This is a genomic window from Arthrobacter cheniae (genome assembly GCF_003602275.1).
GTDB lineage: Bacteria > Actinomycetota > Actinomycetes > Actinomycetales > Micrococcaceae > Arthrobacter_D > Arthrobacter_D cheniae.
In genome coordinates this window covers 56,228-113,591 of the sequence record NZ_QZVT01000009.1, presented here as the reverse complement: position 1 = coordinate 113,591, position 57,364 = coordinate 56,228, and the positions used below count along the sequence as shown (strand labels likewise).

At 68.0% G+C, this 57,364-nt stretch carries 49 protein-coding genes and 1 tRNA gene (1 of these 50 only partly in view); 21 read left to right on the top strand and 29 right to left on the bottom strand.

All coding sequences use genetic code 11. From position 1 onward, the window contains the following. Nucleotides 1-29 precede the first annotated feature (29 nt). Nucleotides 30-3,611, top strand: coding sequence for a TM0106 family RecB-like putative nuclease (locus tag D6T63_RS15465; protein WP_120149954.1), 3,582 nt, complete (start codon nt 30-32; stop codon nt 3,609-3,611). Between the two features lie 93 nt (nt 3,612-3,704). Here D6T63_RS15465 and D6T63_RS15460 read toward each other — a convergent pair whose 3' ends face one another. Beyond that, nucleotides 3,705-3,908, bottom strand: a complete 204-nt coding sequence (locus tag D6T63_RS15460) for a cold-shock protein (RefSeq protein ID WP_026533290.1) — start codon at nt 3,906-3,908, stop codon at nt 3,705-3,707. Between the two features lie 220 nt (nt 3,909-4,128). Beyond that, on the bottom strand, nt 4,129-5,118 hold the full coding sequence (locus D6T63_RS15455; protein WP_120149953.1) for an LLM class flavin-dependent oxidoreductase: 990 nt from the start codon (nt 5,116-5,118) through the stop codon (nt 4,129-4,131). 159 nt (nt 5,119-5,277) lie between these two features. Between D6T63_RS15455 and D6T63_RS19305 the strand changes: the two genes are divergently transcribed. Then, nucleotides 5,278-5,439 (top strand): hypothetical protein, encoded by a 162-nt coding sequence (locus D6T63_RS19305; RefSeq protein ID WP_182977035.1) that lies wholly within the window; start codon nt 5,278-5,280, stop codon nt 5,437-5,439. Nucleotides 5,440-5,453: 14 nt separating this feature from the next. Here the strand turns inward: D6T63_RS19305 and D6T63_RS15450 are convergent, their stop codons facing one another. Then, entirely contained in the window at nt 5,454-6,005 is a 552-nt protein-coding gene (locus D6T63_RS15450; protein WP_120149952.1) for a helix-turn-helix domain-containing protein, read from the bottom strand. An 86-nt stretch (nt 6,006-6,091) separates the two neighbouring features. Between D6T63_RS15450 and D6T63_RS15445 the strand changes: the two genes are divergently transcribed. Further along, nucleotides 6,092-7,288: a benzoate/H(+) symporter BenE family transporter gene (locus D6T63_RS15445; protein ID WP_235830787.1), complete on the top strand. Its 1,197-nt coding sequence runs from the start codon at nt 6,092-6,094 to the stop codon at nt 7,286-7,288. Here D6T63_RS15445 and D6T63_RS15440 read toward each other — a convergent pair. Continuing rightward, a complete protein-coding gene (locus tag D6T63_RS15440) occupies nt 7,285-8,586 on the bottom strand; it encodes a cation:proton antiporter (protein WP_120149951.1) in 1,302 nt (433 codons plus the stop codon). The genes D6T63_RS15445 and D6T63_RS15440 overlap by 4 nt on opposite strands. Nucleotides 8,587-8,749: 163 nt before the next feature. Here D6T63_RS15440 and D6T63_RS15435 point away from each other — a divergent pair, with 163 nt between their 5' ends. Beyond that, complete coding sequence (locus D6T63_RS15435; protein ID WP_120149950.1) at nt 8,750-12,049, top strand: DEAD/DEAH box helicase; 3,300 nt, start codon at nt 8,750-8,752, stop codon at nt 12,047-12,049. Nucleotides 12,050-12,073: 24 nt separating this feature from the next. On the opposite strand, the gene D6T63_RS15430 is transcribed toward D6T63_RS15435, so the two are convergent. The 8 genes from D6T63_RS15430 to D6T63_RS15395 all read right to left on the bottom strand — a co-directional run bounded on the left by D6T63_RS15430 (nt 12,074) and on the right by D6T63_RS15395 (nt 21,345). Then, the gene (locus D6T63_RS15430; RefSeq protein ID WP_120149949.1) at nt 12,074-12,937 is read right to left on the bottom strand and encodes an alpha/beta fold hydrolase; all 864 of its coding nucleotides are present in this window, start codon (nt 12,935-12,937) and stop codon (nt 12,074-12,076) included. A gap of 42 nt (nt 12,938-12,979) precedes the next feature. Continuing rightward, nucleotides 12,980-14,545: an ABC transporter ATP-binding protein gene (locus D6T63_RS15425; RefSeq protein WP_120149948.1), complete on the bottom strand. Its 1,566-nt coding sequence runs from the start codon at nt 14,543-14,545 to the stop codon at nt 12,980-12,982. After that, the gene (locus D6T63_RS15420; protein WP_120149947.1) at nt 14,542-15,297 is read right to left on the bottom strand and encodes an energy-coupling factor transporter transmembrane component T; all 756 of its coding nucleotides are present in this window, start codon (nt 15,295-15,297) and stop codon (nt 14,542-14,544) included. The genes D6T63_RS15425 and D6T63_RS15420 overlap by 4 nt, the downstream gene beginning before the upstream one ends. A gap of 3 nt (nt 15,298-15,300) precedes the next feature. After that, entirely contained in the window at nt 15,301-16,146 is an 846-nt protein-coding gene (locus tag D6T63_RS15415) for an ECF transporter S component (RefSeq protein ID WP_120149946.1), read from the bottom strand. Between the two features lie 171 nt (nt 16,147-16,317). Beyond that, the gene (locus tag D6T63_RS15410; protein WP_120149945.1) at nt 16,318-17,352 is read right to left on the bottom strand and encodes a nucleoside hydrolase; all 1,035 of its coding nucleotides are present in this window, start codon (nt 17,350-17,352) and stop codon (nt 16,318-16,320) included. A 2-nt stretch (nt 17,353-17,354) separates the two neighbouring features. Next, nucleotides 17,355-18,020, bottom strand: a complete 666-nt coding sequence (locus D6T63_RS15405; RefSeq protein ID WP_120149944.1) for a GntR family transcriptional regulator — start codon at nt 18,018-18,020, stop codon at nt 17,355-17,357. Between the two features lie 100 nt (nt 18,021-18,120). Beyond that, nucleotides 18,121-20,961, bottom strand: coding sequence for an aconitate hydratase (acnA, locus tag D6T63_RS15400; protein WP_120149943.1), 2,841 nt, complete (start codon nt 20,959-20,961; stop codon nt 18,121-18,123). Nucleotides 20,962-21,081: 120 nt separating this feature from the next. Next, nucleotides 21,082-21,345: a YegP family protein gene (locus D6T63_RS15395; protein WP_182977034.1), complete on the bottom strand. Its 264-nt coding sequence runs from the start codon at nt 21,343-21,345 to the stop codon at nt 21,082-21,084. A 186-nt stretch (nt 21,346-21,531) separates the two neighbouring features. On the opposite strand from D6T63_RS15395, the gene D6T63_RS15390 reads away from it, so the two are divergent. Continuing rightward, the gene (locus D6T63_RS15390; RefSeq protein ID WP_120149941.1) at nt 21,532-22,014 is read left to right on the top strand and encodes a hypothetical protein; all 483 of its coding nucleotides are present in this window, start codon (nt 21,532-21,534) and stop codon (nt 22,012-22,014) included. An 8-nt stretch (nt 22,015-22,022) separates the two neighbouring features. Here the strand turns inward: D6T63_RS15390 and D6T63_RS15385 are convergent, their stop codons facing one another. Further along, nucleotides 22,023-22,844: an SDR family NAD(P)-dependent oxidoreductase gene (locus D6T63_RS15385; protein WP_120149940.1), complete on the bottom strand. Its 822-nt coding sequence runs from the start codon at nt 22,842-22,844 to the stop codon at nt 22,023-22,025. Between the two features lie 264 nt (nt 22,845-23,108). Between D6T63_RS15385 and fdhA the strand changes: the two genes are divergently transcribed. Then, nucleotides 23,109-24,326, top strand: a complete 1,218-nt coding sequence (gene fdhA / locus D6T63_RS15380; protein WP_120149939.1) for a formaldehyde dehydrogenase, glutathione-independent — start codon at nt 23,109-23,111, stop codon at nt 24,324-24,326. Nucleotides 24,327-24,719: 393 nt separating this feature from the next. Then, a complete protein-coding gene (locus D6T63_RS15375) occupies nt 24,720-25,418 on the top strand; it encodes a transglycosylase family protein (protein WP_120149976.1) in 699 nt (232 codons plus the stop codon). 112 nt (nt 25,419-25,530) lie between these two features. On the opposite strand, the gene D6T63_RS15370 is transcribed toward D6T63_RS15375, so the two are convergent. Both D6T63_RS15370 and D6T63_RS15365 read right to left on the bottom strand, forming a co-directional pair. Then, nucleotides 25,531-26,205, bottom strand: coding sequence for a hypothetical protein (locus D6T63_RS15370; protein ID WP_147394395.1), 675 nt, complete (start codon nt 26,203-26,205; stop codon nt 25,531-25,533). A gap of 141 nt (nt 26,206-26,346) precedes the next feature. Continuing rightward, the gene (locus D6T63_RS15365; RefSeq protein WP_120149937.1) at nt 26,347-27,246 is read right to left on the bottom strand and encodes an SDR family oxidoreductase; all 900 of its coding nucleotides are present in this window, start codon (nt 27,244-27,246) and stop codon (nt 26,347-26,349) included. Between the two features lie 50 nt (nt 27,247-27,296). On the opposite strand from D6T63_RS15365, the gene D6T63_RS15360 reads away from it, so the two are divergent. From D6T63_RS15360 to D6T63_RS15350, 3 genes are read left to right on the top strand one after another with little or no spacing between them, the layout of a single operon-like run. Next, the gene (locus D6T63_RS15360; RefSeq protein WP_268878029.1) at nt 27,297-28,592 is read left to right on the top strand and encodes a type III polyketide synthase; all 1,296 of its coding nucleotides are present in this window, start codon (nt 27,297-27,299) and stop codon (nt 28,590-28,592) included. Continuing rightward, entirely contained in the window at nt 28,589-29,320 is a 732-nt protein-coding gene (locus D6T63_RS15355; protein ID WP_120149935.1) for a class I SAM-dependent methyltransferase, read from the top strand. The genes D6T63_RS15360 and D6T63_RS15355 overlap by 4 nt, the downstream gene beginning before the upstream one ends. Beyond that, a complete protein-coding gene (locus D6T63_RS15350; RefSeq protein ID WP_120149934.1) occupies nt 29,313-30,449 on the top strand; it encodes an FAD-dependent oxidoreductase in 1,137 nt (378 codons plus the stop codon). The genes D6T63_RS15355 and D6T63_RS15350 overlap by 8 nt, the downstream gene beginning before the upstream one ends. A 104-nt stretch (nt 30,450-30,553) precedes the next feature. Here the strand turns inward: D6T63_RS15350 and D6T63_RS15345 are convergent, their stop codons facing one another. After that, a complete protein-coding gene (locus D6T63_RS15345) occupies nt 30,554-31,093 on the bottom strand; it encodes a hypothetical protein (RefSeq protein ID WP_120149933.1) in 540 nt (179 codons plus the stop codon). Between the two features lie 137 nt (nt 31,094-31,230). Here D6T63_RS15345 and D6T63_RS15340 point away from each other — a divergent pair, with 137 nt between their 5' ends. Then, the gene (locus D6T63_RS15340; protein ID WP_120149932.1) at nt 31,231-31,575 is read left to right on the top strand and encodes a DUF3140 domain-containing protein; all 345 of its coding nucleotides are present in this window, start codon (nt 31,231-31,233) and stop codon (nt 31,573-31,575) included. Nucleotides 31,576-31,640: 65 nt separating this feature from the next. Here the strand turns inward: D6T63_RS15340 and D6T63_RS15335 are convergent, their stop codons facing one another. The 3 genes from D6T63_RS15335 to speB form a co-directional block, all read right to left on the bottom strand. Beyond that, nucleotides 31,641-31,844: a hypervirulence associated TUDOR domain-containing protein gene (locus tag D6T63_RS15335; RefSeq protein ID WP_120149931.1), complete on the bottom strand. Its 204-nt coding sequence runs from the start codon at nt 31,842-31,844 to the stop codon at nt 31,641-31,643. Between the two features lie 63 nt (nt 31,845-31,907). Next, nucleotides 31,908-33,599, bottom strand: a complete 1,692-nt coding sequence (locus D6T63_RS15330) for a thiamine pyrophosphate-binding protein (RefSeq protein ID WP_120149930.1) — start codon at nt 33,597-33,599, stop codon at nt 31,908-31,910. Next, nucleotides 33,599-34,591 (bottom strand): agmatinase, encoded by a 993-nt coding sequence (gene speB, locus D6T63_RS15325; protein WP_120149929.1) that lies wholly within the window; start codon nt 34,589-34,591, stop codon nt 33,599-33,601. Before speB ends, D6T63_RS15330 begins: the two co-directional genes overlap by 1 nt. A gap of 328 nt (nt 34,592-34,919) precedes the next feature. Between speB and D6T63_RS15320 the strand changes: the two genes are divergently transcribed. Then, a complete protein-coding gene (locus tag D6T63_RS15320) occupies nt 34,920-36,728 on the top strand; it encodes an APC family permease (RefSeq protein WP_120149928.1) in 1,809 nt (602 codons plus the stop codon). Nucleotides 36,729-36,734: 6 nt separating this feature from the next. On the opposite strand, the gene D6T63_RS15315 is transcribed toward D6T63_RS15320, so the two are convergent. After that, a complete protein-coding gene (locus tag D6T63_RS15315; RefSeq protein WP_120149927.1) occupies nt 36,735-37,313 on the bottom strand; it encodes a helix-turn-helix domain-containing protein in 579 nt (192 codons plus the stop codon). Nucleotides 37,314-37,483: 170 nt separating this feature from the next. Here D6T63_RS15315 and D6T63_RS15310 point away from each other — a divergent pair, with 170 nt between their 5' ends. Further along, nucleotides 37,484-38,995 carry a sodium:solute symporter gene (locus tag D6T63_RS15310; RefSeq protein WP_120149926.1) on the top strand — a complete coding sequence of 504 codons (1,512 nt, stop codon included), beginning with the start codon at nt 37,484-37,486 and terminating at the stop codon, nt 38,993-38,995. Nucleotides 38,996-39,055: 60 nt separating this feature from the next. On the opposite strand, the gene D6T63_RS15305 is transcribed toward D6T63_RS15310, so the two are convergent. Together D6T63_RS15305 and D6T63_RS15300 are read right to left on the bottom strand one after the other, a co-directional pair. After that, nucleotides 39,056-40,390: an AI-2E family transporter gene (locus D6T63_RS15305; RefSeq protein WP_120149925.1), complete on the bottom strand. Its 1,335-nt coding sequence runs from the start codon at nt 40,388-40,390 to the stop codon at nt 39,056-39,058. After that, nucleotides 40,387-42,117 (bottom strand): long-chain-fatty-acid--CoA ligase, encoded by a 1,731-nt coding sequence (locus tag D6T63_RS15300; protein ID WP_120149924.1) that lies wholly within the window; start codon nt 42,115-42,117, stop codon nt 40,387-40,389. The genes D6T63_RS15305 and D6T63_RS15300 overlap by 4 nt, the downstream gene beginning before the upstream one ends. Nucleotides 42,118-42,426: 309 nt before the next feature. On the opposite strand from D6T63_RS15300, the gene D6T63_RS15295 reads away from it, so the two are divergent. Then, nucleotides 42,427-43,524, top strand: a complete 1,098-nt coding sequence (locus D6T63_RS15295; protein WP_235830786.1) for a VIT1/CCC1 transporter family protein — start codon at nt 42,427-42,429, stop codon at nt 43,522-43,524. Here the strand turns inward: D6T63_RS15295 and D6T63_RS15290 are convergent. The 5 genes from D6T63_RS15290 to pcrA form a co-directional block, all read right to left on the bottom strand. After that, nucleotides 43,521-43,991 carry an SRPBCC family protein gene (locus tag D6T63_RS15290; protein WP_120149922.1) on the bottom strand — a complete coding sequence of 157 codons (471 nt, stop codon included), beginning with the start codon at nt 43,989-43,991 and terminating at the stop codon, nt 43,521-43,523. The two genes, D6T63_RS15295 and D6T63_RS15290, sit on opposite strands and share 4 nt — an antisense overlap. 95 nt (nt 43,992-44,086) lie before the next feature. Next, complete coding sequence (locus D6T63_RS15285) at nt 44,087-45,142, bottom strand: zinc-dependent alcohol dehydrogenase family protein (RefSeq protein WP_120149921.1); 1,056 nt, start codon at nt 45,140-45,142, stop codon at nt 44,087-44,089. Between the two features lie 205 nt (nt 45,143-45,347). Continuing rightward, nucleotides 45,348-46,250, bottom strand: a complete 903-nt coding sequence (sucD, locus tag D6T63_RS15280; protein ID WP_120149920.1) for a succinate--CoA ligase subunit alpha — start codon at nt 46,248-46,250, stop codon at nt 45,348-45,350. A gap of 12 nt (nt 46,251-46,262) precedes the next feature. Next, complete coding sequence (gene sucC, locus D6T63_RS15275) at nt 46,263-47,429, bottom strand: ADP-forming succinate--CoA ligase subunit beta (RefSeq protein WP_120149919.1); 1,167 nt, start codon at nt 47,427-47,429, stop codon at nt 46,263-46,265. A 157-nt stretch (nt 47,430-47,586) separates the two neighbouring features. Further along, a complete protein-coding gene (pcrA, locus tag D6T63_RS15270) occupies nt 47,587-50,070 on the bottom strand; it encodes a DNA helicase PcrA (RefSeq protein WP_120149918.1) in 2,484 nt (827 codons plus the stop codon). A gap of 109 nt (nt 50,071-50,179) precedes the next feature. Here pcrA and D6T63_RS15265 point away from each other — a divergent pair, with 109 nt between their 5' ends. The 3 genes from D6T63_RS15265 to D6T63_RS15255 all read left to right on the top strand — a co-directional run bounded on the left by D6T63_RS15265 (nt 50,180) and on the right by D6T63_RS15255 (nt 51,457). Then, nucleotides 50,180-50,815, top strand: a complete 636-nt coding sequence (locus tag D6T63_RS15265; protein WP_120149917.1) for a hypothetical protein — start codon at nt 50,180-50,182, stop codon at nt 50,813-50,815. 36 nt (nt 50,816-50,851) lie between these two features. Further along, nucleotides 50,852-50,925, top strand: a tRNA-Arg gene (locus tag D6T63_RS15260). 124 nt (nt 50,926-51,049) lie between these two features. Then, complete coding sequence (locus tag D6T63_RS15255) at nt 51,050-51,457, top strand: NUDIX hydrolase (protein WP_120149916.1); 408 nt, start codon at nt 51,050-51,052, stop codon at nt 51,455-51,457. Here D6T63_RS15255 and D6T63_RS15250 read toward each other — a convergent pair. Further along, complete coding sequence (locus tag D6T63_RS15250; protein ID WP_120149915.1) at nt 51,454-53,361, bottom strand: ABC transporter ATP-binding protein; 1,908 nt, start codon at nt 53,359-53,361, stop codon at nt 51,454-51,456. The two genes, D6T63_RS15255 and D6T63_RS15250, sit on opposite strands and share 4 nt — an antisense overlap. Nucleotides 53,362-53,580: 219 nt before the next feature. Between D6T63_RS15250 and D6T63_RS15245 the strand changes: the two genes are divergently transcribed. From D6T63_RS15245 to D6T63_RS15235, 3 genes are all read left to right on the top strand, one after another. Continuing rightward, nucleotides 53,581-54,402 carry an amino acid ABC transporter substrate-binding protein gene (locus D6T63_RS15245; RefSeq protein ID WP_120149914.1) on the top strand — a complete coding sequence of 274 codons (822 nt, stop codon included), beginning with the start codon at nt 53,581-53,583 and terminating at the stop codon, nt 54,400-54,402. Between the two features lie 70 nt (nt 54,403-54,472). Further along, nucleotides 54,473-55,132 (top strand): amino acid ABC transporter permease, encoded by a 660-nt coding sequence (locus D6T63_RS15240; protein WP_120149913.1) that lies wholly within the window; start codon nt 54,473-54,475, stop codon nt 55,130-55,132. Then, a complete protein-coding gene (locus D6T63_RS15235; protein ID WP_120149912.1) occupies nt 55,119-55,910 on the top strand; it encodes an amino acid ABC transporter ATP-binding protein in 792 nt (263 codons plus the stop codon). Before D6T63_RS15240 ends, D6T63_RS15235 begins: the two co-directional genes overlap by 14 nt. Nucleotides 55,911-55,929: 19 nt before the next feature. On the opposite strand, the gene fdhD is transcribed toward D6T63_RS15235, so the two are convergent. Next, a complete protein-coding gene (gene fdhD / locus D6T63_RS15230) occupies nt 55,930-56,757 on the bottom strand; it encodes a formate dehydrogenase accessory sulfurtransferase FdhD (RefSeq protein WP_120149911.1) in 828 nt (275 codons plus the stop codon). Nucleotides 56,758-56,845: 88 nt separating this feature from the next. Between fdhD and D6T63_RS15225 the strand changes: the two genes are divergently transcribed. Then, nucleotides 56,846-57,364 carry the beginning of an FdhF/YdeP family oxidoreductase gene (locus D6T63_RS15225; RefSeq protein WP_120149910.1) on the top strand. 1,806 nt of this gene lie beyond the right edge of the window, so 519 of the gene's 2,325 nt are visible here — the first part of the coding sequence; the start codon lies at nt 56,846-56,848; its stop codon lies beyond the right edge, outside the window.

The window sequence follows — 57,364 nt, the reverse complement described above, 5'->3', positions numbered from 1 at the left end:
GGTTCCTCCCGACGAAAGGCTGTCAACCCATGTTCCTGCTCGACTACACCGGCAGCCCCGCAGCCCGCCCGGACCTGGTGTTCTCCGCGACGGACCTCGTCACCGCGTCGGAGTGCGGCTACCGGCTGCTCCGCGTCCTCGACGAAAAGCTGGGGCGGGCACCCCGTGCCTCCTTCGCCGCGGACGAGATGCTGCAGCGGGCCGCCCACCTCGGCGACGTGCACGAGCACAGGGTGCTGAACGAACTGATCGCCCAGCACGGCCTGTGGTCGCCCGACAACGCAACGGGCGTGTACGACGTCGAACCCGCGGCGTCCATGGAACGCACCACCCTGGAGGCCAAGCACGAGGAGTCCGTCCGCGCGCTGCGCTCCGGGGCGTCGGTGGTGTTCCAGGCGGCCTTCTTCGACGGCAGGTTCCACGGCCGCTCCGACTTCCTCGTCCGGCAGGAGGACGGCGCCTATGCCGTATGGGATACCAAGCTCGCGCGTCACGCGAAGGTGGGCGCCCTGCTGCAGCTCGCGGCCTACGGCGATCAGTTGCAGGCAGCAGGAATCCCGGCATCGCCCGAGGTGACCCTCGTGCTCGGGGACCGCACGAGGAGCACGCACAGCCTCACGGACCTCCTCCCGGTGTTCCGGGAGCGCCGCACGCGTTTTCTCGACCTCGTGGACGACCACCGGAACCAGCCCGACCCGGTGGTATGGGGAGATCCTGCTGTTCCCGCCTGCGGGCGGTGCGACTACTGTGCCGAGCGGGTCGAGGCCACCCGGGACCTCCTGCTCGTCGCATCGATGACGGGGAATCGCAGGGCGAGGCTCCACGGCGAGGGCATCACGACGATCGATCAGCTCGCCGCGATGCCGCGGCGGCCCGAGGATACGACCCTCACCCGGCTGCAGGACCAGGCGCGCCTGCAGGTCGGCCTCGGCGAGGTCGACGGCGGGGTGACCTACGAGGACGCCGAGGGCACGGAGCACACGCTGTCCTACCGGGTGCTCCCGCAGAACACCCTGTCCCCCCTGCCCGCACCGAGTCCCGGTGACATCTTCTTCGACTTCGAGGGTGACCCGCTCTGGCAGGATCCGGTCGACGGGAGCTGGGGCCTCGAGTACCTGTTCGGCGTGGTCGAGGAACCCGTCGGTGACTCAGGCGCTTCCGGTGAACCGCACTTCCGTCCATTCTGGGCCCACAGCAGGGCTGAGGAACGCACGGCGTTCATCCGCTTCCTCGACTATGTGGCGGATCGACGGAGGCACTACCCCGACCTGCACATCTACCACTACGCGGCATACGAGAAGACCGCACTGCGGCGCCTGTCCCTCGTGCACGTCATCGGCGAGGACGCCGTGGACACGCTGCTGCGCGACGGCGTGCTCGTCGACCTGTATGACACCGTGCGGCACAGTCTGCGTATCTCGGAGCGCTCCTACAGCCTCAAGAAACTCGAACCCCTGTACATGGGAAGCACTCTCCGCACGGGCGATGTCACGGACGCCGGCGCCTCGGTGGTCGCATATGCCGCCTACTGCGAGGCGCGCGACGACGGCGACGACGGCGCTGCCGCGGAGATCCTCGCCGGTATCAGCGACTACAACCGGTACGACTGCCTCTCCACCCTCAGGTTGCGGGACTGGCTGCTCGCCCTGGGATCCCGGCCGTCCGCCTCCCCCTCATCCGTGGTGCTGCATTCCGGCACCGGCAGCACGCACGTCGGTGAGGCGGCTCCCGTCGAGCTGCCCGCCGAGGAGGCACGCCTCCAGGCATACCTCGCCGACCTGCCACCGGATGTCGCCGCCCAGCCCGACCAGCGGGCCATCGCCCTCGTCGCCGCCGCCGTCGGCTATCACCGGCGTGAGCGGAAGCAGTTCTGGTGGTCGCACTTCGACCGGCTGGCGGCACCCGCCTCCGAGTGGGAGCAGTCCCGTGACGTCATGGCCTTCCGATCGGTCGAGGTGCTCCTGGACTGGTCGAAGCCGAACCCGCGGTCGAACCCGGTGCGGACCCTGGAGGTCACAGCCCGGCTGGAGGCCGGTGCCGACTTCCGGGACGGCGGCTCCCATGTCGCCATCTACGACGCCCCCGTTCCCGATGGCGCCGACACCACGGACAGCGGCGGCACGGGACGCGGCGGCTGGTTTGGGGTGGAACTGACCGAACTGTCCGAGGACGGGAACGGCCTCACCACAGCCGTCATCAGGGAGAAGCTGCGGCGCGGGGCGGAGGAACGCCCCGCGTTGCCGGTGGCCCTCGCCCCCGACCAACCCATCATGACGACGTCGCTCCAGGCCTCGCTCATCGAGCTCGCCGGCCAGGTGGGGCGCGTGCTGCCCGAGGTCCCCGCGGGCCCGGCGCTGGACCTCCTGCGGCGCACACCCCCTCGCCTGGACGACGGCGGCTCCCTGCCCCCGGTGACCGCGGGCGGCGAAGGGTACGCCGAGGCCATCACTGCAGCCCTGCACCGGCTGGCGAACTCCTACCTGGCGGTACAGGGACCACCGGGCACCGGCAAGACGCACGTCGGTGCGGAGGTGATCGCACGGCTGGTGGATCACGGCTGGAAGGTGGGCGTCGTCGCGCAGTCGCACGCGGTCGTCGACAATCTGCTGTGCCGCGCCATGGAAGCCGGTGTGCCCGACTCCCTCGTAGCGAAGAAACCGAGGGACGGGGAGCAGAACCTACCGTGGACGCAGCGGTTGGACACCGATGTCGCGCGCCTCGTGGACGCACAGGGCGGCTGCCTCATCGGCGGCACGGCCTGGACGATGACCGGCAGGAATGTGCCCGCAGGGTCGCTCGACCTGCTGGTCATCGACGAGGCAGGACAGTTCTCGCTGGCTAACACCATGGCGGTCGCACGTGCCGCCCGGAGGCTCCTCCTCCTCGGTGACCCGCAGCAGCTGCCGCAGGTCAGTCAGGGCACGCATCCCGAACCGGTGGACGAGTCGGCGCTGGGCTGGCTCTCCGCCGGTCATGCGACGCTGCCTCCCGAGTTCGGCTACTTCATCGCGGACACGTGGCGCATGCACCCTGAGCTGTGCGGCGCGGTATCGGCCTTCGCCTATGACGGACGCCTGACCACCGCTCCCGCTGCGAGGGCGAGGCGGTTCGACGGCGCAGATCCCGGTATCGAGTGCGTTCTGGTCGACCACGTGGACAACGCGACCTCATCCCGCCAGGAAGCGGTGGAGGTCGTCGAGCAGGTGGAGCGGCACCTCGGGCTCCCCTGGACAGAGGAGAGTGGAGCGGAGGAACGTCCGCTCCACCAGTCCGACATCCTCGTGGTGGCGGCCTACAACGCCCAGGTGCAGCTCGTTCGGAAGGAGCTGGCCGCAGCCGGTTACGGACAGGTCCGGGTGGGGACGGTGGACAGGTTCCAGGGCCAGCAGGCCGTGGTGGTGATCGTCAGCATGGCGGCATCCTCGGCGGCGGAAGCACCGAGGGGGATCGGGTTCCTGCTGAACCGGAACCGCATCAACGTGGCCGTCTCGCGCGGCCAGTGGCGCGCCGTCATCATCCGCTCGCCACGGCTCACGCACCACATGCCGTCGACGCCGTCGGCGCTCGAGGAGCTCGGCGCGTTCATCGGTCTCTGCGGAACCAGGGCCTGAGGACACCCGGGGACACCGCGCCTTAACGACGAAGCAGGCCGGACCGAAGTCCGACCTGCCTCACTCGAAAAGATCTAGCGGAGAATCCGAGCCTTAGAGGGGCTGGATGTTCGACGCCTGAGGACCCTTGGGGCCCTGCTCGGTGTCGAAGCTGACCTTCTGGTTCTCATCAAGCGAGCGGTAGCCGCTTGCGTTGATGGCGGAGAAGTGTGCGAACACGTCTGCGCTTCCGTCGTCGGGAGCAATGAATCCAAAGCCCTTTTCAGCGTTGAACCACTTCACGGTACCTGTTGCCATTTTTGTTTATCCTTCTGAAATTCAGACGCGCTCCGACTTTCGGAACGCCCCAGTCGCGGCGTGCTTTCCGCTTTTTCAGAGACGCGGTCTGTCCCGCGAGGGCTAAACCGCGCGAAATACAAATGCGCAACACTACAACTGGGTCCTACTTAACCAAACGTTGGTGGGTAATGGCAAGCAGGAGACGAAAGTTCCTTGTTTTCGTAACTTTCGGGTAGCCCTAGACAGCGACCGGATGCATGGCTCCGGCCAGCAGTTCGAAGGAGCGGAGCCAGGTTTCCGTGGTGCCGGCCTGGGTCGCGACGATGAGTTCGTCAGCCTCGACCTGCGCTGCGAATCGCTCGAGGTAGTCCCTGACGACATCGGGCGTGCCGACCGCACTGAAGCGTGCCATCTCGCTCATCTGCTGGCCCCCCGGCGAGGCGAGGATGGCCTCGGATTCCTCCCGACTGAAGGTCTGCCCGCGGCCGAGCAGCAGTGTGACGCGGCGCAGCATGGCCTCGTGGAACTCGTGGTGGGCATCGCTCGCACTGTCGGCGGCGATGACGTTCAGGCCGGCGATGAAGTGCGGCTTGTCCGCCTGGGCCGATGGCTGGAACTCCCGGCGGTAGATGCCGGCGGCCTCCTGCAGTGCCTGGGGTGCGAAGTGGGACGCGAATGCGAAAGGAAGACCCAGGGCGGCGGCGAGCCGTGCACCGAAGAGCGAGGACCCGAGGATGTACAGGGGGACGTTTGTGCCACGGCCGGGGGTGGCCTGCACGCCGGGTACGCGCGTCTCACCCGTCAGGTATCCCTGGAGTTCGAGGACGTCCTGCGGGAAACTGTCGGCCGCCATGGGATCACGGCGAAGCGCACGGGCGGTGTTCTGGTCGCTGCCGGGTGCACGTCCGAGGCCGAGGTCGATGCGGCCCGGGTGCAGGCTCTCCAGTGTGCCGAACTGCTCGGCGATCGTCAGAGGCGAGTGGTTGGGCAGCATGACGCCGCCGGAACCGAGACGGATCCTCGAGGTGTGGGCGGCGATGTGCGCGATGAGCACGCTTGTCGCGGAGGACGCGATGCTGCCCATGTTGTGGTGCTCGACATACCAGATGCGGCGGTAGCCCCAGGTCTCCGCGTGCTGCGCGAGCACTACGCTCGAAGCGAAGGTCTCCGCGGGCGTGGACCCTTCGGCGACCTGTGCGAGATCCAGGATGGACAGGGGAACGGTCATGGGAGGTGCCTCTCGATTCTTGCTGTTGGCGGCGGTTCGAACCGCGGACCTGTGGAGGGAACGGTTGCCTGGGCGCATCTATTTCCGTCCGCACGTCGAAACATGGCCTCCGTGGCGCATCCCACACCGACGCGCGGAGCGCTCTGACAGACTTGTTGCATGCCGAACAGCGATCTGCCCCCGACCGAAGCCGCCCTTCGCGAGCGCCAGGATCTCCTCGTCCGCGAGCTCGCCGTCGAGAACAACTCCGCCCGCCTGCAGTCGCTGAGTGACGAGCTCGAGGCCATCCAACGGCTCCTCGAGCAGGCGCGCAACTCCTGACACGCTCGACCTGATCAGGCGACGTTCTCCGGCGTCTCGATGACGAGGACGCCCTCGGCACCGTCCGGTGACGAGTAGCTGTGCGTGGTGTCTCCGCTCCACGAATGCGATGCGCCGGCGGCCAGCAGCTGTTCCGACCCCTGCTCCCCCACCCGTGCACTCCCCCGCACCACGCGGAGGTGCTCGGTCGTCCCGGGCCTGTGTGGCGGCGACACCCGTGTCCCTCCGGCTGCGACGGTGAGCCAGAAGACCTCGGTGGTGCCGCCGTCGTCATGCGTCCGCACCGACAGCAGCCGGGCGTCGACGACGCCGTCGGAGACACTGCGCCCCACCTCATCCCCCACGAGCCCCGTGAGCGGCACCCCCAACGGTCCCGCGAGCGCGTAGAGCGTCCCGAGGGTGGGGTTCCGCGTCCCGGCCTCGAGTTCCGAGAGCGTACCTTTCCCGATCCCCGCCTCGGTGGCGAGAGAGCTCAGCGACAAGCGCTTCTCGTGGCGCAGGGAGGTGATACGCCGGGCGACCGCGTTCCTCAGCGACACATTCCGGTCAGGGTTGTCCTCGGGCATGCCGGCATCCTACGCTTACCGTTCCATATACAGAACACTCCGACCGACCGGGCGGGCGCAGCAGCGCTGCAGGACAGGAGACCGCGGTGCACACCCCGACCGTCCGGCCCGGCGTGAACGAGCCCGTGCTCGCGGGTATCGTCACCGCCCTCGTCGGGTTCACGTCCTCGTTCGCCGTCGTCCTGGCGGGGCTTCGCGCAACCGGAGCGACGCCGGAGCAGGCGGCGTCGGGGCTGCTGGCACTGACCGCCGTGATCGGGCTCGGCATCGTCCTGCTCGCACTCCGGTACCGCATCCCCGTCACCCTGTCCTGGTCCACGCCAGGTGCCGCGCTGCTCGCCGGAGCGGCCATACCGGCAGGCGGCTGGCCCGCCGCGGTGGGAGCATTCATGGTGACGGGCGTCCTGATCGCCCTCACCGGCGCCATCCCGTGGCTCGGCAGGCTCGTGGCACGGATCCCGCAGCATCTCGCGCAGGCGATGCTGGCAGGGGTCCTGCTGCCGCTCTGCCTCGCACCGTTCCAGTCGATCGGCACCATCCCGCTGCTGGTGCTGCCGGTCATCCTCGTATGGCTCGTGTCCTCGGCGATCGCGCCGAAGTGGGCTGTACCGCTCGCACTCGTCGCGGCCCTCGTGGTGATCGGCCTGCAGCTCACCCTCGACGGGACAGTGATCGAGGCATCGTCCCTGGCGCCGTCCCTCGCTCTCACCCTCCCGGTGCTCGATCCCGCCGCCGTCATCGGCATCGCCCTGCCGCTGTACGTCGTGACGATGGCCTCCCAGAACCTGCCCGGCGTGGCCGTCCTCTCATCCTTCGGCTATCGGGCACCGTGGCGGTCGGCCCTGGCCGTGACCGGGGTCGGCACCGCCGCTGTCGCTCCCTTCGGCGGCCACGCCGTCAATCTCGCAGCCCTGTCCGCGGCACTGTCCGCCGGTGAGGGCGCCGGCGCGGACCGGGACCGCCGGTGGATTGCCGCCCTCACCGCGGGCATCACCTACCTGGTGCTCGCGGGGGTGTCGGGGGCGCTCGTCGTCGTCGTGGGCGCCGCCCCGGCCGGCCTCGTGGAAGCGGTGGCCGGCCTCGCCCTGATCGGCACCATGGCGACGGCGGTGACCTCTTCGTTCAGCGAGGCGACGGGCCGGATGAGCGGAGCCGTGACGTTCCTCCTCGCAGCGTCGGGACTGTCAGTCCTCGGCATCGGAGGGGCGTTCTGGGCGTTGGTCGGCGGGCTCGTGGTCCGGGCAGCCCTGGAACGGGATGCCCTCCCCGCCCGCAAGCGCTAGACGGGCGTGTTCGGGGCCTGCGCCTCGTCGCCCTGCTCGCGCGCCTTGCGCTGCCGGGCGCGGTCGAGCGCGTTGATGACCGGAGCTGCCGTGATGCCGTGGATGACGATCGACAGGACGATGACGAGGCCTCCGATACGCCACAGAGCCGATTCGTCCGCCGCGAACTCGCCCTTGGACAGCGCGTAGCTGAGGTAGTAGATGGAACCGATGCCGCGGACGCCGAAGAACGCCAGCACGCCCCGCTCCCATGGCCCGGTCTTCCCTCGGGCGAGGCTGACCCAGGCGGTGAGCGGCCGGACCAGGAGGATGAACGCGACGGCGACCACCACTTCCAGCGGACGCAGTCCCTCGAGCAGGCCGCGTGCAACGGCGCCGCCCAGCAGGACGAGCACGACGACGGTCAGGAGTCGCTCGAGCTGCTCGATATAGCTGTGCAGCACGCCGTGATATCCATGGGTCTGCTCTCCGGTACGGATGGTGACCGCGCAGACGAAGACCGCGATGAAGCCGTATCCCTCGATCGCCTCGGTGACCCCGTAGGTCAGGAACGTGGCCGCGAGCGCCACGAATCCCTCCGAGTAATTGGCGAGGCGCACGCTCTTGATCGGTGAGCTGAAGAAGATGCGGGCCAGCAGCTTGCCCATGCCGAATCCGACAGCGCAGCCGATGATCATGCGCCAGAGCACGTCGAGCAGGATCCACTCGGGGAACCAGGCGGAGGGGGACATCCCGACCGTGCTGATGAGGATGGCCAGATAGACGAACGGGAAGGCCAGCCCGTCGTTGAGCCCCGCCTCCGACGTGAGCCCGAAGCGCACCTCGTCCTCGGCCTCGAGGTCCTCCTCGGACTCCGACGGCTCGCCCACCTGTACCTCGGAGGCCAGCACGGGATCGGTCGGCGCGAGGGACGCGGCAATCAGGAGTGCGGACGCGAGCCCGAGTCCGAGCATCCACATCCCCATGAGCATCACCGCGAGGATGCACAGCGGCATCGCGATTCCGAGGAGGCGCCAGGTGGTCGACCACCGGCGCCGGCCCACCTTCCGGTCGAGGGCGAGGCCGGCGCCCATCAGGGAGATGATGACGCACACCTCGCTGAGGTGGATGGTGACGTCGCTGTAGGCGACGGGGTCCGGGTCGGGCAGGTCCTTGGCGAAACTGAAGACCAGGATGCCGGCGGCGAGGAACACCATGGGCATGGAGACCGGGGCGCGCATCAGCAGCCGGGGCAGCAGCGCGGCGGCGAACACGGCAAGGCCTGCCGCCGCATAGATGATGCTTGCTGCCTCGAACACGTGCGCCTTCTTTCGCTCCACCACTCGCTGATGATCAGTCCCCTTGCTAACAGTAGGGCAGGGACCGGACGGGCATCGCCGGTCGGCGATGGGCTGACAGCCGATAGCGAAAGTGCATCGACGCTGGCCGCTGAGCGTCACCACACCGTGAGAGCATGGAATTATGCCCATTTCCAGCCACCCCATGGTCGATGTCACAGACATCATCCGAATCGTGGGAGGTGCTGCGTTCCAGCGTGGGCAGACCTACGCGAAGGACGGCGCCGTCAGCTCCCTCGCCTGGGACTCCGACTCGAAGCTCCTGACCGGCAAGGTCCGCGGCAGCGCACCGAACGACTATCGGACCAAACTCCGTCTCGGCGTGAAGGGCGACGGCCGCTTCCGCCCTCTCGAAAATTTCTGCAGCTGCCCCGTGGGCGCGGACTGCAAGCATGTTGCCGCCACCGCGCTGCAGAGCAACACGGAGAACCTCCTCGCGCAGCACGAACGTGACCTCGGAGCACGCTCGGCTCCCCGCCCGTCGGCCCCGGAAGGCTGGCAGGCGTCCCTCACGGACCTCCTCGAGGCCGACGACGAGCCCTCCACGGGGAGCGCCGCCCCCCTGACACCTCTCGGCCTGCAGTTCGAACTACGAACCCCGGAGGTGGCGGTGCAGCGGTGGGGATCTGCCGCGGAACGCCAGGGGCAGCGCACCCTCAACACGCGCCTCGGTGTCCGGCCGGTCAGCCAGAACGGCAAGGGCAAGTGGATCAAGAACAACCTGTCTTGGGGCAGCATCAGCTACCAGACGTACGGGTTGAAGCTCGACGCCGACCAGCACCGCTGGTTCTCACAGTTCCCCGCCCTGCACCGGGGCACGGGAGTGAACTACTTCGGAAACAACGACTCCTGGCTGTACCTCGACGACTTCAGCAACCCTTTGCTCTGGCAACTGCTGGACGAGGCGCAACGCCTGGGCATCGCCTTCGTGGGCTCGAAGAAGTCCGTCACCATCGAGCTGGCCACCCGCGCCACGCTCAAGCTGGACGCCACCCGGACGGAGGAGGGCTCCCTCCAGCTCTGGCCTGCGCTCGACGTCGACGGCCGGCGGCATCCGTCGGACACCGCCCACGTCATCAGCACCCACGGCGTCTATACGGTTGCCGCGGATGACACCATCACGCTCGCGCCGACGTCGCGTAAGTTGACGCCGAAGGACATCGAGCTCCTGCAGCGCGGCCGGCCCGTCCTCGTGCCCGAGGAGGAGACCTCCCTGTTCCTGCAGGAGTACTACCCGAAGCTGCGGCAGTCCATCCAGGTGGACAGCAGCGACGGCAGCGTGGAGCTACCCGAGATCGAGCCGCCCGTGCTCGTGCTGACAACCGCGTACGGCGCGGACGGCTCTGTGTCCCTCGAGTGGAATTTCGACTACCCGCTCGGCGACACCGTACAGCGCCGCCCCTTCCGCAGGGGTGGCCCCGGCAGCGAGGACGGCTACCGCGACGCGGACGCCGAGGATGCAATCGCCTCCGCAGCGCGCCACGTGCTCGGCCCGTTCGCGCTCAAGACCCTGAAGCTCGAGGACATGCAGGCGGTCGAGTTCGCGGAGGACGTGCTGCCTCGGCTCCTGGAGCTCGACGGCGTGCGGATCGACGTGGTCGGCGAGAAGCCCGATTACCGTGAATTGACGGAGACGCCCACGCTGCGCATCAGCACCGTGGAGACGGACAACCGCGACTGGTTCGACCTCGGTGTCATGGTCACCGTGAGCGGTCGCAGCATCCCCTTCGACTCGATCTTCCGCGCCCTCGCGCAGGGCCGGAAGAAGCTCAAACTCGTCGACAACACCTATCTCTCCCTCGAGCAGCCGGTCTTCGACCAGTTGCGGGACCTCATCGAGGAAGCGCGGGCCCTGAGCGAGTGGGACCCCGAATCCAGCCTCCAGATCAGCCGCTACCAGGCGGGGCTGTGGGCCGACTTCGAGGACCTCGCGGAGGAGACGGAGCAGGCACAGTCCTGGCGCGACGCCGTGAGCGGGCTGCTCGAACTCAAGGACGTCGCCCCCACCCCGCCACCCGCGGGGATCGTTGCGGAGATGCGGCCGTACCAGGCCGAGGGGTTCAGCTGGCTCGCGTTCCTGTGGCGGCACCAGCTCGGCGGCGTGCTGGCCGATGACATGGGACTCGGAAAGACACTGCAGGCTCTTGCCCTGATGGTGTACGCGAAGGAGAGCACCGGCCTGGCGTCCCCGTTCCTCGTCGTCGCCCCCACGTCCGTCGTGCCGAACTGGTCGAACGAGACCCACCGGTTCGCTCCGGGCCTCAAGGTCGTCTCCATCTCCGACACCCAGGGCGCCTCGGGCCTGTCGATCCTCGATCAGGTGGCCGACGCCGACGTCGTCATCACGTCCTACACCCTCTTCCGGCTCGACTTCCCGGCGTACCAGGCCCTCTCGTGGTCCGGCCTCGTCCTCGATGAGGCGCAGTTCGTCAAGAACCGTGCATCCAAGGTCCACCAGGCGGCCAAGGACTTCGACGCGCCGTTCAAGCTGGCGATCACCGGAACGCCGATGGAGAACAACCTGATGGAGCTGTGGTCGCTCTTCAACATCGTTGCGCCGGGCCTCTTCCCCTCGCCGAGGAAGTTCACGGAGGACTACCGGACGCCGATCGAGAAGATCGGCGACAACCGTCCGCTGGTACGCCTCCGCAAGCGCATCCGCCCACTCATGATGCGACGCACCAAGGAAGCTGTGGCCTCGGACCTCCCGCCGAAGCAGGAGCAAATCCTGGAGGTGGAGCTGCACCCCGAGCACCGTCATATCTACGAGACATACCTGCAGCGCGAGCGGCAGAAGCTCCTCGGGCTGATCGAGGACATGAACCGCAACCGGATGATCGTGTTCCGGTCGCTGACGCTGCTCCGCATGCTCAGCCTCGATGCGTCCCTGGTTGATCCGGAGCACAACGGCGTACCGTCCGCGAAGCTCGAGGTGCTGTTCGAGAACCTCGACGACATCATCGCCGAGGGCCACCGCGCCCTCGTCTTCAGCCAGTTCACGTCCTACCTCAAGAAGGCAGCCGAGCAGCTCGACGCGCGCGGCATCGAGTACGCCTACCTGGACGGCTCCACGCGCAGCCGCGGCGAGGTCATCGACTCCTTCAAGGACGGCAAGGCGCCCGTCTTCCTCATCAGCCTCAAGGCCGGCGGCTTCGGCCTCAACCTGACCGAAGCGGACTACTGCTTCCTGCTGGACCCCTGGTGGAACCCGGCGTCCGAGGCGCAGGCCGTGGACCGCACGCACCGCATCGGGCAGACGAAGAACGTCATGGTCTACCGCATGGTGTCCAAGGGCACCATCGAGGAGAAGGTCATGAAGCTCAAGGAGCAGAAGGCGAAGCTGTTCACCTCGGTCATGGACGACGACGCCGTCTTCAGTTCAGCCCTCACGGCGGAGGACATCCGGGGCCTTCTGGAGGCTTAGGGCACCGGTCAGCTGCCGGCCGGGCTAGGCGCCGTCGTCCTGGTTCCGCAGTGCAGGGTCGAGCAGTTCCGCGAAAGCGCGGGGCCGCGAGGCCACCCACCAGTGGCCGCCGGGGACACTCGTCACGGTCAGGTCCTCCACCCAGTCCTCCAGCCCGTCGACGAGGTGGGGCGAGAGGAAGGGATCCTTCAGCGGCACGATCACGTGGACGGGGATCGTGATGCGACGACGCCGCGGAGGCCCGGCCGCGGTGAACATGTTCGCGCGGTAGAGGGCCAGGCCGCGGATCGGATCCGATCCCACGTCGCGTCGAGCAGCAAACTCGTAGCGGCGCGTCATGATGGGCTTCCAGAAGATCTCGGGCAGCACGGGAAGCTGGAAGGCACCGACGTACCAGCTGCGCAGCACCTGCCCCACTCCCTGGGGCACCGATCCCGGCCTGGTGAAGCGGCTCCGCAGCCAGCGGGCGAAGTGACGGAGGTCCGGCCCCGAGATGCTGGTGTAATCGAGGATCAGTCCGTCGGCGCGCTCGTCCTGGATGACCGCCCAGCCCTGGATCGAGCCCCAGTCGTGGCCGACCAGGCGCACCCCGCCCGGAGCATCGATGGCCGCGAGGACGGCGAAGGCGTCGTCGACGAGTTCCACGAGGCTGAAACCGGCGCCGTCGAGGGTCCGTGACCTGCCCGCGTTGCGGGTGTCGAACGCGACGAGGTGGTGTGTCGCCGCGAGTTCCCGGAGGACCGGGTGGAACACCCTGTGGTCATCGGGGTAGCCGTGTAGGAGGACCATCGTCGGGGCGCCAGGGCTCGGGTCCAGCCCGTACTCGAAGACGGCGAGCTCAGCTCCGGCCGTGCGGATGGTCCGGTGTCTCTCCCGCAGAACGTCCATGCCGTCCACCCTAGGCGCTGGACCCGACGGACGGGCGCTCGATCACCGGCCGTGCGCAGGAGGCGCAGGGCGGATGCGGCCGCCCTCGAGCCAGATGGTCCTGTGCGCCACTGCCTCCGCGAAGGTCGCGTCGTGGGTGGCCATCACCACCGCACCACCGCCCCGTGCATGCAGGGCCAGCAGGGCGGCGAGTTTCGTCCGCGCGGGCTCGTCGAGGCCTGCGGTCGGTTCGTCGAGTGCCCAGACGGCCGGCCCCGTGGCGATGATGGACGCGAGCGCCACGAGCCGCCGCTGCACGAAGCCCAGCTCATACGGGTGGGCTTCTCCCGCCGGTCCGAGCCCCACGGTCTCCAGCGCGTCGGAGGCACGCCGGAGGGCTTCTACCCGGGGCCGTCCACCTGCCCTGGGGCCGTAGGACACCTCGCGGAGCACAGTCCGCTCGAACAACTGCTGGTCCGTGTCCTGGAACAGGTAGCCGACGGCGGTGGCGAGGGTGCCCGTCGGTTGGTTCAGGATCGGGACCCCGCCGACCACCACGGTTCCGCTGTCCGCCCTGTGCAGCCCGTTGAGGTGCTGAAGGAGCGTGGACTTGCCCGATCCGTTGGCGCCCCGCACGGCCAGGATCTCGCCCGCGCGGACGGACAGGCTGACGCCGCTCAGCCCCGGCGGGGCGGGCGCGTCCCCGGGAGCTCCCGCTGTCCGCCTGTCCTCGGGGTGGCGGAAACAGACGTCGGTCATCGCGATCCGTTCGGGACCCGGGGAAGGGAATCCTGTCGGCCCGGGAGGGGCACCGGAGTAGCCGGCGTCGTCGCCGGATCCGCCGAGCGCAGCGCCGGTACCGGGCATGGGCGGATCGCCGGCAACGCCGATGCCGTACCGCCGGAGTCCTGCACCGCGCGCCTCGACGAGGAGCCCGTCGAAGACCGGATGCCCGTCGTGGAGCGCGAGGACACGGGCCATGTCGGGGGCGCTCCGCGGAAGCATCGGTTCGCAAACCACGACCCCCGTCCCGCCCTCCCGCAGGGCATCGAGTGCCGCAGCCACATCCGCCGTCGCACCCTCATCGAGGCCCTGGAACGGCTCATCGAGAACGAGGATCCGGGGGCGCTGCACGACGGCCGCCGCGATGATCGTGCGCTGCAGCTGCCCTCCGGAAAGCCGACGCGGATCGCGGTCCAGCAGTGACGTCAACTTCAGGGCCGCTGCAACATCGTCGACGGCCGCACGCAGGCGCTCGGGTGCCATGCCCCGGTTGGACGGGCCGAAGGCGATCTCCTCGCCGACGGTCGCCGACATCATGGACAGCTGGGCCCACGCACCCTGCGCGACGAATGCCACGGCGGCGCTCCAGGCCGCGGGGTCGATGCGCGGATCGGTTGGCAGACCACGAAAGCGGACAGCCTGCCCGTCGAGTGTTATCGAGCCACGGAAGGTGGACCCGGCGTCGGCCCCGACCAACCCTGCGAGAAGCCGCGCCAGGGTCGTCTTGCCGGATCCCGAGGCCCCCGCGATGACGACGTACTCCCCCGGCTGCACCGCGAGCGAGACGCCCGTCAGGAGCGGGACACCGTCGTCGTACGCGAACGATTCGCTCTCCAGCCTGATCATGGAAGCACTCCGGCCCCGAGCCAGAGGACGGAGAAGGCCCCGACGGCGACGGCCATCCCGCGCCGCGCCCAGCGCTGACGTGGAGTGTCGGTATCGGGAAGGTAGCTCGTGCGGGGAACGGAGGATGAGAAGCCGCGGGCCTGGAGCATGTGGTTCCGCTCCGACGCGTCGACGAGGAGGCCGATGACCAGAGGCGTCGTGACGGTCAGGAGCGCACGGAAGCGCGAGATCGGTTCACGCCCGACGACGAGCCCGCGAGCCTGCTGGGCACGGGTGATCTGGCGCGCCCGCAACGCCACATGGGGGAGGATCCCGACGGCGGATCCCAGAATGAAGACGAGCTTCCTGTTCCATCGACGGTGGGTCATGGTGGCAAGGAGGTCGGGGATGTCGAGCGTCATGGCGACCGTCAGCAGCACGCCGGTGAACACGCCCATGCGCAGGCCCATGACCGCCGCGAAGGACAACCCCTCCTGCGTGACGCGGGCCACGCCGAAGTCCAGGAGGATCACGCGACCCTCGGGGTAGAAGAGCCCGTGGAGCAGGAGCGATGAGAGCAGCAGCGGCCCTGCTACCAGGAGGATCGCGAGGCTGATCTGCCGAATCCTGCCGGACAGGAGCACAGCGGGAAGCACGACGAGCACCAGGACGGCGAAGGAGAACTCCCACCGGTTGACGACGAGGACGAGCACCACGAGCAGAGCCGCGGCGAGCAGTTCGGTCAGGGGGTTGTAGATCCTGCGGCGCGGCATGGCTCAGGCGGCGGGGGTGCCGATTCCGGACGTCGGCTGCGGGGCGCGACGACCACTCCGGTTGCCGAGGACGCGGTAGGTCCGCGCGAAGGGGAACTGGCGTACGGCACGCTGGGGCAGCGCGTAGACGATCAGCGCCACGATGACGAAGACGACGATCTTGTCCAGTGAATCCGAGAGCAGTCCCTGCTTGGTGGCGGCGACCAGCAGCTTGTCCCCCATGGACCGGAAGACGGCGATGATGGCATTGGTGCCGAACGTCCCGGCCGCGCCGAACATGAAGACCGCCACCGGTGCCGCGACGAGTCCCCCGATCGCCCCGACCACCAGCCCGGCGACCGGTGCGAGGTACACGCGGCGGAACGCCCCGTGTTTCGCCGCGAGGCCGGCGAGCAGTCCGATCAGTGCGGCGCCGGCCGCGAAAGGCAGCGCGAACGGGTTGAAGAGCCCCCAGATCGCGTTGCTGAGCGCACCGGTGGCCGCGCCCGCTGCAGGGCCGGCGAGGACGGCGACGAGGACCGTGCCGATGGCGTCGAGGTAGATCTGCATTCCGAGTGATCCGGCGATCTGTCCGATGGCGATGTTAAGCGCGATGCCGAGCGGCATGACCACCAGGGAGCTGGTGGTCAGCATCGGCAGGATTCCGCCGACGAGCAGAGCTCCGCCGCCCAGGAAGCCGAAGAGCGAGACGAGCGACGCCGTGCTGCCGACCCCGCCTGCGATCTCGGTCGGCTGGACGGTCACGAGGAACAGGTACGTGGCGAGGATGAGTGCTCCGCCGAGGACGAGGAGCATGCGACGGGGGCGCTCGGAGCTGTGTCCGGGGGCAAGGGTCAGGGGTGAACTCACGATATTCCTTGGGCGCGACGGGAGAGGTGAACTGCACCTCATGTCACCTCGGCGCCGCCCGCGCAGCAGTGCGGGGCAGCTCCAGTGTACCGGGGTATCCCTCCGGTCGGGCTGACTGAGCCGGGTAGGACCGGTCACGTCCGGGCGTGCGCAGGGCGGACGAGCCCCGGCTCAGCCGTGTATCCTCGCGAGGTGCGAGAGCCGCCGGACCATCAGCTCGAAGACGGCGTTTGGCTCGTTGCCCGAGACGATCCGCGCGTTCGGCGCGCGCTTCCACATCCCGGCGAAGTCCGCGACGGTCTGCCCGACGGTCAGCGATGACTCCGTCTCGACGTCGACCGTGGCGAGGCGTTCCTCGAAGCCCGCCTCGCCTGTAGCCACCATCGCGGCGAACAGGTCGTGCAGGTGTGCGACGTACCCCTGGTCGTAGAGCCGGTGGAACTCCATGTAGAAGCGCAGTGCATCCGACAGGCAGGCGACGACGGCGTTGTCACTGCTGCTGCGCGCTCCTGCGGGTCCGTCCGGGTCGAGCAGCTCCCGCCCTGCTCCGGCTGCGCGCGCGACCGCGTCGACGTGCGCCGGCGTGCACTCGATCCGCTCCGTCGTCTCGAGCGCGCATACCACCGGCAGCTTCCCGTGCGGCAGGCCCTCGTACGCGGCGAAGACTTCCTTCGCGGCGTGTGGGTCGACGTGGATGTTCCACTCGGCGACGGGCGTCGTGTTGCCGGGGTAGTTGAAGGCGCCACCCATGATGACGAGGCCCTTCAGGAGCATGGGCAGATCAGGCTCCGCCCGGATGGCGAGGGCGAGGTTGGTGAGCGGCCCCGTCACCAGGCCGGTGACCTGACCCGGATGGCAGCGGACCGCTTCGAGCCAGACGTCGACGGCGTGCCGCCCGGAGATGTGCCCTCGGGGCGGCGGCAGGACGGCATAGCCGATGCCCTGGTCGCCGTGCGTCTCCTCCGTCGTGACGAGCGGGATCGTGAGGGGTACCTCGCTGCCGACGGCCACCTCGACGCCGGCGTGCCCGCACAGCTCGAGCAGCGCGAGGTTGTTGGTGGCCACCTGCCGGGCGCCCACGTTGCCCGCGGTGCAGGTGATGGCCTCGATGGAGACGCCCGGCGTCGCGAGCAGGTACAGAAGGGCGACGGCGTCGTCGATCCCCGTGTCGACATCGAGGAGGAGCCGCCGGCGGGAGTCGGCCACGGTCAGTCCGCCGCGGTGGTGCGGAGCAGCTGCAGGCGGAGGGTGCGCGCCGTCTCCATGTGGTTCCGGGCGATAGCCCTCGCATCATCGCTGCGCTGCTCGGTGATGGCGCTGATGAGGGCCTCGTGCTCGAGCAGCACTTCCTGCCACCGGTTCCCCACCGAAAGGGTGGAGCGGGGTGTGTGGATGAGGTGGGTCGAGAGCCGCTCCAGGAGATCCATGAGGATCGGATTACGCGCGGCGGCCCAGAGCGAGGTGTGGAACTCGAGGTTGTTGGTCACCTTCGTCGTGTCGTCGGGGTCGACGACGCCTCGATCGCGTTCCAGCAGGGCCTCGAGCCGCATGAGGTCCGCAGCCCCCCTGTTCAGGGCCGCCTGGCCGGCGGCTTCCTCCTCGAGCATGACGCGCAGGTCGTAGATCTGGATGACCTCCTGCGGGTCGATCTGCGGGACCTGCAGGCCACGCGCGGCCCGCTCGAGCAGCCGCTCATGCTGAAGCCTGCTGAGTGCTTCCCGAACAGGAGTCCGGGACACCCCGAAGCGCTCGGAGATGACAACTTCCCGCAGCGCCGTCCCCGGAGGGTGCAGGCCGGCGAGGATCTCGCTGCGCAGGACGCGGAAAATGGTGTCGCCGTCCACGCGCGCCGACACTTCGACGGACTCGGCCATGTCGCCCCCTCGGTTCGTCGTGGATCGGGTGACAGGGCGGTAGGCCCTGCGGACGGTCCGGGCCGGGAGCGGAAACCCCCGGCCCGGAACCTCGTGGACGCTAGCTGGCGAGCTGGCGCAGCACGTACTGCAGGATGCCGCCGTTGCGGTAGTAGTCCGCTTCACCCGGCGTATCGATGCGGAGCACCGCGTCGAATTCGATGGCGCTGCCACCGTCGGCCGGAGTCGCGGTGACCCTGACGGTGCGGGGCGTGCGTCCCTCGTTGAGCTCGGTCACGCCGCCGACGGCGAACGTCTCCGTGCCCGTGAGGCCGAGGCTCTCCGCGTTCTGCCCTTCGGGGTACTGGAGCGGCAGGACGCCCATGCCGATGAGGTTCGAGCGGTGGATGCGCTCGTAACTCTCGGCGATGACTGCCTTGACGCCCAGCAGTGCGGTGCCCTTGGCCGCCCAGTCACGCGACGATCCGGAGCCGTATTCCTTCCCGGCGAGGACCACCAGCGGGATACCCGCTTCGCGGTAGTTCTCCGCGGCGTCGTACACGGCTGCCTGCGGCGCATCCGCCTGGGAGAAGTCCCTCGTGAACCCGCCCTCGACGCCGTCGAGCAGCTGGTTCTTGATGCGGATGTTCGCGAACGTGCCGCGGATCATGACCTCGTGGTTTCCGCGGCGCGAGCCGTAGGAGTTGAAGTCCTTGCGCTGCACGCCCTTCTCGGTCAGGTAGCGGCCGGCAGGGGTGTCCGATTTGAAGGACCCGGCGGGCGAGATGTGGTCGGTGGTGACCGAGTCGCCGAGCTTCAGCAGGACGCGTGCACCGTCGATGTCCTCGACCGGGCTCGCCTCGCGCTGCATGCCGTCGAAATACGGTGGCTTCCGCACATACGTGGACTCGGGATCCCAGGCGAAGGTATCGCCGTCGGGCGTGGGCAGCGACTTCCAGCGGTCGTCGCCCTCGAAGATCGTCGCGTAGCTCGAGGTGAACATCTCGACGTCGATCGAGTCGTCGATGACCTTCTGGACCTCGACCGGGTTCGGCCAGATGTCCTTTAGGAAGACGTCGGTTCCCGACTCGTCCTGGCCGAGGGGCTCGTTGTCGAAGTCGAAGTCCATGGTGCCGGCCAGGGCGTAGGCGACCACCAGCGGCGGTGAGGCCAGGTAGTTCATCTTCACGTCCGGGTTGATACGGCCCTCGAAGTTCCGGTTGCCGGACAGGACGGCGGTGACCGCGAGGTCGTTGTCCTGGATGGCCTGCGAGATCTCGTCCTCGAGCGGGCCGGAGTTACCGATGCACGTAGCGCAGCCGTAGCCGACCGTGAAGAAGCCGAGCTTCTCCAGGTACGGGATCAGTCCGGACTTCTCGTAGTAGTCGGTGACGACCTTCGAGCCCGGGGCCACGGACGTCTTGACCCATGGCTTGGACACGAGGCCCTTCTCGACGGCGTTCCGGGCGAGCACGGCGGCGGCGAGCATGACCGACGGGTTGGAGGTGTTGGTGCACGAGGTGATCGACGCGATGCTCACGGCACCGTGATCGAGCTCGAACTCGCGTCCGTCCTTCATGGTGACGCTGACTTTCCTGGACGGGCGGGAACCACCGGCTCCGGCCCCGACGGTCTCACGGGGTTCGGAATTCTCGTCCGTGACCGAGGAAGTCGTGCCGGGGGTGAAGCTCGGGGAGTCCGAGGCCGGGAAGCTCTCCTGCGAGGACTCGTCGACGGTGCCGCCGGGCGCGAAGTGCAGCTCGGGATCGTTCGAGTAGTTGCGCAGGTCCTCGCGGAACTGGCTCTTCGACGCGGTGAGCTCCACGCGGTCCTGGGGGCGCTTCGGTCCGGCGATCGAGGGGACGACCGTGGAGAGGTCCAGTTCGAGGTACTCGGAGAAGCGGATCTCGCGGGACGGATCGTGCCAGAGTCCCTGCTCCTTGGCGTAGGCCTCGACGAGGGCGACATTCTCGGCGGGGCGGCCGGTGAGCCGCAGGTAGTCGAGCGTAACGTCGTCGATCGGGAACATCGCGGCGGTCGATCCGAACTCGGGGCTCATGTTGCCGATCGTGGCGCGGTTGGCGAGCGGCACGGAGGCGACGCCCTCCCCGTAGAACTCCACGAACTTGCCGACCACACCGTGCTTGCGCAGGATCTGCGTGATGGTGAGGACGACGTCCGTAGCGGTGGCGCCGGCAGGGATCTCACCGGTCAGCTTGAAGCCGACGACGCGCGGAATGAGCATGGAGACGGGCTGGCCGAGCATTGCTGCTTCAGCCTCGATGCCGCCGACGCCCCAGCCGAGCACGCCGAGGCCGTTGACCATCGTGGTGTGCGAGTCGGTGCCGACGCAGGTGTCGGGGTAGGCGCGGAGCACTCCGTCGACCTCGCGGGTCATGACGGTGCGGGCCAGGTACTCGAGGTTGACCTGGTGCACGATGCCCATGCCCGGCGGGACGACCTTGAAATCGTCGAACGCGGTCTGGCCCCAGCGGAGGAACTGGTAACGCTCGCCATTGCGCTGGTATTCGATCTCCATGTTGCGCTCGAGGGCGCCGGCATTACCGAAGGCGTCGATCTGCACGGAGTGGTCGATCACCATCTCTGCGGGCGCCAGCGGGTTGACGCGCTTGGGGTCGCCTCCGAGGTCGACGACGGCCTCACGCATCGTTGCGAGGTCGACGACGCAGGGGACGCCCGTGAAGTCCTGCATGATGACACGCGCAGGGGTGAACTGGATCTCGGTGCTCGGCTCCGCTGCTGCATCCCACTGCGCGAGGGCGCGTACGTGATCCGCGGTGATGTTCGCACCGTCTTCGGTGCGGAGCAGGTTCTCCAGCAGGACCTTGAGGCTGAACGGGAGGTTCTCGGCACCCTCGACCGCACCTAGCCTGAAAATTTCGTATTCAGCGCCGGCGACATCGAGTACGCCCTTCGCGCCGAATGAGTCCGCGGTCGACATGACGTTGGCTCCCTTCAGAGAGATTGTGGAATATCCCCAGTCTATTCCACGATCGGCGCCAGTGTATACAGTCGTACACCGAAGCCACGCACCTCCTTCCGCCGGTTCCCGGAACCACCCTCAGGCGTCGTGCCGCACCGCATCCTCACGGCCGGCGGGGGCCTGCAGGCCGAGAAATGGTTCGTCCTCCTCGGGCGATTCATCACGACTGTGATCCACCACGGGACCCGTTCCGGCGATCTCCCGGATGAGGTCGATCCCGGCGATCGCCTCTTCCTTCGACTCGTAGAAGGTCGAGACCGCGACCAGCGTTCCATCGGGAGCGGTCAGTTTCACGCGGAATCCATTGTCATGTGCATCCACCAGCTTGAAGTAACCTGCCAACGTCCTACCTCCTTGTAAGGGGCATTCCCACAACCCTGTGATCCCTTATCATAAGCATACTTACTTAACGCTCGGACCCCGTCGGTTCACCCGATCGGCCCTGCCTCGGACAGGAGCGACACACGGTGGCCCGGAAGCACCTCCGTTTCGACCATTCCCTGCCAGGCAGGAAGCAGAAGGAGCACGATGACCGAGTCAAGCAGCGCAGGACATCCCGACGGCGCCGCCCTTCCCACGGACCATCCCCTCGGCCCGGCCTCGCCCATTCCGCCACTCGAGAAGGAACAGGGGCGCGTCGGGCCCGCCGGTGGATCGGCCGAGGCGTCAGGGGCCGGCTCGGCCGGACAGTCCGCAGCGGTGAACAACACCGACGTCGGCGGACATGGCGCAGGCAGGGACGGCTCCGGTGACGCTCACGGGCAGGACCAGGACGGGCACGACGACGGCCGGCCGGAGACGGACCGGCGTGAGGAGATCCTCGACCCGGCTGCAGGGACGGCGGCTCATCATGCCCGGAGCATCCGGGATGAACAGGGCACCCACAGCGCCGGCACGGTGCCTCCGGCTTTCAACGGCGAAGGTTCCCCCGAGGACCCGGCGAACGACCGCCACCCCGAGGACGCTGCGTCCGAGCCGGACACCTGGGACAGCGGCGGCGCCGAGGGCTGACGCAACGGTCAGCGGCCCCGCTGAGCCAGCCGGGCCACCAGAGACGACGGCGCCACCCTCGCGAGAGCCGTGATGACCTTGTAGCGGACGCTCGGGATGCACACGGCCTTCCCTGCCGCGGTATCGTGGAGCGCTTCCCGGACCACGAGTCCGGCGTCGAGCCACAGGAAGCCTGGCACGCTCGTCTTGTCAGCTCCCATTCGCTGGTGGAACTCGGTGTGGACGAATCCGGGACACACTGCCGTCACCCGTACGCCTTCCCGCCCATAGGTGAGGTTCGCCCATCTGCTGAAGCTGATCATGGCGGCCTTCGCTGCACCATAGGTTCCCCGCGGAGTGAAGCCTGCGACGCTCGCCACCGTGATGATCGTGCCCGACCTTCGTGGGCGCATGGACTGCAGTGCGGCATGCGACAGGGCGAGCGGCACCTCGACGTGGATCCGGAGGTGCCGGAGCTCGTCGTCGAGCTCGTTGTCGGCGAATGGCCTGACCAGCCCGTAGCCGGCGTTGTTGACGAGTACGGTGACGGGCGCGGGCTCCCCCGCCGCCGCCGCCGACCCGTCAGTACCACCCGGCGCGTGCCGATCTTCGGGTCGATCGCCCGTGCGGAGGCGGGCGAGGACTCTCGCCAGCCCGTCGTCGTCCAGCAGGTCGGCCGAGATCGTCTCCACGCCGACCCGCCACCGCGCACGCAGCGCGCGCGCCGTCTCTTCGAGCGGTCCGGACGCTCGCGCCACCAGCACCAGGTCGCAGCCGCGGGCTGCGTACTGCCGTGCGAATTCCGCTCCGATGCCGGCCGTCGCGCCGGTGATGAGCACAGTCTCAGTCATGCCGTCACCTTGTCCCACTTCCACCCGCACGCACAAGGCGCGAGCGGGTGGGTGCCGGCGAGTGCGGCGCCCGCAGGCCTGGGAGACCCCTGTACGACGGCGCCGATAGGGCGCTCCACAGTCCGCGGACGATGCAACGTCGATGCGACCCCCTGCGGTGTAGGTTCGGCGCTACCGGCGACCGGCTGTGATCTGCGGCGCACGCCGGTTCCCGCGCCCGGGCGTACCGGACGTGCTGAACACACCAGGGAAGAAGGACGTTCCATGAGCGGTAACAAAGCTGTTGCGTACAAGGGACCGGGGAAGGTCGAGGTCATCGACACCGACTACCCCACATTCGAACTGAAGGACGGACCCGGCGTCAATCCGGCGAACATCGGCCGGAAACTGAGTCACGGCGTCATCCTCAAGACCGTCACCACCAACATCTGCGGGTCGGACCAGCACATGGTACGCGGCCGCACCACGGCGCCGGCCGACCTGGTGCTTGGACATGAGATCACCGGCGAGGTCGTGGAGGTGGGTTCCGACGTCGAGTTCATCAAGGTGGGCGACATCTGTTCGGTCCCCTTCAACATCGCGTGTGGACGGTGCCGCAACTGCAAGGAACGCAAGACCGGCATCTGCCTCAACGTGAACCCTGCGCGTCCCGGAGCCGCCTACGGCTACGTGGACATGGGCGGCTGGGTAGGAGGCCAGGCGGAGTACGTCCTGGTGCCCTACGCGGACTGGAACCTGCTGAAATTCCCGGACCGGGACCAGGCTCTGGAGAAGATCCTCGATCTGACGATGCTCTCGGACATCTTCCCCACCGGGTTCCACGGTGCCGTGACGGCGGGGGTGGGTGTCGGCTCCACGGTGTACATCGCAGGCGCCGGGCCGGTGGGCCTGGCAGCGGCCGTGTCGGCGCAGCTCCTGGGCGCCGCCGTCGTGATCGTGGGCGACCTGAACGAGGGCCGGCTGACTCAGGCCCGGAGCTTCGGCTGCGAGACCGTCGACGTGTCCAAGGGCGATCCCCGTGACCAGATCGAGCAGCTCCTGGGCGTACCGGAGGTGGACTGCGGCGTCGACGCCGTCGGCTTCGAGGCACGCGGCCACGGCTCCGGCTCGTCGACCGAGGCACCCGCGACGGTCCTCAACTCGCTCATGGATGTCACGGCGGCCGGCGGCGCACTGGGCATTCCAGGCCTGTACGTCACCGGCGATCCGGGCGGAATCGACGAGGCAGCGAAGGTCGGTTCGCTGTCGATCAGCCTCGGTACCGGGTGGGCGAAGTCACTGTCCTTCACCACCGGCCAATGTCCGGTCATGAGGTACAACCGGGGTCTCATGATGGCCATCCTGCATGACAAGGTGTCCATCGCGAAGGCCGTCAACGCGAAGGCGATCGGCCTCGAGGACGCGCCCCGCGGCTACGAGGAGTTCGACGCCGGAGCGGCTACGAAGTACGTTCTCGACCCGCACGGGTACGTAGCAGCCTGACAGCACGCGCCGCTTCCCCTGGCGGAAGGTCGAAGGGCCCGGATCACCATGATCCGGGCCCTTCGTCGCGCTCTGTCGTCGGAGCGACAGTGTGCCACAGGAAGCCTGATTGGGCCAGCTTCCACTCCGTCTTTTGAATCAATGTCAAGCGCCGCGCCGTACCGGTTTGGCAACGAATCGAAAATACCCTACGGTAGAGGCAGTTCCCCGTCCGGGGAAGCGAACAGACTGCCGAAAATCGAGCAGTCATTTATGCCCGGCACCGCCCTCCACCGCTCGTTGCTCAACCGGCGGCTGCCGAACCATGACCTCTATATCGTCAAGGTGAGCAGCGGCGCGAAGAAGTCCGGGGACGGACCTAGTGCGGGTGGCCTTTCGGAGCATCGTAACCCCATGAATACACACACCTTCAGCACCAGCGCCCGTCGTGGACTCGCAGCAGTAGCACTCGCCGGCCTCGGCCTCGGCGCGGCGGCCGGTGCGGCCAACGCTGACACCTGGGACCAGCTCGCACAGTGCGAGAGCGGCGGAAACTGGAGCATCAACTCCGGCAATGGCTACCAGGGTGGCCTGCAGTTCTCCCAGTCGAGCTGGAACGCTGCCGGCGGAACGGGTTCTCCGGCTCAGGCCAGCGTCGCCGAGCAGAAGCGCGTGGCAACGAGCCTCCAGGGGATGCAGGGTTGGGGCGCATGGCCCGCCTGCTCGGCGAAGTTGGGGCTCTCCGGCTCGCCTTCGACCAGTGTCACCACCCAGCAGGCACCGGCTCAGGTGCAGGTCCAGCAGGCTCCTGTCGTTCAGGCTCCTGTCGTTCAGGCTCCTGTCGTCCAGGCACCCGTCGTTCAGGCTCCTGTCGTTCAGGCTCCTGTCGTTCAGGCTCCTGTCGTCCAGGCACCCGTCGTCCAGGCCCCCGTCCAGGCGCCCGTCACCCTGAGTGGCGAGACCTACACGATCCAGTCGGGCGACACCCTCGGCACCATCGCTGACAAGCTCGGCGTCAAGGGCGGCTGGCAGGCATTGTTCGCGGCGAACGCCGACACCGTCATTCACGCCGACCTGATCTTCACCGGTCACGTCCTGCAGCTTCCGGCCTAGTCCGGTCGACCGCCGTCGGGCGCGGGCGTAGCGCGCGGGTCCCGGCACCGATTCCCTGAAGAAGCCCCCGTCTCCCTGGAGACGGGGGCTTCTTTCGTGCTCGGGCTGATGGTCAGCTGCAGGACGTGGCGTCGACGTCGATGGCCAGATTGTGCGCCACCGAGAAGTCGCGGTCCGGAGAGGAGAAAGCCACCAGGATGTTGTCCGCGCTGCCATGGGTGACGCCTTCGGCGAGCTCGACCGTGACGATGATGTTGACGTGTGCATCGGGTTCGAATTCGTAGCCCGCCGTGGGGACGGGCGGCCCGATCGGCTCCTGCGTCGCGGCCGGCGTCGGCGTCGGCGTATGCGTCTCGTGCGCCTCGGTATCGGCGGCGGGGTGGTGGTGTCCCTCCCGGTTGGCGGTCTGGACCATGGACGAGAGGACGTCGAGGCCCTGGGGGTTCCCGAGGGTCATCTCACCGAGGGTGAAGGTCTCGAGGGTCGGATTGTGCAGCATCACCGTATAGCGCAGTCGGCTGTCCTCAGGCTGCACACCGCAGAGTTCTGCGCCGTCGACACCGACGTTGAGGGGATCGTCCCCGAGGTCGTTGACGACGGGATCCGCCTGGCTGCCATCCTTCGGCGTCGTCGGACCGGAGGGCTGGGCCTGGTCCCCCGCCGGCGTATTCACACCCAGCGGATTATCCTCGACGCTTCCGCAGCCCGCGAGGGCCAGCGAGGCAGTCACGACGACAGCGAACACCGCGGTGTGGCGCCTGTGAGGCAGCGCAGTCAGGATTTTCACGATCAACCCATCCGTATCAGCCGGTCGCCGGGACGGAAAGCCTGCGGCGCTGGTAGCTGTGATTCGTCGCACAGGCTCCCCCGGCTTGGTCGAGCGGGCATGATTTCGCCGTCGGTACACGGGCGGCGATCCTGCACCGCATCACGCCAGGGGCTTGCCGCCCGTCACTCCCAGGACCTCTCCGGATACGTACCGCGCATCATTGGAGGCCAGGAAGACGTAGGCGCCGGCTAGTTCGGCCGGCTGGCCCATCCGCCCGAGGGGCGTACCTTCCCCGAACGATTCCAGCTTCTCACTCGTGGTGGTAGCGGGCTGCAGCGGCGTCCAGATGGGACCGGGCGCGACCGCATTCACGCGGATACCGCGCTCCCCCAGCAACTGCGCGAGGCTGAAGGTCAGGTTGTTGAGCGCGGCCTTGGTGGCGGCGTAGTCCATGAGGCTGGTGGAGGGGTGATAGCCCTGCACGGAGGTGGTGTTGATGATCGACGACCCCTCGGACAGGTGCGGCAGCGCCGCCTGGGTCAGCCAGATGGTCCCGTAGACGTTCGTCTCGAAGGTGCGCCTCAACTGGCCGGCCTCGATGTCGGGCAGGCCGTTCGGCTGGGCGATGTGGAAGCCCGCGTTGTTGACGAGGATGTCCAACCCGCCCAGGCCTTCCACCACCTGCCGGATGGCCGAGGCCGAGTACGCCTCGTCGCGGAGGTCCCCGGGCACGGCGAGCGCGGTACGCCCCTCCGTGCGGATCAGTTCGAGGCAACTGGCGCCGTCCTCCTCCTCCTCGGGCAGATAGCCGATCGCCACGTCCGCTCCCTCCCGGGCGAAGGCGAGCGCGACGGCCCGTCCTATACCGGAATCCCCGCCCGTGATGAAGGCCTTCCGTCCGGTCAGCCGCCCATGCCCGGTGTAGCTGTCCTCGCCGTGGTCCGGACGCGGATCCATGCGTTCCGTGAAGCCGGGGTACTCCTGGAGTTCGGTCGATGCATCGACGGTGGGGCCTCTGGGGTCCTCCTGGTCGAGCGTTCCTGACGGATCGTTGCCCATGGTGCTCCTGACGGTGGTGGTAGGAGGTACTAAGCCTACTGTCATTGTGTTTGTCGCGTCAGTCCTCTAGTAATGGACATATGACAGTGATCCTGAGGTCCCTCGAAACAGCTGTACCCGACACGATCATGGTGCAGCCCCAGGTCCGGGACGTCTTCGCTGCGCAGCCCGGTCTCACCCGGCTCGGACAGCGCCTCGTCGGAGCGGCCTTCGACTCCTCCGGCATCGAGACGCGCTACACCGCGGTCAAGGAACTGACACTCGCGGAATCAGCCGAACACCCCGTCTTCTTCGACCGCGAGGAACTGCGGATCCTGACGCCGAGCACGAAGACCCGCAACGAGGTCTATGCGATCGAGGGCACCAAACTCTTCATCGAAGCGGCCCGGAAGGCGCTCGACGCAGCTCCCGGCATCGAGGCCTCGGACATCACGCACGTCGTCACCGCGTCCTGCACAGGCTTCTTCGCCCCCGGGCCGGACTACAAGGTGGTTCGAGCGCTCGATCTCAAGCCGTCGGTGCAGCGCTACCACCTCGGCTTCATGGGCTGCTACGCGGCCTTCCCCGCGCTGCGGTCGGCGAAGGCGTTCTGCGAGGCCGACCCGGACGCCGTCGTCCTGGTGATCGCCGCCGAGCTGTGCTCCCTGCACGTCCGGTCCTCGAACAATCCCGATACGATCGTGGGCTCGTCGCTGTTCGCGGACGGCGCCGCGGCTGCCATCATCTCCGCCCGGGACATCCCGCTGGATGGGCCGGCGCTCAGCCTCGACCACTTCGAGACGGTCCTCACGCCGGTCGGCGAGGAGTCCATGGCATGGAACATCGGTGACGAGGGCTTCGAGATGGTGCTCGGCACGTACGTCCCGCACATCATCGACGAGCACATCGTCGGCGCGCTCGAGCCCCTTCTCGCGCGCGACGCCGCACTCGAGGGCCTCGATTACGCGGACATCGAGCACTGGGCCATACACCCCGGCGGCCGCAGCATCCTGGACAAGGTCGAGGCGAAGCTCGGCCTGACGCAGGAACAGCTCGTCCCTGCGCGAGCCACGCTGCGCGATTACGGGAACATGAGCAGCGCCACGGTCATGTTCGTCCTCAAGCACATCCTGGACCAACCTGCGACGGACGGGAACAACCGCATCTGCTCCATGGCGTTCGGCCCCGGGCTGACGGTGGAGACAGCGCTGTTCACGAAGGTCGGTGCCACACCGGCAGGAGGCGGGACCGCCGACGCGGTTGCCGCGCTCCATGCAGGGGGTGCGGCGGGGATCGGTGCTACCGGCCCGGATAACGCAGCCCTGCCCACGGACCTCGAGCCCATCCTCATCAAAGCGGGCGCATGAGCCGACGAGGATTCCTCGCGGAACGGGATCCGGACGCGATCGAGGAGATGGACAGGCCCGATTGCGACCCGGGGAAGCTCGACCGGACCTACGCGCAGTTCGGCGTCGTGAATGCCGCGGTATCGGGCTGGCGCCGCACGTACACCTCGCTACTCCGGCCGGCGTTCTCCCCGGATCGCACCAACACACTGCTCGACGTCGGATCCGGCGGAGGCGACGTGCCCCGGGCCCTGGCCCGGTGGGCACGGCGCGACGGCCTCCCGCTCGAGGTGACGGCGATCGACCCCGACGAGCGTGCGTATGCCTACGCGACCACGAGGCCGGCCCTCCCCGGCCTGTCCTTCCGCCGGGCCCTCAGCTCGGAACTGGTCGCCGAAGGAGCGGCCTTCGACGCCGTCGTCTCCAATCACGTGCTCCATCACCTCGACCCCGCGCAGTTCGACGGGCTCCTCGATGACACGGAACAGCTGACGCGGCAGGTAGCCGTCCACAGCGACATCGCCCGGCACCCGCTCGGTTATGCCCTGTTCTCGGCCGGAACGCTGCCGCTCCCCGGTTCCTACATCCGGCAGGACGGCCTTACCTCCATCCGCCGCAGCTACACCCCCCGCGAGCTACGCGACACCGTCGCCGGCCGGCGGAACTGGGAGGTCCGCACGGCGGCGCCGTTCATCAACCTGCTCGTCCTGCAGCCCGGCGGTCCGGCCGGGGAACCACACCGTGCATGACGTGATCGTCGTCGGGGGCGGACCGGTCGGGCTCTATACCGCCCTGCTCCTGCGACAGGCTGGGCTCGACGCCGTCGTGCTGGAGCGGCGCACCGACCGCAGCAGCCATTCCCGTGCCATCGGCATCCACCCTCCTGCGCTGCGTGCGCTCGAAGCGGGCGGCATAGCCGACGAGCTGCGGGAGCGCGGCGTCCTCATCCGTGACGGTGTGGCACGAAGCGCCGGACGCCACGTGGGCACCATCTCCTTCTCGACCCTGCCCGGGGCCGAGACGTACGTCCTTGCCGTGCCCCAGGCCACCACCGAGGAGATTCTCGAGCGCCGCCTCGAGGAGGAGTTCCCCGGCACCCTCCGACGGGGCGTCTCAGTCCTCTCCGCGCGCGACGCCGGCGACCACGTCCTTGCGTCCACGCGCGGCCAGGGCGGGGACGCCGTACTCCAGGCGCGGCTCCTCGTCGCAGCGGACGGCGCCAGGAGCTCCATCCGGGACGGCGCCGGCATCCGCGCTCCGTCCCGCCGCTATCCGGACTGCTACGTCATGGGCGATTTCAAGGACGCCACGGACGACGGCGACGACGCCGTGCTGTATCTCGAAACCGGCGGAATCGTCGAATCCTTCCCCCTTCCCGGCGGCATCCGGCGCTGGGTTGTACGGGTCGGTTGTCCGGTGCAGCGCCCGACGGCGGAGGACCTCACGTCCCTCATCCACGAGAGGACGGGCGTCGACGTCGATCCTGGCACCAATTCGATGCTGAGCGCCTTCGATGTGCAGTCGCGCCTGGCCGAGCGATTCGTCGCCGGGCGGACGATCCTGGTCGGGGACGCCGCCCATGAGGTCTCCCCCATCGGCGGACAGGGCATGAACCTCGGCTGGCTGGACGCCGTCAGGCTCGTGCCGATCATCACCGCCTCCATCCGGGACAAGCAGGGCGTCGCTGCACGGCTCGCGGTGTATGAGAAGGAGCGGCGGGCACAGGCCGCGCTGGCGCGGCGGAAGGCCCACATCAACATGGCACTGGGACGCCCCCTGCCGGCAGCCTTCATGCGACCGCGCAACGCGATCCTCGCGGCGCTGATCAGGAACGACGCCGTCCACGCCGGCGTGGCCCGCGCCTTCACCATGCAGTAGTAGCCGCCGACCGCTTAAATGCAGAACCCCCGCGGGCCGCCGCCGCGGACACCTGGAGGTGTCGCACGGCGGGAACGCTGCGGGGGTTGCCGGTCGTGCAGGGCCTACTTCTTGAACAGGCCCTTCTTGACGTTCTCGGGACGCTGCATCTCGCCCTGCTTCGCACCCATGACGACAACGATGCCGCTGACGAGGGGTATCAGCCACTGGGTCGCCTTGAGCTGCGACTGCGCCTTGGCCAACTCATCGCTGGCTCCGGGACGGGGTTCGGTTGCACCTTCGCCGCCCTGCTCAGCGAGCTCGCCGACCTTCTTGCCGAGCATGCCCGAGTACAGCGAGAGCGCCATGCCGAGGACCGTGACGAGGGACTTCCAGACGGTGTTCGAGCCCACCGAGTCCTGAGCTGCGACGCGGCCCTTGTTGCCGAGGATCAGGCCGATGCCGCCTGCTGCGTGGACCGCGAACGCCGCGACCTGGACCGGGGTCCACTTGGCCCAGCCGAGAGCGGAGAGGCGCGTGCGCTCCTTGGGGTCCTTCGCCTTGCCGGTTGCGCCGTTCAGTCCGACAGCGCCCATCAAGGTGCCGCCGAACCAGGCTGCCGCGCCGAGGTCGTGGGCTGATCGTGCCAAAAGGTTTCCTGCCATGATGTAGAGCTCCTTAGACGTATGGTTCGACCTACCCTCTACATTTATCAGCATGCTTAGGATTAAGCTATGGGAAGCTTCGGACACCAACAGGGTGTGATCCTCCACGCCGAAGTGCTACGAAAGGCCGAGGGCGCATGGCAGACCATACGAACGATCTCGACGAAGTTTGGCCCCAGTGGAAGGAAGCGGTCAATATGAGCGCCTCCCAGCTCGAAACCTGGCTCGACACGGAGGAGTCCCGGTCCGTGGGGCAGAAAACGTCCGGGTCCGACGAGTCCGTGGGCCACAAGTCGGGCAGGCGCATCATCGAGATCCTGAACATGAAGCGCGACGACCTCAAGGACGACGACGTCAAGCACATGCACAAGGTGGTGGGCTATATACATCGCCACCTTGCGCAGGAACCGTCCAAGGAGGACATCGAGTCCTCGAAGTGGCGCTACTCGCTCATGAACTGGGGGCACGACCCCCTCAAATAGGGACGACGGTCGGGCAACGAGAAGGGCACCCCGCCTGGGCGGGGTGCCCTTCTCGTTGTGGAGTACTAGTTCTTCGACAGCGCACTTTCCTTGTGCGCGGCCTTCTTGCCGGACTTCGAGCTCTCCACCGTGTAGTAGGGCTCATCCTTCGACGCCTTGAACTTCTGGTCGTCGAAAGTGAACTCCTTGTCGTGCTTCTCCACGATCTTGCCCTCGGTCTTTCCCTGCGACGTATTCCAGGTGACCTTGTCGCCCTTGCTGAATGACATGGCGCTCCTTCCTCGAGGCGGTGATGCTTCCGAGACTCTCACCCCCCGCTGGAAAAAGAAAGCTTACTGATCAAGGTGGGTCGGGGCGAACAACCTGATGAGCGTCTCCACCACGACGACATTGGGACCCTCGGCCGCAAGGCTCTGGCGGAGCGCTTCACCGATGTCCTCCGGCGCCACCCGCTGGGCGGGCACACCGAACGATTCCGCGAGCGCCACGAAGTCCGGGCGCGCGAGTTCAGTCGCCGTCGCCTTACCGAATGCCCCCTCCATGTACTCGCGGAGGATGCCGTAGCCGCCGTCGTCGACGATCAGCCAGGTCACGGGGATGTCGTGCTGCCGCGCGGTTGCGAGTTCCGCGATGGAGTACATTGCCGAACCGTCACCGGACACCGCGAGGACCCGGGCGGGCAGTCCCTTCGACTCGAGGCCGACGGACCCGCCGATGGCGCCGGGGAAGCCGAAGCCGAGGCCGCCGGCACCCTGCGCCGAATGGAACTGCCCGTCCCGGGAGTCCCAGCAGCTCCAGGCCCAGTAGGCCGAGATGGTCATGTCCCAGAACGTCTGCATCCCGGCCGGAACGGCTTCGCGGATGTCCTGCAGGAAGGTGCGCTCCTTGCCGAGGTCCTGCGCCTCGAGCCGGTCTGCCACCTTCGCGAGGGTCGCGGACACCAGGGCCACGGCGTCGTACCCGGGTTCACGGTCCCGGGCAAGGGGCTCCAGCGCCTCGTCGAGTGCCGCGAGCGCCTGGCCGGCGTCCGCCCGGATGCCCAGTGCGGGTCGGTTCGACTCGAGCACGCGCGGCTCGGCATCGATCTGGATGATGCGTCCGCGCGGCTCCATGGTGAAGTAGTTGGAGGTGACCTCACCCAGTGACGAGCCGACCACCAGGAGCACGTCTGCGTCCTCGAGCACCTCGGTCACGTGACGGTCCTCGACCCACGATTGCAGGGACAGCTCATGCGTCCAGGGGAAGGCACCGTTGCCGCCGGGTGAGCAGACCACGGGGGCGCCGAGCTTCTCGGCGATGGACAGCAGCCAGGCTTCGGCCCTGCCGCGCCGCGTGCCTCCGCCGGCGACTATTGCGGGCCGCTTCGAGTCCTTCAGCCAGGCGACCGCCTCGCGCGTGAGCTCGATGCGCGGCGGATTATCGAACGGCTCGGCGAGTGCGTCCTCGACCTGGGGCACCATGACCGGATCCAGCAGCACGTTCTGCGGGACCTCGACCCAGACCGGGCCCTGGGGCGAGGACACGGCCTCCGTCCACGCGTCCTGGATGGCCGAGGGGATGCCGGAGGCGTGCTGGATCAGGCGCTGGCTCTTGGTGACGTTGGCCGCGGATGCCTTCTGGTCGTCGAGCTGGTGCAGCATCCCCTTGCGGCGGGCCCCGAGTCCCTCCAGCGGGATCTGACTGGCGACGACGACCATCGGCACGCCCGTCGCGTACGCCTCCTGGAGCCCCGCGAGCGACGTGAGCGCGCCCGGACCGGTCGAGAGGAAGAGGACGCCGACGTCACCGGTCGCCCGGGAGAAGCCATCCGCGGCGAAGGCGGAGTTGTTCTCGACCCGCGAGGAGACGAACCGCAGGTCGGAGCGGGAGAGGGCGTCGAACAGGCCGAGGGCGTGCTGGCCCGGGATGCCGAACACTGTCGTCGCACCGAGGGCGGACAGCGTCTCGACCACGAGGTCGCCACCGTTCCGCTGGCCGGTGACGGGAGTGGGGGGCGCGGAGGCGGCGCCGTCCGTGATGTCCATTACCGGTCCTCAGGGGTCGTGGCGGGGGTCAGGGTGTCGGCCATGAGGGTGACGAGGTCGTACGCGACGTGGGACGCGGCGACACCCGTCAGCTCGGCGTGGTCATACGCGGGAGCCACTTCGACGACATCGGCGCCGATGAGGTTCAGGCCGCGCAGCCCGCGGAGGATCTCGAGCAGTTCACGGCTCGTGATACCACCGGCCTCGGGGGTTCCCGTACCGGGAGCGTGCGCCGGGTCGAGCACGTCGATGTCCACCGAGACATAGAGCGGGCGGTTGCCTATCCGGGCCCTGAGCTTGTCGACCACCTCGTCGACGCCCTGGCGGTACACGTCCGACGACGTCACGATCCCGAAGCCGAAGCGGCGGTCGTCCTCGAGGTCACGGACGCCGTAGAGCGGCCCGCGCGTTCCGACATGGGAGATGGCCTCCGTGTCGAGGATGCCCTCCTCCACCGCACGGCGGAACGGTGTGCCGTGGGTGTATGCGGCGCCGAAGTAGGTGTCCCAGGTGTCGAGGTGCGCGTCGAAGTGCAGCATCGCCACGGGTGTACCGGCGCGTTCCGCCGCCGCCCGCAGCAGCGGCAGGGCGATGGTGTGGTCGCCACCGAGGGTGACGAGGCGGGTACCGTCCGCCGTGAGGTCCAGTGCGTTCTGCTGCACCGTCTCGATGGCCTCGCCGATGTTGAAGGGATTCACGGCCATGTCGCCGGCGTCGGCGACCTGGACGCGCTCGAACGGGGAGACGTCGAGGGCCGGGTTGTACGGCCGGAGCAGCCGCGAGGCCTCCCGGATGTGGTTTCCCCCGAACCGGGCTCCGGGCCGGTAGGAGACACCGGAGTCGAAAGGGACGCCGACGACGGCGATGTCCGCGCGGTCCACCTGATCGAGCCGTGGCAACCTCGCGAAGGTGGCCGCTCCTGCGTACCGGGGGATGCGGGAGGAATCGATAGGCCCGAGGTGGCCGCCCCCGGTGACGCGTAGCTCTTCCATGGTGTTCGTCCTATCTGGGCCGCTTCGACGTGAAGTTGCCTAATATGCATCAAAGGTTTTGCTCAAGGCTATTCGGGCCGTTGAGCAGGGTCAAGGATCACGGCACCGCAGGTTGGTGGGCCTGACCCATAAAGGAAGCGTTAAGACGCCCGGATACGCGTCGGCGCAGGCCTACCGTGATGCTGTGAGCTCTTCTGTACGCACTCAGACACCTACTCCGGCCTCGATCCAAGGCAGGAAGCGCCTTGAGCGCTGGCTGCTCGACGAGTCCAGCCGGCCCGCGTCGCCCCAACCCGAACCGGAACGGAAGCAGTCGTGGTGGAAGGTCATGTGCCTGACCGGCGTCGACTACTTCTCGACCCTCGGGTACCAGCCCGCCATCGCCGCCGCCGCCGCCGGAGTCCTCTCCCCGCTCGCCACCCTCCTCCTCGTGGCCGTGACCCTCTTCGGAGCACTCCCCGTCTACAAGCGCGTCGCCTCGGAGAGCCCGCGGGGTGAGGGCTCCATCGCGATGCTCGAGAAGCTGCTGCCGAAATGGCGCGGCAAGATCTTCGTGCTCGTCCTACTCGGCTTCGCCGCGACCAGCTTCCTGATCACCATGACGCTGTCCGCAGCGGACGCCAGCGCCCACCTCATCGAGAACCCCTTCGCTCCCTCGTGGCTGGAGGGACAGGAAGTCCTCATCACGGTGGTGTTCCTCGGCCTGCTGTCCGGGGTCTTCCTGCGCGGGTTCCGAGAGGCCATCGGCATCGCCGTCGGCCTCGTCGCCGTGTTCCTGCTGCTCAACCTCTGCGTGATCCTCGTCTCCGTCGTCCAGATCATCGAGCAGGGCGGCCTGGTGGAGAACTGGTGGTCGGCGCTGACCACCCAGCACGGCAACCCGCTCGTCATGATCGGCCTCGCCGTCCTCATCTTCCCGCGCCTGGCCCTCGGCCTCTCGGGCTTCGAGACCGGCGTCGTCGTCATGCCCCAGATCGAGGGCAAGCCGGGCGACACGGAGGAGAACCCCGCAGGCCGCATCGCCGGCGCACACAAGCTCCTCACCTCGGCGGCCCTCATCATGAGTGGTTTCCTCATCACCTCGAGCTTCGTCACCACCCTGCTGATACCGGCGGCTGCATTCGAAGAGGGCGGACCGGCCAACGGCAGGGCGCTCGCCTACCTCGCCCACCTGTACCTCGGTGACGGTTTCGGGACCGCCTACGACATCTCGACCATCGGCATCCTGTGGTTCGCAGGCGCCTCCGCCATGACCGGCCTGCTCAACCTCGTACCGCGCTACCTGCCGCGCTACGGCATGGCTCCGGCATGGGCCAAAGCTGTCCGTCCGCTCGTGCTGGTCATCACGCTCATCGCCATCCTCGTCACGTTCTTCTTCAAGGCCGACGTCGAGGCGCAGGGCGGCGCCTATGCCACCGGCGTCCTCGCGCTGATCACGTCCGCCTCGGTGGCCGTCACCCTGTCGGCACATCGCAAGCACCAGCGGGGGCTCACTATCGGCTTCGGTATTGCTACCGTGGTCTTCGTGCTGACGACGGCGGTGAACATGATCGAGCGCCCCGATGGCCTGAAGATTGCACTGTGCTTCATCCTCGGCATCATCGTGATCTCGTTCATCTCCCGCTCACGCCGGGCATTCGAGCTCCGGGCGACGAGCATCAGGCTGGACGAGGCGGCGCTCTCCTTCGTCAGCGCACAGGACGACGGCGACATCCTGCTGATCGCGCATGAACCGAAGCGCCTGAGCAGCGCAGCGTACCGCCACAAGCTCCAGCACGCCTGCTCGGTGTCCCACTTCCCACGTACGTCGAAGCCGCTCTTCATCGAGGTCACCGTGGACGATTCCTCCGATTTCGAGACGGAACTGCAGGTGCGCGGCGTCGTACGCCACGGGTACCGCATCCTCGAGGTCCACAGTTCCAACGTTCCCAATACGATCGCGGCCGTGATGCTGCACATCCGCGACATCACAGGTCTCATGCCGCACGTGTATTTCCGGTGGACGGAGGGCGATCCCGTCGGCAACCTCTTCAGGTTCCTCGTCACGGGCGAGGGCGAGATCGCCCCTGTCACGCGTGAAGTACTGCGGGCAGCCGAGCCCGACGTGACCAAGCGCCCCTGGGTCCACGTCGGCTGAGGCCCGCTACTTACCCGAGGCGGCCGGTACGAGTGTCCAGAGCACGACGGCTTCGCTGCCGTCCGGGTTCAGCCACGTGTGGGGCTCCCGGCCCGGGAAGGTGAGGGTGTCGCCCGCCTCCAGGTCATACCTGTCGTTCGAGAAGATGACCACGAAGCGCCCCGCGACGACATGCAGGGTCTCCACCTCGCAGTCGACCGAGTAGAGCTCGTCCTCGCCCCGCCCGTGCGGTTCGACGACGGCGCGTATCATCTGGAGCCTTCGCTCGGACCTGGCAGTCATGAGTCGCTCGTTGATGCCCTGACCGCCGAGGCTGATCCGCGGGGCGTCGTCGAGCCTCGTCAGGTGTGTCTCCGGCACGAGGAACAGATCGCCGATGGAGATCGACAGGACCTGGCAGAGCGTGACGAGCGACGCCACGGACGGTGACGTGAGATCGCGCTCCACCCTGCTGAGGAAGCCCTTGGTGAGGCCCGTGGCGGCAGCGACCTGCTCGATGGTCATGCGCTGGGCCTGCCGCGCCGCCCGAATCCGGGATCCGATGACGACAGGAGCATTGGTGGGCTCGACGGGCAGGGCCTTCATGCGTGTCCTCTCCTGGGGCAATCAAGGAAGCATAACCGTCACACCGCGAGGACGAGACGTCATCCCCGGTGGGCATGATTGACGCGTGACCCGCGTCACCGGTAGCTTACGGGGCAACAACGGTTGACCTGTAGGCATCCGGGCACGTTTCCCGATCGAAGGGCTCCCTCATGCAAGCACTGAACATCGCCATCGTGGTGGCTTACCTCGTCGCCATGCTCGGGTTCGGCTGGTGGGGCAAGTCCCGGACGCGGAACGCCAGCGACTACCTCGTGGCGGGACGTCGTCTCGGACCCTTCCTCTACACCGGCACCATGGCCGCCGTCGTACTGGGAGGGGCATCGACGGTCGGCGGCGTGGGGCTCGGCTACCAGTACGGCATCTCCGGGATGTGGCTCGTGGTGGCCATCGGCACGGGTGTCCTGCTCCTCAGCCTGCTGTTCGCCCCGACCATCCAGCGCCTGAAGATCTACACCGTGTCCCAGATGCTCACGCTGCGCTACGGCCACCGGGCCACACGCGTGTCAGGCATCGTCATGCTCGCCTACACGCTCATGCTCTGCGCTACCTCGACGGGCGCCTACGCGACCATCTTCGTGGTGCTGTTCGGCTGGGATCGCGCACTCTCCATCGCCGTCGGCGGAACGATCGTGCTCATCTACTCGACGATCGGCGGCATGTGGTCGATCACCCTGGCCGACATGGCCCAGTTCATCATCAAGACCATCGGCGTCTTCGCCCTCATGCTGCCCTTCTCCCTCGCAGCGGCCGGCGGATTCTCCGGAATAGCCGAGCGCGCGGGCGGCGAGTTCTTCAGCATCACCGGCATCGGCGCGCAGAGCATCATCACCTACTTCGTGGTCTACACACTCGGGCTGCTGATCGGCCAGGACATCTGGCAGCGCGTCTTCACCTCGAGGACACCGGAGATCGCCCGCTGGGGCGGCTCTGCAGCCGGCATCTACTGCATCCTCTACGGAGTGGCCGGCGCCATGATCGGCATGAGTGCCAGCGTGATCCTGCCCGCCATCGAATCCCGCGACGACGTCTACGCCGACATCGCGCTGAACGTCCTGCCGATCGGCATCGGCGGGCTCGTCCTCGCCGCGGCCGTGGCCGCCATGATGTCGACGGCATCGGGGGCCCTGATCGCCGCCGCGACGGTGGCGCGCACCGACGTCGTACCGTTCGTGGCCGGCTGGCTCGGCAGGGGCGGCGCGAACGGACGCAGCGAAGAGCGTTCGACGTCGGATCACGACGTCGCATCGAGCCGGTGGTGGGTCCTGGGTCTCGGCCTGGTGACGATCGCCCTCGCCGTGATCGTGCAGGACGTCGTCGCGGCCCTGACCATCGCCTACGACATCCTCGTGGGCGGGCTGCTCGTGGCGATCCTCGGGGGCCTCGTCTGGCGCCGGGGCAACGGGATCGGCGCCGGCGCATCCATGGCCGCGGGGACCCTGGTGACGCTCGGGGTCATGACCTTCCTCGAGGTCAACGCCGAGAACCAGTACGACGGCATCTACGCCAACGAGCCGATCTACTTCGGCCTGGTCGCCTCGCTCGTCGTGTATGTCGTCGTCTCACTGGCGACCCGTCCCACCGACGCATCCGTCATGGAGGCGTGGGACCGACGCGTCGCGGGCGAGGTGCCCGACGACGCGTCGGTCGAACCTTCCCGTTGACCCGGCACCCGGGAGGAGGTCCGGGTAGGAGTCACAGCCGCCAGGTCGATGAAGCGACGATCAGTGCCCCGCGATGGAGGAGCCGCCGTGGCGCCCGTGGCGACCCGCGGGGCCGCCCTCGTCGTCCCTGTCGCCATCGTCGCGCCCTTCCACCCTGCGATCCTGTGTTCCCGGACGGTCTGTCGATTCCTCGGCTGCCACGCCGGCAGCGGCCAATGCGGCACCCTGCTCCTCCTTCGGAGTCGAGCTCAAGCCGTGACCGGTCTCGTCGAGGGCCGTGAGCTTCTCGGCCTCCTCGACCTCCTCGTCGGTGATGCTGTCGTCCTTCTCCTGGTTCCAGGCCTTGATCGCGGCCCAGCTGACAGCCGCAACCGGAACGGACAGGATGGCTCCGATGATGCCGGCCAGGATGGTGCCCGCGGTCAGGGCCAGCAGGATGACGAGGGCGTGCACCTGGAGCGTTCGTCCCATGACCACCGGCTGCAGGAAGTTGCCCTCGAGCTGGTTGACGACGATGACCACGATGATGACCATCAGCGCCACGAACGGCCCGTTGGCCACCAGCGCGATCAGCGCGGCGAGGACACCGGCGAGCGTGGCGCCCACGAGGGGGATGAAGGCACCGATGAAGACGATGGCGGCCAGGGGCAGGGCGAGCGGAACCCCGAGGACCAGCAGTGCCACCCCGATGAAGACGGAATCGACCAGGGCTACGATGGCCGTGCCGCGCACGTAGCCACCGAGGACGGCCATGCTGCTGTACCCGACACGACGGGCCTTGACGAGGCGCCTGCCCTTGAAGGCACGGAGCATGAAGGCCCAGATCTTCTCTCCGTCCTTGAGGAAGAAGAAGAGGATGACCACCATCAGCAGGGCTCCGGCGGTGAAGTTACCGGCCGCGCTGAGGCCGGAGATCGCACCGGCGCCGACGGTGCTGCTCGTCGCGAAGTCGACAGCCTGGTCCCGCGCCTGCTGGATCTGGGCGTCATCGATGGGGATGGGGCCGTTCTTGACCAGGGCGTAGAGCTTGTCGAAACCCTCCGTGGCCGAGGACGCGAGCTCACCGGCCTGACCTACGACGGCGAGGATGATACCGGTGATCAGCCCTCCGAAGACGACGAGGAGCAGGAGGAACGCCACCGTCGTCGCGAGGGACGGCCCCCAGCCCTTTCGTCGCAGCCAGTTCACGAAGGGTCCGATCGCGGCCGCGAGGATCAGAGCCAGGAGCATCGGGATCACGACGAGCCGCACCTGGATCAGCGCGTATACGGCCACGACGGCCAGCGCCAGGAGCACGAGCACCTGCGCAGCCCGGATGCTGGCGTTGCCGAGGCTGTCGCGCCATGGGCCCTTCGGAGCGGACGCTTCCGCTCTCGCACGCATGGGTTGTGTCATGGACTGTCACCTTTTCCTTCGGCACGAGGGCCATTGTCGAGTAATTGCGTGCGCACCTCGCGTCGGAGGATCTTGCCGATCTGGGACCGGGGCAGGTCCTTCGCCTGGATGATGGTGCGCGGTATCTTGTAGGAGGCGAGGACGCCGCGGCAGTGGGACCGCAGGGCGTTGACGTCGAGGACGGTATCGGGGTCCAGCACGACGACGGCGGCCACGTCTTCGCCGCCGCCGTCCCGTGGCAACCCGACGACGGCTGCGTCGCTGACGCCCGGATGCGACCTCAGGGCGTCCTCAACCTCGGTGGGAGCCACGTTGAAGCCACCGGTGATGATGAGCTCCTTGATGCGGTCGACGATCGTCAGGAAGTACTCGTCGTCCATGCTGACGATGTCCCCGGTCCGGAACCAGCCGCCGTCCAGCAGTGCCGCCTGGGTCTCGTCCGGCCGGCGCCAGTAGCCCTGGAACACCTGTGGCCCCCGGATGAGCAGCTCCCCCGCCTCTCCGGGTGCCCGGTCCCGGGCAGGGTCCTCGGGGTCGACGATCCGGACGTCGGTGCCGGGGAAGGGCACCCCGACGGTGCCCGGCCGGCGGGTGGGGCCGATCGGGTTGCCCGCGGCGATCGGGGACGTCTCGGTCAGGCCGTAGCCCTCGATGAGATAGCCGCCCGTGGCCGCCTCCCAGGTCTTCACGGTGGACTGCGGCAGGTTCATGGCGCCGGAGATCGCGAAACGGATGCTGCGCAGGTCCACTCCGCGCTCGGCAGCTCCGGCCACGAGCCGCTCGTAGATGGGCGGGACGGCGGGCAGGAAGGTGGGCGGGCTCTTCCTCGCCGCGTCGAGGACCAGCTCCACGTCGAAGCGGGGGAACAGGACGAGCTTCGCGCCGATGCTCATCGCGAAGGTCAGGCACAGGGTGAGGCCGTAGGCATGGAACATCGGCAGCACGGCGTAGACGGTTTCGCGTCCGGCTTCGAGCCCCGGGACCCAGGCTGCGCCCTGCGCGGCGTTGGCGAGCAGATTCCGGTGCGTGAGAACGGCGCCCTTGGGTACGCCCGTGGTGCCGCTCGTGTATTGCAGGACGGCGGTGTCCGCCGCGCCCGGACGCGGATGTTTCGGAGGGAGGAGACGGTGCCGGAGCAACTCCCGCCACGGCACGACCTTCCGCGGACCGGTCGGCTTCTCCGTCGTCGTCAGCGCTTCCCTCGCCTCGCGCGTCCGGCGGACGGGTAGCCTCAACGCGAGCCGGCGGGACACCGGCAGTGCACGGGTGAGATCGACCGTGACCACCGAGGTGACGGGGATGTCCGCGGGCAGCCGCTGGACCCTGGGTGCCACGCGGTCCCAAACGATGGCCACCTTGGCCCCGTGGTCCTCGAACTGGTGCCGCAGCTCGCGATCAGTATAAAGGGGGTTGTGCTCGACGGCGATGGCCCCGAGGCGCAGCACGGCGTAGAAAGCAATGATGTGCTGGGGACAGTTCGGCAGGACGAGCGCCACCCGGTCACCTGCGGTCACACCGAGCGAGCGCAGGCCGGCGGCGGCGCGGCCCACGGCGTCTCCGAGCTCCAGGTACGTCGTCGTGGCACCGAAGAACTCCAGCGCTGTCGCCCTTCCGTACGTCCGCACCGAGTCCTCGAGCAGATCGGGCAGCGTGCCCTCCGGCACGTCGAAGGAAGCGGCCACACCGGGTGCATAACTCGCGACCCATGGCCGGGCTGCCAGATTCATAAGCCTACTTCCTGTTATTCCTTCGACTGTACCGCGCAGCGCCGGGACTCGGTACCCGAGCCTGCCGGAACGGACAGGCAGTGCATCGACCGGGACGGGCCGTCCGGTAGGATGGTGGGTCGAAGGGGAGTAGCTCCGCATCCGCAGGATGTGCGGCCTGTCGACATACTGGCGCCACCGGCGCCCGGCATTCCACCGGTACAACCGGCGAGCGAGACCTTCGGCCGATACGACGTTCTGCGTACCCCGGCCGGAGCTTCCTGCTTCGGGGTGGGGTGCGCACGCACCCGAGCACCCGGAGCATTCCCCGTGACGATTCCCGAGCAGTCCCCCTCCCGCACCGACGTCAAGCGTTGGCGCCAGTACTTGGCCGACGAGAGGGGCGAAGCCGCCACCTACCGTGACCTGGCCCGCCGCAGGACCGGCGAGGAGCGTGAGATCCTCCTCGGCCTCGCCGAGGCGGAAGGCCGCCACGAGGCACACTGGCTCGCCCTCCTCGGCAACGACGTCGGCCGTCCACTCCGGCCCTCCCTGCGCAACCGGATCCTCGGCGTGCTCGCCCGGCAATTCGGATCGGTCTTCGTCCTCGCGCTCGCCCAGCGGGCAGAGGGCCGTTCCCCCTACGCGACGGACCCCTCGGCGACGAGCGCCATGGTAGCCGACGAGCAGATCCACGAGGAGGTGGTGCGCGGCCTCGCCACTCGTGGCCGCAACAGATTGTCCGGCAACTTCAGGGCCGCCGTGTTCGGCGCCAATGACGGTTTGGTGAGCAACCTCGCCCTGATCATGGGCATCGGGGCCACCGGAGCCTCCACCTCGTTCATCCTCTTCAGCGGTCTGGCAGGGCTCCTGGCCGGCGCACTGTCGATGGGTGCCGGCGAGTACGTGTCCGTCCGATCGCAGAGGGAGTTGCTGTCCGCCACGCGCCCCACGCAGATCACCCTGACGGCGGCGAAGGAACTGGACATCGGCGCGAACGAACTCGCACTCGTCTACCGGGCACGCGGAATGACGCCGGCCGCCGCGGAACACCGTGCCGCCGAGCGGCTCGGGATTTCCAGCTGCGACTGCGACCCGAGCTTCTCGCTGCAGCCCGAGGCGGACGACGCCGTCGACGAACACGAGGCCGTCGGCACCGGGCTCGGGGCCGCGGCCTCGAGCTTCTGCTTCTTCGCGTCCGGCGCCGTCATCCCGGTGCTGCCGTACCTCGTGGGGCTGAGCGGGGTTCCGGCCGTCGTCGTCGCCTGCGTGCTGGTGGGCCTGGCCCTGCTGGCCACCGGCGCCGTCGTCGCCCTGCTGTCCGGAGCCTCCCCGCTCCGCCTCGCGCTGCGGCAGCTCGCCATCGGACTCGGCGCGGCCGGGGTGACCTACCTCCTCGGACTGCTCTTCGGCACGTCCGTGGCCTAGGCGGCGCCGCGCTGCTGCAGCATGTAGTCCTCGAGCTTCCCGAGGGTCGCCTCGATGCTCGCCGGGTGCCGGCGCGTGAAACCCAGGATCCGGAAGATGAACCTCCAGCGCACCTGCCTGCCGTCCCACTCCTCCCGCACGAGGGTCGACTCCCCGCGCGGCTCCAGTGTGTAACGCCAGACGTGTGCCGAGAAGTGCCGCCACGCGATACGGCGGCCCTCCTCGAACTCCACCACACGGTTCAGGATCTTGTAGGACGCGCCGATGCGCATGTCCATCCCGAACCTCGCACCCAGCGACAGCCGGGCCGGGCCGTTGGGCTGCTCGCCGCGCACCGTACCCGAGCCGTCGATCACGCTGTGCAGGGCGGGCGTCGCGAGCACCTCGAAGATGCGGTCGGACGGAGCATCGATGAGGCGCTCGCGGGAGATGAGGTAGGCCGGGTCCGTGCCGGCTGTGGGTGTCATTGGCCCATTCTGCCCGGTCCTGGAGGACCCGCGCCCCCTGCCGGTGCCGGGAGGGGTCCCCCTCGCGGCGGGCACTCCCGGTGGTGCACCTGCGGTCAGGGCTTGAGCAGCACCTTGATCGCGCGCCGCTCGTCCATCGCCCTGTATGCCTCGGCGGCGTCCTCGAGCGGCATCTCGACGTCGAACACCCGGCCCGGGTTGATGGTCCCGTCGAGCACATCCTTCAGGAGTTCGGGGATGTACGTGTGCGCGGGGGCCATGCCGCCGCCCACTGTGATGTTCTTCGCGAAGAGGACTCCGATCGGCAGCTCCGGTCCGCCGGCGGGCACCCCGACGAACCCGAGGTGGCCACCGGGACGGGTGCTCCGCAGGGCCTGGTCCATGGACTCCTTGGTCCCCACGCACTCGAGGACGGAGTCCGCGAGCACTCCCCCGAGCAGTTCGCGCACCTTCTGCACGCCCTCGTCGCCGCGCTCGGCGACGATGTCGGTGGCGCCGAACTCACGGGCGAGGGCCTGGCGATCCTCGTGGCGGGACATGGCGATGATGCGCTCTGCGCCGAGGCGCTTGGCGGCGAGCACTCCGCACAGCCCGACGGCGCCGTCCCCGACGACGACGACGGTCTTGCCCGGACCCACGTTGGCCGACACTGCGGCGTGGTGTCCAGTCGACATGACGTCGGAGAGGGACAGGAGGCTTGCCGTCAGGGCGGCGTCGGGCTCGGTCACGCCGTCGACCTTCCGCAGGGTGCCGTCCGCCTGCGGCACCCGGACGGCCTCGCCCTGGCCGCCCTGGAGGAAGTCGCCGTGCTCGTCCGTGCTGCCCCAGCCCGCGAGGTGGTCGCAGGCCACGGTGACGCCATTGAGGCACTGGGGGCACTTTCCGCAGCTGTCCACGAACGGAGCGATCACGAAATCGCCGACCGACAGCTCACGGACGTCGTCGCCCACCGACTCGACGACGCCGACGAACTCGTGGCCGATCGCCTTCGGCTCCTTCGTCGGCCGGACGCCCCGGTAGGGCCACAGATCCGACCCGCAGACGCATGACGCGGTGACCCTGACCACGGCGTCCGTCGGGCGGATGATGGTCGGATAGTCGCGGTCCTCGACGCGGATATCTCCGGGCCCGTGGATGATGGTGGCGCGCATGTTGTCTCCTAGAAGCTTGCCTGACGCAATCGGTAGTCCCCTTCGCCACCCTACAAGCCGCGCCCTGGTACCCCCTACCGATTCGTCGCGCCCTCCCCGTGCTTGAACTGGTGCTCCCCTTGCTTCAGCGTCCGGGAGCGCACGAAAAACGCAACAGCCTCCCCCGCACGGGTGCGGAGGAGGCTGTTGGCGGTGTGCTCGCGTACTAGAGGGTTGCGTAGACCTCGCGGAGCAGCTTCGCGGTCTCGGACGGCGTCTTGCCGACCTTGACGCCGGCCGCCTCGAGAGCTTCCTTCTTGGCCTGCGCAGTCCCGGCCGAACCGGAGACGATGGCGCCTGCATGGCCCATGGTCTTGCCCTCCGGAGCCGTGAAGCCGGCTACGTACCCGACGACCGGCTTGGTGACGTTGGCCTTGATGAACTCGGCGGCGCGCTCCTCGGCGTCCCCACCGATCTCACCGATCATGACGATCGCCTTGGTCTCGGGGTCGGCTTCGAACGCCGCGAGGGCGTCGATGTGCGTGGTGCCGACGATGGGGTCGCCGCCGATGCCGATGGCCGTGGAGAAGCCGAGGTCACGCAGCTCGAACATCATCTGGTAGGTCAGGGTGCCGGACTTCGAGACGAGGCCCACGCCGCCCTTGCCGGTGATGTTCGCGGGCGTGATACCGACCAGTGACTCTCCAGGCGTGATGATGCCGGGGCAGTTCGGCCCGATGATGCGGGTGACCTGCTGACCGTTGGCATCGACCTTGGACTGGGCCAGGGCCCAGAAGGACGCCGAGTCCTGGACCGGCACGCCCTCGGTGATGACCACGATGAGACCGATGCCGGCCTCGATGGCCTCGACGACGGCGTCCTTCGTGAAGGCCGGCGGCACGAAGACGATCGACACGTCGGCGCCGGTCTCCTTCATGGCTTCCTCGACCGTGCCGTACACGGGCAGGGTCACGTCACCGTGGGTGACGGTGGTGCCGGCCTTGCGGGCGTTGACGCCCCCGACGACCTGCGTCCCGGCCTTCAGCATGAGGGCCGTGTGCTTGGTGCCCTCGCCGCCGGTGATGCCCTGGACGAGAACCTTCGAGTCCTTGTTGAGATAGATAGACATGTGTCAGAACCCTTACTTTCCGTAGGCCAGCGCGGCGGCCTTGTCGGCGCCTTCGTCCATGGTGTCGGCGATGGTGACGAGCGGGTAGTTGGCCTCGGCGAGGATGCGACGGCCCTCCTCGACGTTGTTGCCGTCGAGGCGCACGACGAGGGGCTTGTTGGCTTCGTCGCCCAGCATCTCGAGGGCCTTGACGATCCCGTTCGCGACGGCGTCACACGCGGTGATGCCGCCGAAGACATTCACGAAGACGCTCTTGACCTGGGAGTCGTTGAGGATGACGTCCAGACCGGCTGCCATGACCTCGGCGGACGCTCCGCCTCCGATGTCCAGGAAGTTGGCCGGCAACACCCCGCCGTGGGCTTCGCCCGCGTAGGCGACGACGTCGAGGGTCGACATGACCAGACCTGCTCCGTTGCCGATGATGCCCACCTCGCCATCGAGCTTGACGTAGTTGAGGTCGTTCTCCTTGGCCTTGGCCTCAAGGGGATCGGCGGCGTCCTTGTCCTCGAGGGCGGCGTGGTCCGCGTGGCGGAACTCGGCGTTCTCGTCGATGGTGACCTTGCCGTCCAGGGCGACGATGTCGCCCTTGCCGGTCTTCACGAGCGGGTTGACCTCGACGAGCGTCGCGTCCTCCTTCACGAAGACGTCCCACAGCTTCAGGATGGTGGTGATCACTCCGTCGCGGATATCGGCGGCGAATCCGGCCGCGTCCACGATCTCCTCGGCCTTGGCCTGGTCGATCCCGGTTCCGGCATCCACGGCGATGCGTGCCAGCGCCTCAGGGCGTTCGACGGCGAGCTGCTCGATGTCCATGCCGCCCTCCACCGAGCACATGGCCAGGTAGTTGCGGTTGGACCGGTCGAGCAGGACGGAGAAGTAGTATTCCTCGGCGATATCCGCACCCTGCGCGATCATCACCCTGTGGACCGTGTGCCCCTTGATGTCCATTCCGAGAATGTCCGAAGCGTAGGAGAAGGCCTCGTCGGGGGTCTTGGCGACCTTGACTCCGCCGGCCTTGCCGCGACCGCCGGCCTTGACCTGGGCCTTCACGACGACGACGCCGCCGATCTTCTCGGCTGCTGCCTTTGCTTCTTCTGGGGTGTGCGCCACGATGCCGGCGAGCACGGGAACTCCGTGTGCCTCAAAGAGATCGCGCGCCTGATATTCAAACAGGTCCACGGGCTAGAGTCCTTCTACGTCGAAGTAGGTTTACAAGAGGGAACTTTAGCCCCCTCGGGCCTGAGACCTTTTCCAGACTATCCGTTTAGTGAGTAAGGCCACACTTCTATCTTTTGTAGAAAATGGGGCCCTGCTGGTAGGGATCCCTCCCGGCGAATCACCCTGTCCGGTCCACCTTGGTGAGGGGTGCGTAGCGCAGGAGCAACCGCTTCTCGCCGACGTCGAACCGGACCTTCGCCACGGTCTTGTCACCGGCGCCCTCGACGGACAGCACCGTGCCGTTGCCGAAGCTCGCATGGTTGACGTGGTCGCCCACCGACACCGAGACGACCTCCTTCTGGGGTTGGACACGGCCCACGGCCTTGGCCGGCCCGGCGCCGCCGGAGAACCCGCCACCGCTGGCCCCCCAGTAGGATCCGCTGAACCGCGGACCGGTGATGCTCCCGCCGGAGCTGAACGCCTGTTTGGCAGCACCCTCGCGCTTCCAGTGGACGAGCTCCTCCGGGATCTCGCTCACGAATTGGCTCGCCGGGTTGTACTGGCTCTGGCCCCACATGCTGCGGACCTCGGACCGGGTGATGTAAAGGCGCTGACGGGCGCGGGTCAGACCCACATACGCCAGGCGCCGCTCCTCGGCGAGCTCCTTCGGATCGGTGGCCGACCGCTGGTGCGGGAAGATCCCCTGCTCCATGCCGGTCAGGAACACCACGGGGAACTCGAGGCCCTTGGCGGTGTGGAGCGTCATCAGGGTGACGACGCCCTGACGACGCGCTTCCTCGACCGCACGCTGGACATCGGCTGCGGACCCGTCCGGGGCGTCGGGGATCTGGTCGGCGTCCGCCACGAGGGAGACCTGCTCGAGGAAGTCCCCCAGCGTTCCCTCCGGGTTGTCGCGCTCGAACTCGCGCACGACGGCCACGAGCTCGGCGAGGTTCTCCACGCGCGACTCGTCCTGGGGGTCATTGCTGGTGCGCAGCTGCTCGAGGTAGCCGGTCTGCTCCAGCACTGCCTCGACGGCCGCCGACGCACCCGATCCGCTGGCCACCTCCGCGAGGTCGTCGATCAGCTTCACGAAGCCGACCACGGCATTGACGGAGCGGGTGGCCATACCGGGCGCCTGATCCGCACGGCGGAGGGCCTCCATGAAGCTGATCCGCTCACGCTCACCGAGCGCCGCGACGGCGAATTCGGCGCGGTCACCGATGCCCCGCTTGGGTTCGTTGAGGATACGGCGCAGGTTGACGACGTCGTCCTGGTTCACGAGGACACGCAGGTACGCGAGCGCGTCCTTGATCTCCTTGCGCTCGTAGAATCGGGTACCGCCGACCACCTTGTACGGCAGGCCGACGCGCAGCAGGATCTCCTCGATGGACCGTGACTGGGCGTTCGTGCGGTAGAAGATGGCGACGTCCCCGGGGCGGATGTCCTCCTCGTCCTGGAGGCGGTCGATCTCCTCGGCGATGAAGCGCGCCTCTTCGTGCTCGTTCTCGCCGACGTAACCGACGATCTTCTCGCCGCTCCCCTCGGCCGTCCACAGCCGCTTCTCCGGCCGGTTCGGGTTGCGGGAGATCACGGCGTTCGCCGCGCTGAGGATGTTCTGCGTGGAGCGGTAGTTCTGCTCCAGCAGGATGGTGCGGGCGCTCGGGTAATCGTTCTCGAATTCGACGATATTGCGCACGTCGGCGCCGCGGAAGGCGTAGATCGACTGGTCCGAATCGCCCACGACCGTGAGTTCCGCCGGATCGTCGCTCGACTCCCCGGGCACTCCCACGATCTCGCGCACGAGTGCGTACTGCGCGTGGTTGGTGTCCTGGTACTCGTCGACGAGGACGTGGCGGAAGCGTCGCCGGTAGTAGTCGGCAACCCCCGGGAAGGCCCGGAACATGTAGACGGTCTGGGCGATCAGGTCGTCGAAGTCCATCGCGTTGGCCTGGCGCATCCGCTGGGCGTAGCCCGTGTAGACCTCGGCGACCGCCTGCTCGAACGGGTCGGAGAGGTTGACGGTCGAGGCGAAGGACTCCTCGTCGATCAGTTCGTTCTTGAGGGCTGAGATCTTGTGCTGGACGGCCTTGGGCGGGACCTTCTTCGGGTCGAGGTCCAGGCCCTTGGCCACCAGGGTGATCAGGCGCAGGGTATCCGCGGAATCGTAGATGGAGAAGTTCGAGTTGAGGCCCACGGACGCCGCCTCCCGCCGGAGGATCCGCACGCACGAGGAGTGGAAGGTGGAGATCCACATGCGCTTCGCCACGTCGCCGATGAGGGCCTCGATTCGCTCCCGCATCTCCGCCGCGGCTTTGTTCGTGAAGGTGATGGCGAGGATCTGCCCCGGGTGGGAGCGGCCGGTGGCCAGCAGGTAGGCGATGCGGTGGCTCAGCACGCGTGTCTTCCCGGAACCTGCGCCCGCGACGATCAGCAGGGGCGAGCCACCGTGCTTCACGGCCTCTTCCTGCTGCGGATTCATCCCCAGCAGGAGCTCGCGCGCACGGTGCTCGTCGACGCCGACGCGCGAGGGCACGTGTTCGGCCGCGGGGTCTCCGGACTTGGATGTCGTCCTCGCCGTGGTTGCCATGGCGGCCTCGCGTGCTTGCTTCTTCTCGGCGGGCGTGGGCGGGGAGACGTAGGGGTCGAAAAGCATGTCCATGGTGCCTCAAGTCTAGGCCGTGCCCCCGACACTCTCCCTTACACCCGGAACCTCGGGCGCTTCCGCCGGTATACCTCGGCGGCTACCGGATATCACCCATACTGGAACGGTGGCAAAGACGAGGGCACAGATCGCACGCAGGTACGCTTCCCGCGCCCCGGCGCCCTCCGCCCCCGGGCCGACCGGTGGACGCAGCAGCCAGAAAAACAACGGGACCCTCGTCCTCGTCGCTGCTGCGGCGGCCTCGCTACTCCTCTTCTGGTACTTCCACCTGCTGACCCTGGGACAGATGACGCAGCTCGCCGACGGCCTCACCATGCCGGACATGCTGGTGGGCGGGTACGACGCCGGCTACGTGCAGCGCCTCCGCGAGGCGATGGACGACGACGCCCGCGGCCAGTTGAGTTACCTGCACAAGACGGCCGGAACTCTTTTCCCCCTCATTTTCGCGTTCGCCTGGCTACTGCTCGTCCAGCTCAACGCAGGGCGACGGTGGCTCCGCTGGGTACTGTGGTCGCCCGTGATCCTGTTCGTCGTCGTCGACCTGTGGGAGAACATCGCCATCGACGCCGTGCTGGCGCAGGCCTCGCCGGACGCCGGTGCCGTGGGCCTGGCCTCGACGCTCACGGTCCTGCGCTGGGCACTGCTCGTGCTGAGCCTCGTGGCGGGCGCGGTGTCCGTCTTCCTGCCGCGGCACCTGCGTGCCCGTCCGGACGGCGCGGACACCACGACACGGAACGGGTAAGCTGGGACCGCCGGATCGGGAATACACCGTTTCCGCGCCTCTGTAGCTCAGTAGGATAGAGCGTCCCTCTCCTAAAGGGAAGGTCGTCGGTTCGAATCCGGCCAGGGGCACGAGCGTTCGGCGACTACCGCCGCACAGCGGGGAGGATGGGCTTCTGCCCATCCTCCCTTTTCGTCGGGGTCGTTCCTCGTGGCCGGTGCAAGGTCGGAGCGGGTGGAAAGGGGTGGGCGTGTGATGATCACCGTCACCGCCCTGTGCCTCCTCGACGAGGCGAACCGCTTGCTGCTGGTGCGGAAGCGCGGGACGTCGATGTTCATGCAACCCGGCGGGAAGCCGGAGCCGGGCGAGACTGCTGCGCAGACCGGTGTCCGGGAGCTGTCCGAGGAACTCAGCCTCACCGTCCCGGCCGAGGAACTCACGCTGATCGGCACCTGGGAAGGGCCGGCGGCGAACGAGGCCGACACCCTCCTCATCGCCACGGTGTTCCTCTGCCCGTTGACGGCGGAACCCCGTCCCGCTGCCGAGATCGAGGAGCTGGACTGGCTCGATCTCGGACAGGCGTCCGGACGCCACGACCTTGCCCCACTGCTGACCGACTACGTCATCCCCCGCCTGCGGGACCGCAGGGACGCCCGGGCCTAGACGCCGGTCAGCGCCTCGGGCTCCTCGTCCATCGCCACGTTCTTCTGCACGGCGAACTGGGTGCGGTGCAGTTCCTCGTACCGTCCGCCCAGCGCGAGCAACTCGTCGTGCGTCCCGCGCTCCACGATGGAGCCGTCCTCGACCACGAGGATCAGGTCGGCGCTCCGGATCGTGGACAGGCGGTGTGCGATCACCATCGCCGTGCGACCCTCGAGCGCCTCGCTGAGCGCCGCCTGCACGGCCGCTTCCGACGTCGAGTCGAGCGCCGCCGTCGCCTCGTCGAGGATGACGACGCGCGGCTGCGCGAGCAGGAGCCGCGCGATGGTCATGCGCTGGCGTTCGCCACCCGACAGCCGGTAGCCGCGCTCACCGACCATGGTGTCCAACTGGTCGGGCAGTGACCGGACGAGAGTCTCCAGGCGCGCACGCCGGACCGCGTCCCAGACCTCGTCCTCCGTGGCCTCGGGCCGGGCGAGGCGAAGGTTCGAGAGGATGGTTTCGTGGAACAGGTGCCCGTCCTGCGTGACCATACCGAGGGTGTGCCGCATCGACGCGAACGTCACGTCCCGCACATCGGTGCCGGACAGCCGGACCGCGCCGCTGTCGACGTCGTACAGGCGTGCCAGGAGCTGGGCGATGGTGGACTTGCCGGCTCCCGAGGTGCCGACCAGGGCGACCGTCTGTCCGGGTTCGATCCGGAAGGACACACCGTGGAGCACCTCGTCGCCGCCGCGCGTATCGAGCGTCGACACCTCCTCGAGGGACGCCAGCGAGACCTTGTCGGCGGACGGGTAGGCGAAGCGGACGTCGTCGAACTCCACGGTGGCGGGACCCGCCGGGACGGTGACGGCGTTGGGCTTCTCCTGGATGAGCGGCTCGAGGTCGAGGACCTCGAAGACACGCTCGAAACTGACGATGGCGCTCATGATCTCGACCCGCGCATTCGCCAGGCTGGTCAGCGGCGCGTAGAGCCTCGTGAGCAGGAGGGCGAGCGTGACGACCTCGCCGGTATCGAGCTGGCCCCTCAAGGCGAGGAAGCCGCCCAGGCCGTAGACCAGGGCCAGGGCCAGTGCGGAGACGAGCATCAGGGCCGTGAAGAAGACGAACTGCAGCATCGCGGTCCGTACCCCGATGTCCCGCACGCGTGCCGCGCGGACGCGGAACTCCTCGGCTTCCTCGTCCGGCCTGCCGAACAGCTTGACGAGCGTGGCGCCGGGGGCGGAGAACCGCTCGGTCATCTGCGTGCTCATGGCCGAGTTGTGGTCGGCGGCCTCGCGGCGGAGAGCGGCAAGGCGGCTGCCCATGCGCCGCGCCGGGACCAGGAAGATGGGCAGCATGACGACGGCGAGGACCGTCACGAGCCAGGAGGTACTCAACATCACCGCGAGGGTGAGGACGAGCGCCACGAGGTTGGTGACGACGCCGGAGAGGGTTCCGCTGAAGGCCTGCTGCGCGCCGATGACGTCATTGTTCAGGCGGCTCACGAGGGCACCGGTCCGCGTGCGCGTGAAGAAGGCGATCGGCATCTTCTGCACGTGGTTGAAGACGGCGGTGCGGAGGTCGAGGATGACGCCCTCACCGATGCGCGCCGAGTACCAGCGCGTCACCAGGGACACCGCGGCGTCCGCGACAGCCACCAGCGCGATCACGACGGCGAGCCGCACGACGGTGCGGACCTCGCCCTGCGCCACGATCACGTCCACCACCTGACCGGCCAGGACCGGCGTGGCGACGGCGAGGAACGCCCCGGCGACGGACAGGACGATGAAGAGGACGAGCTTGGACCGATAGGGCACCGCGAAGGTGAGGATGCGACGCACCGACTCCTTCGAGAAGCCGTGCTTGCCGTCCTTCGCCGTGGAAATCTTGTACAGCGAGCTCCAGGCCGCGCCTTCCATGCTCATAGCTTTTCCTTCCATGGATGCCAGTTCCAGCTTAGGCCGCTGGTTCCTGGACCCCCGCCGCAATACTTCGGAACAATAAGTACATGCTCCGGTGTTCACCTCAGTAGTGTTCGACTCCGGTCCCGGCCGGGTGGAGCGGATGCACCTAGGCTTCAAGCCTTCGTCGGTTCCTCCCATTCCCACCCGCCGTGCCCGTTCCACCAGACCGAAGGAATTCCCATGAACAACCGCCTGTCCATCCTTGGTGCCGCTGCCGCCCTCACCTTCGCGCTCGCCGGCTGCGGGTCGTCGTCGACCCCTGCAGGCGAAGGGGGATCCTCGGAATCCGCGGCGTCGAATTCGCTGCAGGAGATCCAGGACTCCGGTGTCCTCACCGTCGGCACCGAGGGCACGTACAAGCCCTTCAGCTTCCACGAGGACGGCAGCGGCGAGCTCACCGGCTACGACGTCGAGGTCATCACCGCCGTCGCGGAGAAGATGGGCGTCGAGGCCGAGTTCGAGGAGACCCAGTGGGACGCGATCTTCGCGGGCCTCGAGGCCGGCCGGTTCGACGTGATCGCGAACCAGGTCTCGATCACGGACGAGCGCAAGGAGACCTACGACTTCTCCGAGCCCTACACGGTGAGCTCCGGCGTCATCGTCACCAGCGCCGACAACAACGACATCTCCTCGTTCGAGGACCTTTCGGGCAAGACGACCGCGCAGTCCCTGACGAGCAACTGGTACGAGCTCGCGACGGAGAGCGGCGCGAACGTCGAGCCCGTCGAGGGCTGGGCGCAGTCGGTCACCCTCCTCGAGCAGGGCCGCGTGGATGCGACCATCAACGACGAGCTGACCTACCTCGACTACCAGAAGACGAACAACAACGAGGGCATCAAGATCGCGGCCACCACCGACGAGACCTCCGAGAGCGCGGTCGCCGTCGTCAAGGGCAGCACGGAACTCGTCGACGCCATCAACACGGCCCTCGGCGAACTGCGAGCCGACGGCACGCTCACCGAGATCTCCGAGAAGTACTTCGGCTCCGACGTCAGCGAGTGATCCCGTCGAAGGGCCGGGGAGGGCCGCTCCCCCCTGGGTACGGGGGCGCACCGGCCGGAGGAGCTGACTGATGGACTGGGAACTGCTGCGCACGTCCTTCTGGCCGATGCTCTCCGGCGGCCTGGCGGGCACCATCCCGCTGTCGCTCGCCTCCTTCGCCATCGGCCTCGCGCTGGCTCTCGTCGTCGCGCTCATGCGCATCAGCGGGCAGCCGGTCCTCTCGGCCATCGCGCGGTTCTACGTCTCGGTCATTCGCGGCACCCCGCTGCTCGTGCAGCTGTTCGTCATCTTCTACGGGCTTCCCTCGATCGGACTGACCATCGATCCGTGGCCGAGTGCGATCATCGCGTTCTCCCTCAATGTCGGCGGCTACGCGGCCGAGATCCTGCGCGCCGCCATCCTGTCCGTGCCCAAGGGCCAGTGGGAGGCGTGCCACACCATCGGCATGTCCCGCACCCTGGCCCTGCGCCGGGTCATCCTGCCGCAGGCAGCACGCGTGTCCGTACCGCCGCTGTCGAACACCTTCATCAGCCTCGTCAAGGACACGTCCCTGGCGTCCGTCATCCTCGTGACGGAGCTGTTCCGCGAGGCCCAGCAGATCGCCGCGTTCTCGCAGGAGTTCATGCTGGTCTACGTCGAGGCCGCAGCAATCTACTGGGTCTTCTGCCTCGTCCTGTCCAGCGGCCAGTCCGCACTCGAGAAGAGGTTGGATCGCTATGTCGCCCACTGACCCGCTCCTTCCGCCCGCCACCGAAGGACCGCTGCTGACCGTCTCGGGCCTGCAGAAATCCTTCGGTGACAATCAGGTCCTGACGTCGATCGACCTAAACCTCGACAGCGGCCAGGTTGTGGCCCTCGTCGGGCCCTCCGGTTCCGGCAAGACGACCGTCCTGCGCTGCCTCAACGGGCTCGAGACGCCCGACGGCGGGACGGTGGCCTTTCGGGGCGGGCCGTCGCTGGACTTCGCCGGCAGGGTGTCGAAGAAGGATGCACTGTCCCTCCGCGATCGCAGCGGCATGGTCTTTCAGAACTACAACCTCTTCCCGCACATGACCGTCCTCGAGAACATCATCGAAGGCCCCGTGCAGGTGCAGACACGGCCTCGGCGGGACGCCGTCGCGGACGCGGAGCGGCTCCTCGACCGGGTGGGCCTCGCGTCGAAGCGGGACGACTATCCCTTCAACCTGTCCGGCGGCCAGCAGCAGCGCGTGGGGATCGTCCGCGCACTGGCGCTCCAGCCCGATCTGCTGCTCTTCGACGAGCCGACCTCGGCCCTCGATCCCGAACTGGTCGGCGAAGTGCTGACCGTGATCAAGGAGCTGGCCGAGGAGAACTGGACCATGGTGATCGTGACGCATGAGCTCGCCTTCGCACGCGAGGTCGCGGACGAGGTGGTCTTCATGGACGGCGGAGTCGTCGTCGAGCACGGCCACCCCGACCAGGTGCTGCGCAATCCGCGCGAGGAGCGGACGCGCCGCTTCGTCCAGCGCCTGCTCAATCCGTTCTAGGCGCTTCCCCGCCCAGACCTCAGGCCGTGATGCGGTCCGGGTGCGAGTAGCAGTTCAGGGACGTCCCGCGGCTGAATCCGACGAGCGTGAGGCCGGTGTCGTCCGCCAGGTCAGCCGCGAGCGACGACGGCGCGCTGACGGCCGCCAGCACCGGGATGCCCGCGAGCTGCGCCTTCTGCACCAGCTCGAAGGACGTCCTGCCCGAGACCTGCAGGATCGTTCCGCGAAGGGGCAGCATCCCCTCCCGCAGCGCCCAGCCGACCACCTTGTCGACTGCATTGTGCCGGCCCACGTCCTCCCGCAGGCACAGGAGCTCTCCCTCGGCGGAGAAGAGACCGGCGGCGTGCACGCCGCCCGTCCGGTCGAAGAGCTTCTGGCTGGCGCGCAGCCGGTCGGGCAGGGATGCGAGGATCCCGAGGTCGACGGACGCGGTGTCCTCGCGGAGGTCGAACCGGGACGATTTCCGGACAGCGTCGATGGACGCGGTACCGCAGATGCCGCAGGAGCTCGACGTGTACACGTGGCGCTCCATGGCCGTGTCCGGCAGTTCGACACCGGGCCGGAGCTGGGCCTCCACGACGTTGAAGGTCTGCTGGCCGTTGTCGTCCACGCCGGCGCAGTACCGGAGGCTGGGAAGCTGGCCCGGCTCCCAGACCACGCCCTCGGACACCAGGAAACCGGCCACGAGGTCGAAGTCATCACCCGGGGTCCGCATGGTCACGGTGAAGGCCCGACCGCCGAGGCGGATCTCCAGAGGTTCCTCCCCCGCCAGGACGTCTTCACGGCGCCCGGTCTGCGCTCCGATCCGGAACTTGGTGATGCGGCGACGCTGCGTGACCCGGTTCATCGACTCTCCTTATCTCGGCCCTATGATGAGGTTAGTTGACCCCAGACACCACGTGGTGCGTCGACTTCGACACGAGGATGTGGACAGCGTGGCAACCAAGGCGCCCAAGGACAATATCGACGAGTCCGAACTGGCGGTGGGGGCCCGGAAGACGCGGGCGGTAGGACTTCCCGCGGTCATCAATTCGCTGAAGATCTCGATCGACCAGATGGGCCCTGTCCGCAGTGCCCAGACGCTCCTCGCCGTCAACCAGGTCAAGGGTTTCGACTGCATGGGCTGCGCCTGGCCCGAGGGCGACAAGCGGCACACCGCCGAGTTCTGCGAGAACGGCGCGAAGGCCGTCGCCGAGGAGGCGACGCGCCGCACCGTTCCGCCGTCGTTCTTCGCCGAGCACTCCGTCGAGGATCTCCTGACCCACGATGACTACTGGCTCGGCCAGCAGGGACGACTCACGCACCCCATGCTGCTCGACGACGGCGGCACGCACTACCGTGCCGTGTCCTGGGACGAGGCGAACCAGGTCATCGTGGACGAACTCGGAGCACTGGACAGCCCGGACGAGGCGGTCTTCTACACGTCGGGACGCACCTCCAACGAGGCTGCCTTC

Bases quoted from the DNA above. Each gene is read 5' to 3' on its own strand.
- D6T63_RS15465 (WP_120149954.1), top strand. From the start codon at position 30: ATGTTCCTGCTCGACTACACCGGCAGCCCCGCAGCCCGCCCGGACCTG.
- D6T63_RS15460 (WP_026533290.1), bottom strand. From the start codon at position 3,908: ATGGCAACAGGTACCGTGAAGTGGTTCAACGCTGAAAAGGGCTTTGGA.
- D6T63_RS15455 (WP_120149953.1), bottom strand. From the start codon at position 5,118: ATGACCGTTCCCCTGTCCATCCTGGATCTCGCACAGGTCGCCGAAGGG.
- D6T63_RS19305 (WP_182977035.1), top strand. From the start codon at position 5,278: ATGCCGAACAGCGATCTGCCCCCGACCGAAGCCGCCCTTCGCGAGCGC.
- D6T63_RS15450 (WP_120149952.1), bottom strand. From the start codon at position 6,005: ATGCCCGAGGACAACCCTGACCGGAATGTGTCGCTGAGGAACGCGGTC.
- D6T63_RS15435 (WP_120149950.1), top strand. From the start codon at position 8,750: ATGCCCATTTCCAGCCACCCCATGGTCGATGTCACAGACATCATCCGA.
- D6T63_RS15430 (WP_120149949.1), bottom strand. From the start codon at position 12,937: ATGGACGTTCTGCGGGAGAGACACCGGACCATCCGCACGGCCGGAGCT.
- D6T63_RS15425 (WP_120149948.1), bottom strand. From the start codon at position 14,545: ATGATCAGGCTGGAGAGCGAATCGTTCGCGTACGACGACGGTGTCCCG.
- D6T63_RS15420 (WP_120149947.1), bottom strand. From the start codon at position 15,297: ATGCCGCGCCGCAGGATCTACAACCCCCTGACCGAACTGCTCGCCGCG.
- D6T63_RS15405 (WP_120149944.1), bottom strand. From the start codon at position 18,020: ATGGCCGAGTCCGTCGAAGTGTCGGCGCGCGTGGACGGCGACACCATT.
- acnA (WP_120149943.1), bottom strand. From the start codon at position 20,961: ATGTCGACCGCGGACTCATTCGGCGCGAAGGGCGTACTCGATGTCGCC.
- D6T63_RS15390 (WP_120149941.1), top strand. From the start codon at position 21,532: ATGACCGAGTCAAGCAGCGCAGGACATCCCGACGGCGCCGCCCTTCCC.
- D6T63_RS15385 (WP_120149940.1), bottom strand. From the start codon at position 22,844: ATGACTGAGACTGTGCTCATCACCGGCGCGACGGCCGGCATCGGAGCG.
- fdhA (WP_120149939.1), top strand. From the start codon at position 23,109: ATGAGCGGTAACAAAGCTGTTGCGTACAAGGGACCGGGGAAGGTCGAG.
- D6T63_RS15375 (WP_120149976.1), top strand. From the start codon at position 24,720: ATGAATACACACACCTTCAGCACCAGCGCCCGTCGTGGACTCGCAGCA.
- D6T63_RS15365 (WP_120149937.1), bottom strand. From the start codon at position 27,246: ATGGGCAACGATCCGTCAGGAACGCTCGACCAGGAGGACCCCAGAGGC.
- D6T63_RS15355 (WP_120149935.1), top strand. From the start codon at position 28,589: ATGAGCCGACGAGGATTCCTCGCGGAACGGGATCCGGACGCGATCGAG.
- D6T63_RS15345 (WP_120149933.1), bottom strand. From the start codon at position 31,093: ATGGCAGGAAACCTTTTGGCACGATCAGCCCACGACCTCGGCGCGGCA.
- D6T63_RS15340 (WP_120149932.1), top strand. From the start codon at position 31,231: ATGGCAGACCATACGAACGATCTCGACGAAGTTTGGCCCCAGTGGAAG.
- D6T63_RS15335 (WP_120149931.1), bottom strand. From the start codon at position 31,844: ATGTCATTCAGCAAGGGCGACAAGGTCACCTGGAATACGTCGCAGGGA.
- D6T63_RS15330 (WP_120149930.1), bottom strand. From the start codon at position 33,599: ATGGACATCACGGACGGCGCCGCCTCCGCGCCCCCCACTCCCGTCACC.
- speB (WP_120149929.1), bottom strand. From the start codon at position 34,591: ATGGAAGAGCTACGCGTCACCGGGGGCGGCCACCTCGGGCCTATCGAT.
- D6T63_RS15320 (WP_120149928.1), top strand. From the start codon at position 34,920: ATGTGCCTGACCGGCGTCGACTACTTCTCGACCCTCGGGTACCAGCCC.
- D6T63_RS15315 (WP_120149927.1), bottom strand. From the start codon at position 37,313: ATGAAGGCCCTGCCCGTCGAGCCCACCAATGCTCCTGTCGTCATCGGA.
- D6T63_RS15310 (WP_120149926.1), top strand. From the start codon at position 37,484: ATGCAAGCACTGAACATCGCCATCGTGGTGGCTTACCTCGTCGCCATG.
- D6T63_RS15305 (WP_120149925.1), bottom strand. From the start codon at position 40,390: ATGACACAACCCATGCGTGCGAGAGCGGAAGCGTCCGCTCCGAAGGGC.
- D6T63_RS15300 (WP_120149924.1), bottom strand. From the start codon at position 42,117: ATGAATCTGGCAGCCCGGCCATGGGTCGCGAGTTATGCACCCGGTGTG.
- D6T63_RS15290 (WP_120149922.1), bottom strand. From the start codon at position 43,991: ATGACACCCACAGCCGGCACGGACCCGGCCTACCTCATCTCCCGCGAG.
- D6T63_RS15285 (WP_120149921.1), bottom strand. From the start codon at position 45,142: ATGCGCGCCACCATCATCCACGGGCCCGGAGATATCCGCGTCGAGGAC.
- sucD (WP_120149920.1), bottom strand. From the start codon at position 46,250: ATGTCTATCTATCTCAACAAGGACTCGAAGGTTCTCGTCCAGGGCATC.
- pcrA (WP_120149918.1), bottom strand. From the start codon at position 50,070: ATGGACATGCTTTTCGACCCCTACGTCTCCCCGCCCACGCCCGCCGAG.
- D6T63_RS15255 (WP_120149916.1), top strand. From the start codon at position 51,050: ATGATCACCGTCACCGCCCTGTGCCTCCTCGACGAGGCGAACCGCTTG.
- D6T63_RS15250 (WP_120149915.1), bottom strand. From the start codon at position 53,361: ATGAGCATGGAAGGCGCGGCCTGGAGCTCGCTGTACAAGATTTCCACG.
- D6T63_RS15245 (WP_120149914.1), top strand. From the start codon at position 53,581: ATGAACAACCGCCTGTCCATCCTTGGTGCCGCTGCCGCCCTCACCTTC.
- D6T63_RS15240 (WP_120149913.1), top strand. From the start codon at position 54,473: ATGGACTGGGAACTGCTGCGCACGTCCTTCTGGCCGATGCTCTCCGGC.
- D6T63_RS15235 (WP_120149912.1), top strand. From the start codon at position 55,119: ATGTCGCCCACTGACCCGCTCCTTCCGCCCGCCACCGAAGGACCGCTG.
- fdhD (WP_120149911.1), bottom strand. From the start codon at position 56,757: ATGAACCGGGTCACGCAGCGTCGCCGCATCACCAAGTTCCGGATCGGA.